Below are 55421 nucleotides of genomic sequence, written 5' to 3' on the forward strand. Positions count from 1 at the left end.
GCGCTGGTAACGCTGTGCCGGGAGATCGGCGCGCTGTACCTGGATACCTGCGTCGAGCCCTGGGTCGGCGGCTATACCGATCCCTCGCTGACGCCGTCGCAGCGGTCGAACTATGCGTTGCGCGAAAGCGCACTCGCGCTGAAGAACGGCGCCGGGCCGACGGCAGTGACGACGCATGGCGCCAATCCGGGGCTGGTCTCGCACTTCGTGAAGCAGGCGCTGCTCAACGTCGCGAGCGACACCGGCCATGCGACGGACGTGCCCGCGACGCGGCAAGGCTGGGCGCAGCTCGCCGCCGATCTCGGCGTGAAGGTGATCCACATCGCCGAGCGTGACACCCAGGTCGCCGCCGGTCGCCCCAAGGCGCGCGGGGAATTCGTCAACACCTGGTCGATCGACGGCTTCGTCGGTGAAGGCAACCAGCCGGCGGAACTCGGCTGGGGCAGCCATGAGAAGGGCCTGCCGCCCGACGGCCGGCGGCATGATTTCGGCTGCGACGCGGCGATCTATCTGATGCGCCCGGGGGCTTCCACGCGCGTGCGGTCCTGGACGCCACTGGAAGGGCCGATGCACGCCTTCCTCATCACGCACAACGAATCCATCTCGCTCGCCGACTACTACACGCTACGCGACACGTCGGGTGCGGTGCTGCATCGCCCGACGGCGCATTACGCCTATCACCCCTGCGACGATGCGGTGCTGTCGGTCCATGAGCTCGCCGGCAAGAACTGGGAGATGCAGGACAAGCAGCGCCTGATGATGGAGGAGATCACCTCCGGCGTGGACGAGCTTGGCGTGCTGCTGATGGGTCACAAGAAGGGTGCGTACTGGTACGGGTCGCGCCTGACCATCGAGGAAGCGCGCGCGTTGGCGCCGCACAACAATGCGACCTCGCTGCAAGTCTGCGTCGCTGTGCTAGCCGGCCTGGTCTTCGCCATCGAGAACCCGAATGCCGGGGTGCTCGAAGCCGATGAGCTCGACCACGCCCGTGCGCTCGAGATCTGCCTGCCCTATCTGGGCGAGATGGCCGGCGTGTATTCCGATTGGACGCCGCTGCAGGATCGCGGTGCGCTGTTCCCTGAGGATGTGGACACCGCGGACCCCTGGCAGTTCTCCAACTTCCGGGTCGTCTGACACTGCGGCATGGGCGTATCCTCCACCCGAGGAGACGCCCATGACCATCATCCGCCCGAACCGCCCCGCCCCGGTCGGTGCCGAGGCCGTGCCGGACAGCCACGGCCTCAACCTGTTCCGCGCCGATCCGACGCTCGCCGCGCTGTTGCCGCTGTACCTGCCGGACGACCTGCTTGCGCATCTACTGCCTCATCTCGACCGGCTGGGTGGACTGGCGGGCGGGGCGCTGGCGGATCTTGCCGCGACGTCGGATGTGAATCCGCCCGAATTGGTCCACCGCACGCGGCGTGGGGAGGATGCGCAATCCATCGACTACCATCCCGCCTATCGGGAAATGGAGCGTCTGGCCTTCGGGGAATACGGCCTCGCCGCACTGTCGCATCGCGGCGGCGTGCTCGACTGGCCGGCGCCGATGCCGGCTGCCGCGAAGTACGCCATCACCTATCTGTTCGTGCAGGCGGAATTCGGCCTGTGCTGCCCGGTCTCCATGACCGACAGCCTGACGCGCACGCTGCGAAAGTTCGGTGCGCCCGCACTGATCGACCGCTACCTGCCCGCGCTGACCTCACAGGACATGGACGAGCTGTTCCAGGGCGCGATGTTCATGACCGAACAGGGCGCCGGGTCAGACATCGCCAACACCGCCGTCACGGCTGCGCCGCATACGGATGGATCCTGGGCGCTGACCGGCGACAAGTGGTTCTGTTCCAACGCCGATGCGGAACTGGCGATGGTGCTGGCGCGCCCCGAAGGCGCATCGCCGGGCATCAAAGGCGTGTCGCTGTTCCTGCTGCCGCGGACCTTGCCTGATGGCGGCGCGAACCGCTACCGCATCGTGCGGCTGAAGGAGAAGCTCGGCACACGGTCGATGGCGAGCGGCGAGATCAAGCTGGAGGGCGCGACCGCCTGGATGATCGGTGAACCCGGCGCCGGCATGCGCCAAATGGCCGACATGGTGAACAATTCACGCCTGTCGAACGGCGTTCGCGCGGCGGGCATGATGCGCAAGGCGGTGACCGAGGCGCTGTTCATCGCCCATCGCCGCATCGCCTTCGGCACGCCGATCGTCGCTCTGCCGCTGATGCGCCGTCAATTGGCAAAGATGCTGGTGCGAGCGGAACAGGCGCGGACGATGGTGTTCCAGACGGCCGAGGCACTGCGCCGATCGGATTCCGGCGACGCCGCCGCCTATCCTCTGCTGCGCATCCTGACACCGCTGATCAAGTTCCGCGCCTGCCGCGATGCGCGCGTCATCACCGGCGATGCGATGGAGGTGCGCGGCGGCTGCGGCTACATCGAGGACTTCCCCGATGCGCGGTTGGTGCGCGATGCGCATCTCGGTTCGATCTGGGAAGGCACGTCGAACATCGTGGCACTCGACGTGCTGCGCGCTGCGGCGCGCGAGGGCTCGCTGGAGGCGCTGGAGGCACATCTCGCCGGCCTGCAGGGCGCCACGCCCGAACCGCTGCCCGGGCTGGCCGAGGCGACGGCGCGGGCCTTCGCCCTGGCACGCCACGCCGGCAGCGAAGGCGGTGCCGTGCTGGCACGGCAGGCGGCAACCGGGCTGTACAATGTGGCGTCCGCAACCGCGATGGCGTGGGAAGCGGCGCAGGTGGATCAGCCGGATCGGCGTACCCTGGCGGCGATGGTGCTGACGCACCGCGTGCTGCCCCGCGATCCGCTGGCCGCGGCGGCCGAGGCCATTCCGGACGCATTGCTGCGCGACCCGGGGATCGCATGACCACAACGGGATCGAGGTGACGCCGCACCTGGCCGGGCTGCCCGTCTCCGAGAGAAACTCCGGCGCGGGATCGGCCGTTAAGGCTGTGAGCAAGCCGAATTCTGGCACTCCTGGCCGCCGCCCCGTCGGCTATTTGCACGGGGCGGGCAGCGAAGCGCCCTCGCCGCTGTGTCTCCTGGTGCTGGATCACTGTCAGCGCCAGGGGCCGGCCGGCCGCCATCATCGGCGCGACCGCGAGCAGAGCAATTGATCCTGTGTTCCTCGATCCGAGGCACCCCGCCCGCCCGGTCTACGGTCTCGGGCACCGACATCCGCGCCCGTCGCGACCCGGACGTCGCAGCACGGTGTTCCAATTCCCGAACATTCACGTGGCAGCGTGTGCGGACGACGCTTTCCTGCGTCGCACCGCCCCGCCGGTTCTGCACTCGACAGTGGCCCCGGCCGCCGTGCATCGTGACACCACTTGGAAGCCATTCAGGTGAGGCCTCCGCGATGACAGCATACCCGTTCGCGCGCGCGTGGGCGTGGGCCGGCGCGTTGGTGCGAGCACCCCAGGCGCGCCGGGCGAAGGCGCATGCTGCGTGAGGCGGTTCTCCGCCGCGCGGTCACGAGCATTCCTCGCCGGCCTCGCCAGCATTCCGATCACGTTGTTCGGCCTGGTGCTGGTCACCTTCCTGATTGGACGGGTGGTGCCGATCGATCCGGTGCTGGCGATCGTCGGCGACCGTGCGCCGCAGGATGTCGTGGAGCGGACGCGGATCGAACTCGGTCTCGACCGGCCACTGCCCGAACAGTTCATCCGATACCTCGGCCAATTGCTGTCGGGCGATCTCGGCCAGTCCGTGATGACAGCGAATCCGGTCACCGAGGACATCGCGCGCTTCTTTCCCGCAACCTTTGAGCTTGCAACGGCGGCGCTGCTGCTGGCGGTCCTGGTTGGCGTGCCGCTTGGCGTCCTGGCGGCGGTGCGCCAGGGGACGGCGGCGGACCAGGCAATTCGGCTGTTCTGCCTGACCGGCCACAGCCTGCCGGTCTTCGTGCTCGGCCTGCTGTCGCTACTGGTGTTCTACGCCGGGCTCGGTTGGGCGCCGGGGCCGGGCCGGCAGGGGCTGATGTTCCAGGACATGGTGGATACGCACACCGGTCTGCTGACGGTGGATGCTGCGCTGGCCGGTGACTGGGCCGCGTTCCGCGATGCACTGGCGCATCTGGCGCAGCCCGCGGGCGTGCTTGCCTTTTTCTCCCTCGCCTACATCGCGCGCATGACGCGTGCCTTCATGCTCAACGAACTGCACTCCGAATACGTCACGACGGCCCGCGCGAAAGGGCTTTCGGAAATGCGGATCATCTGGGGCCACGCCTTCCGCAACACCGCCGTGCCACTCGTGACGGTGCTGGCGCTGACCTATGCCGGGTTGCTGGAAGGCGCTGTGCTGACGGAGACGATCTTCTCCTGGCCCGGCCTCGGACAGTATCTCACCGTATCGCTGCTGAACGCGGACATGAATGCCGTGCTGGGCGCGACGCTTGTAGTCGGGCTGATCTATGTCGGGCTGAATCTGTGCGCGGACCTGCTCTATCGCGTGCTCGACCCGCGTGTGCGCGCATGATTCGCGCCTTCTCGCGCGAATGGCTGCTGTCGGAGGCGCCGGGCTCGCGCGCCCAAGCGGCCTGGGGCCGGCGCTACCAGGCCTGGATCGCGTTCCGGCGCAACCCGCTGGCGATGGCGGGGTTGCTCGTCGTCGTAGCGATGCTGCTGCTGGTGCTGCTGGCGCCGCTGCTCGCGACGCATGATCCTGGGGCACAGATCCTAGATCAAAGGCTGCAACCGCCCTCGCGCGACCATTGGCTCGGCACGGATGAGCTGGGCCGCGACATCTGGTCACGCATCCTCTACGGCGGGCGGATCACGCTCGGCATGGTGGTCGCGGTTGTCGTGTTGGTCGCACCGATCGGCCTGCTGGTCGGCGCGACCGCGGGCTACGCGGGCGGCCTGCTCGACCGGCTGCTGATGCGCGTGACCGATGTCTTCCTCGCCTTTCCGCGGCTGATCCTCGCACTTGCCTTCGTCGCCGCGATGAAGCCCGGGATTGGCAGTGCCATCGCCGCCATCGCGCTGACCGCCTGGCCACCTTATGCGCGGCTCGCGCGGGCGGAGGCACTCGGCGTCCGCAACGCGGATTTCATCGCCGCTGCACGCATGACCGGGGCCTCGCCGTTCAGGATCGTACTGCGCCACGTGGCACCGGTCTGCGTGCCGAGCCTGATCGTGCGCGTCACCCTCGACATGTCCTCCATCATCCTCACGGCGGCGGGGCTCGGCTTCCTTGGCCTCGGCGCCCAGCCGCCGCTGCCGGAATGGGGTACGATGATCGCGACGGGGCGGCGCTTCATCCTGGAACAGTGGTGGGTGCCGGTGATCCCCGGCATCGCGATCTTCCTCGCTAGCCTCGCCTTCAACCTGCTTGGTGATGGGCTGCGCGACGTACTGGACCCGAAGCAGCGATGAGCGGCGAAACGCTGGCCGAGATCCGCAACCTGCGCATCGATTTCCCGACGCCTTCGGGCTGGCTGCATGCGGTGCGTGGCGTGTCGTTCACCATTGGGCGGGAGAAACTGGCCATTGTCGGGGAATCCGGCTCGGGCAAGTCCGTCACCGGGCGCGCGTTGATGCGCCTGCTGCCGCGCCAGGCGCGGATCGCCGCCGATACCCTGCGCTTCGGAGATACCGACGTACTGACCGCCCCGGAACGCGCCATGCGCCGCCTGCGCGGCGCGCGGATGGGATTGATCCTTCAGGACCCGAAATACTCGCTCAACCCGGTCATGCCGGCCGGCCGCCAGATCGCGGAAGCCTGGCGCGCCCACAAGCGTGGCAGCCGTGCGGAGGCGAAGGACGCAGCGCTCTCGCTGCTCGAACAGGTGCTGATCCGCGACCCGCGCCGCGTCTTCGACGCCTATCCGCACGAACTCTCCGGCGGCATGGGCCAGCGGGTGATGATCGCAATGATGCTCGCCCCGGGGCCGGACCTGCTGATCGCGGATGAGCCGACCAGCGCGCTCGATGCCACGGTGCAGACAGAGATCCTGCGGTTGATCGACCGCCTCGTCTCCGAACGCGGCATGGGGCTGCTGCTCATCAGCCACGACCTTCCGCTCGTCTCTCGCTTCTGCGACCGCGTCGCGGTGATGTATGCCGGTCAGGTGATGGAGGAACTGCCGGCGCGCGACCTCGCCGCCGCACGCCACCCCTACACAATGGGCTTGTTGCGGTGCCTGCCCCGCCTGGCGGAGAAGCGGGGGAGCCTGCCGGTTCTCCGACGCGACCCCGCCTGGCTGGAGGAGGTCCCTCGGTGATCGAGGTGCGGAGCCTCGATGTACGGTTCGGCCCGGTGCATGCCGTGCAGCAGGTCTCCCTCAGCGTGGCGACCGGGGAGAGTTTCGGCTTGGTGGGCGAGAGCGGTTCCGGCAAGTCCACCGTGCTGCGCGCACTGGCCGGGCTGGCGCAGGACTGGACCGGCCACATGGCGATGGACGGAAAGGCACTGGGTCCGCGCCGCGATCGCGCCTTCTTCCGCAACGTCCAGATGGTGTTCCAGGATCCCTACGGGTCGCTCCATCCGCGCCAGACGGTGGACCGCATCCTGAGCGAACCGCTCGCGGTGCACGGCATGACGGACGCCGATGCGCGCATCCGCCGTGCATTGGATGAAGTGGCGCTGCAGGCCGCCGTGCGCTTCCGCTTTCCGCACCAGCTCTCGGGTGGGCAGCGCCAGCGCGTCGCCATCGCCCGCGCCTTGATCGCCGACCCGCGCGTGATGCTTCTGGATGAGCCGACCTCGGCGCTCGATGTCAGCGTGCAGGCGGAGGTGCTGAACCTGCTCGCGGAACTGCAGCGCGAGCGAGGGCTTACCTACCTGCTGGTCAGCCACAACCTCGCGGTGGTGGCGCATCTCTGCGGGGCAGTCGCGGTGATGCGCCAAGGCCGCATCGTGGAAACGCTGACCGAGGCCGAACTGCGTGCCGGCCAGGTGGCGCATCCCTACACGGCGGAGTTGCTGGATCTGTCGCGCGACCTGGAAGGATGATGCGGGTCAGGTCTTCTGGATGCGCCCGTACCGCGTTCCATCGAACAGCAACCCCACCTGCAGGCCAGTGGTGCGGCTATTGGCGACCGTCGCCTCCACTTCCTGCAGCAGCCACACATAGGGCCCCTGTTCACGATCGAAGACCTGCAGGTCGCGATAGAGGCTGATGCGCTTTTCCGTATCCGGTTCGCGCAGCGCCGCCTGGATCCTGCGATTGATCTCCTCATCGTGGAAACTATTGCGCCAGGCGGCGTTACGCACGCGCCCGGCGTCGCTGTTGTCCGGATTGAACAACACGAAGTCCGAATTGTTGTGCGGGTCTAGGAAGTCCGAGCCCCAGCGCGTCAGCACGATATCGGTCTGCCGCGCGCGATAGCGGCCGAGCATCTGGCGGCCTTCGCCGGGCGTCATGCGGAGCCGGACGCCGACCTCGGCCAGATTGGCCTGGATCGCCTGTGCGATGTCGCTGAAGGGGCTTGCGGAGGTGTAGTCGAGCGATGCCTCGAAGCCACCCGCGAAGCCGGCTTCGCGCAGCAGTGCGCGGGCGCGGTCCGGATCCCGCCTGAAGGGATGGTCCTCGAGCGCGCCAGCGAAGCCTTTCGGCTGGTGCGACTGGTGGACGACGTAGGTCCGCGGGACGAGGTTGCGCTGGATGCCCTCGTAGTCGATCGCCCATTTGAGCGCCTGGCGCACCTGCGGCTTCGACAGCGCCGCATGGCGCTGCGACAGGCCCAGGTAGAGCAGGCTCGCCTTGGGGCTGAAGGTCACGCGAAGCCGCTGGTCGGCCTCGGCGCGATTGAGTTCCTCCGTGCCGAGGCGACGCGCGATGTCCACGTCACCACGCTGGAGCGTGAGGAACTGCGTCGCTGGCTCCGGGATGTGGCGCAGGATGATGCGGCGGACTCGCGGCGGGTCCGGGGCGTGGGGATTGGCATCCAGCGTGATGCTCTCGCTCGCGCGCCAGGCGCGCAGGGCGAAGGGGCCGGAACCCGCGCTGTTCTGCTTCAGCCAGCCATTGCCGAAATCATTCTCTCGTGCCCGCGCCACGGCGATCGCGCGCTCGACCACACCGCCGACGCCGGCGGAAAGGGAATAGAGGACGAAGCTCGGCGCCAGGCCCTCCGCCACTTCGATCGTGAGGGTGTGTGGGTCCGTCGCGCGCACCCGCTGCGCGACATTGTCCGGCGCCAGGCCGAGCTGGGTCAGGATGAAAGCCGGCGACTTGTTCAGCGTGACGGCGCGATGGAAGGAGAACGCCGCGTCCTCGGCCGTGACGGGGTTGCCACTGGCGAAGCGCGCGTTCCGTTTCAGCCGGAAGGCGAGGACACGCCCATTGCCTGATACCTCCCAGGATTCCGCGAGGTCGCCGACGATCCGGCTGGCGTCGTCATCGGCCGGCCGAATCAGCCGCTGGTAGCAGTTCGCCGCGATCTCACCTGAGGTGTATTCATAGGCCTCGGCCGGATCGAGGCTCACCGCGTCGTCGATGCGGCCAGCCATGACGACGAGTTCGGCCGGCGTCTGCGCCCGCGCCGCACGGGCCAGCGCGAGGCCGAGAGAACCCGCAACAGGTGCGGCGAGCACGGCGCGACGTGTAGTCATATCCCGGTTCCTCCCATTCGACATCTGCGCCGGCGAGGCCTTGCTGCAAATCGGAGGAGCTCCGGGTCCAGGATGGCGCAATGCGTCCCGATGGCTGAAGCCGAGGCTAGCGATGCGTCGCACGCAGCGTCAAGGCGCGGGGCATGTCGGATCGATCCGGTGCGCGCGGCCCGGCCACGGCTTCAATCACGTCTCGGCCGCTGCTGCTTCGACACCGGGCCGAAGCGGATGAGGTGAGCGAGCTGCACGACCTCAGCCGCGGCGAGCAGTTCGCCCCGGCGCGCATTGGCCAGCACCGCGTCCGGGCGGCGGGCAGATCGCGACGACGTCGCACACACCGTGCGCAACGACGCCATTCCGCGTCGCCGCGTCGTGGATTGCCACCGTCACAGCATCTGCCGGTGCTAACGGATCGTCTGCGAGCCGTTGCCCAGGCTACGGCAGCCTTCAGCCAAGCACGTCCCGCAACGCCTCCTGCCAGAGTTCCCTCTCGGCCGCACCCTCGATCGAGAGATGGACACCGAGCAGGCTGACACCGCGAACGCGGGCCAGGATCGGGTGATCCGGCATGCGGTCCAGGCGCAGGCGCACCAGATGGCCGGCGATGACGTTGCGGACGCCGTGCAGCATTGCCCCACTTGTCGAAACGTCGCGCACGACGGCCCGCTGAACCTGTGTCCCGGACACGACCGTACAGTCCTCCCGCAAGGGAAAGCGCGGCGCGTCGCGGCGTTCGTCGAGCCCAGCGGCGATGGTCTCGGCGAAATCCTTCGGATTGGGGGGCTCGCCGCCCAATGCCACGACCTCAGTATCTGTTGGCGTTTCCTCGGCAGCCATGCGCCCTCCGGCACCAAATGTTGCAGAAACGCTTCGCCTCCCTTGCGCAACCATAGCGAGTATTTCTATGCAGTCGAATTCAACTTAAGCGGCGGTACCGGGCCGGTGCTGGTAGCACCCAGCACCAGCCGCCTCAGCCACATGCGTGTGTGCAGAAGCGGCCGCTTGGCGCGCCAATCGGCGGGACGAAACGCCGGCGCGGCTCGGGCAACCCCTGCCACCAGGCGGTGTGTGAGCCATCAGCGAAACGTGACCCGCTACCAGCAGCGCCTCACGCAAACTTGTCTGAATTCTACCTGGAATATCGACACACCCTGGAGACACTCCCATTAGTTGTGTTTCGAGGTGATATTGCGCGCAAATGGATATGGAGCATTCCCTGGCTCCGAGCTTATCGGTGCGTTGGATCCGAACGATCTGACGCCCTCCCCCTGGCACTTTCCCATCGGCGGCACGCCGCCCGATGCGCCGCCAAAGGGCCCCTCGGAGGTCCTGGTCAGAACGCCCATCAGCGGCGACAGCCTGGACCGGGATGCCCGCGATCACGCGCCGCCCCCGGCCGCGAGCGCGCCACAGGGCGCGCGACGGGATGATAGTGCCGGGGTGCAGCAAGAGGTCGCCTACGACGCCAGCGTCGTCCTAGCCGACATACCCACCGATGGTGTCGGCGTGTCCTTCGGCGATACGTTCAGGCTGCACAGCAATCCGGCCTCAACCTACAAGGTCTACCTCGATTTCGACGGCCACACGACGAGTGGCAACTCATGGAACACCTTTCTGGGCGGGCCGAGCTTCTATTCTCCTGCCTTCTCCCTCGACGCGTCGGAGGCCTTCAATTCCGCGGAGTTGCAGCGCATCCAGCAGATCTGGCAACGCGTCGCCGAGTACTTCTCACCGTTCAACATCGACGTGACGACGGAAGACCCGGGCGTCAACGGCATCACGCGCAGCGGCAACGGCGACAAGGCATTCGGCATCCGCGTGGTCATCACCGACGAAGCCGGCAGGGCGGGTGGCGGCGTGGCATGGCTCGGCTCCTTCGACTGGAGCACGGGTGAAGCGGCCTTCGTCTATGCGAACAATCTCGGAGACAGCGTCAAGTCGATCGCGGACGCGGCGGCCCACGAAGCAGGCCACTCCCTCGGCCTGGAACATGACGGGCAGATCACCTCCGCTGGCGGCAACCCGTACTACGCCGGCCATGGCAGCGGCGTCACCGATTGGGCTCCGCTGATGGGGGTCAGCTACCAGGCCAGCATCGTCCAGTGGAGTCGCGGGGACTACTACGGCGCGAACAACGTGCAGGATGACCTCGCGATCATCACGTCGCAGAACTCCGGCGTCGCCTATGTCGCCGACGACTATGGCGACACCTTCAGGCGCGCGGCGACACTCGGCGGCACGAGTAGCGGCTTCACGACCAATGTGCAGCGTTGGGGCGTCATCTCCGGCTCCGGCACGAAGAACGATGTGGACATGTTCCGCTTCGACGTCGCCCAGGGTGGCAGCGTCGACCTGACGATATCCTCCTGGACGAGGGTGTATGTCGGTGGAAGCAGTGTTCCTGGTTATGATCAGTCACCGAACACCATGCTCGACCTCGCAGCGAGGCTGTATGACGCGGCGGGCCAGCTGATCGCGGTGTCAGACGACCCTGCGCGGGTGGATGCGGCTATCAGCGTTGCCGGCCTCAAGGGCGGCACCTACTACCTGGCACTGGATGGCGTTGGCTGGGGTGATCCGCTCGCTGCAAAACCGACGGGCTACACGGAGTACGGCTCGCTTGGGCAGTACATGATCCAGGGTACCTACACGGCGCCCGGTGCGCCGGCCACCGTGCTTCGAACGAGCACCGATGCCATCACGATCAGCGAGGACGGTACTGCACAGACCCTTCGCATCTATTTCACGGGCACCAGCGCACTGACGCCGGACAGCGTGACGGTGCGGCTGTCTGGCCTCGACGGTACCGAAGGCGCGCTGTCCGATCCGACCTTCGTGCTGACGCGCGATGGCGGCTGGTCGAAGGAGATCACAATCAGCGGCCTCGATGACCGTGACGACGATGGCGATGCGCATTTCCAACTGGGCGTGTCCGCCGAAGGCTTCGGGACGGTCAGCGTGGGCGTCACCAACGCCGACAATGACAGCGCCTCCGCATCGGTCGGCTCGCGCTTCGGCACCTATTCCAAGGCGCCAACGGCGGGCAACACGAAGCTCGCGGCGCTGGCTTCCGATGATGGCAACGCGATGACGCTCACCGAGGGCGTGTCGGCGGGCGTGGCGCGCCTTGAGTGGCGCTGGCGGTTCGACAATGCGCTGGCGGGCGAGAATGTCGTGCACCTCGATGCAAGCTCCGCCAACGAAGCGATGCGCTTCGAATATTCGAATGACGGAACTGCCTGGGCAAGCCTCAATGACGAGGCGCCGGACGCTACCGCCTGGAACGGTAGTTTTGCCGTCACTGCGACTGGCTCGACGCTCTGGGTTCGCGTCTTGGACGTGGAGACCGCGGGAGATTCGCTGCGTGACACCTTCAACATCGATCTGTTGACGATTGAGCACCAGGCGCCGGAAGCAGCACAGGCGTGGATTCTCTCCTGAGTGTCTCCGGGGTGCTCGGGTGTCGTCGTGGGGGCTGGCCGATGGCCGGACCGCGCGACGGGGCAATGGTCCGACCGCAGGAACTCGAGAAACTAGCCACTCAGCGCGGCCGCCGATGGACGGAATCTCACGACGCTCAAGGGGAACTGGCGGACAGGGAGGGATTCGAACCCTCGATACGCTTTTGACGTATACGCACTTTCCAGGCGCGCGCCTTCGACCGCTCGGCCACCTGTCCGGAGGGCGCGGAACATAGTCAGGGTACGGCCGCAGGGCAACCCACCGGCCGCACCCTTTTCACATCAATCGGCGAATTGCCCCGCCGCCTGGATCAGCGGCCGCCACTTGGCGATGTCGGCCATCCAGAAATCCCGGTGAGCCGCCGGCGTCGCCCGCGCCACAGGCACCGGCGCGGTGCCAAGATCGGCGAATCGCCGTTCGATCGTCGGGTCCCGCAGCGCCTTCAGCAGCGCCTGGTTCAGTCGTTCCACGATCGGCGCCGGCGTGCCCTTCGGCGCATACAGCCCATGCCACACGCTCACCTCGAATCCGGGCAGCCCACCCTGGGCCGAGGTCGGCAGGTCCGGCAGCGCGGACAGGCGCTCGGGTGTCGTCACGGCGAAGGCACGGATGGTGCCCGCGCGGATCTGCTCGGTGGTGTTGGTCGTCTGGTCGCACATCAGATCGACCGTGCCAGCGACCAGATCGTTCATCGCGGGGCCCGTGCCGCGATACGGCACCGTCGTCATGCGCGTGTTCACCGCCTGCATGAACAGCAGGCCGCACAGGTGGCTCGCCGCGCCGATGCCGGCATTGGCGTAGTTCAGCCCCTCGCCCTTCTGCCGCACCAGGGCGACGAGTTCGGCCAGGCTGTTCGCCTCGATGTTACGGCGTGCCACCAGCGTCATCGGCACCTCGGTCACCAGGCCGAGTGTCTCGAAGCCGTTCACCGGATCATAGGCCAGGCGCCGGTACAGCGTCGGCGTCGTCGCCATGCCGATGTGGTGCAGCAGGACCGTGTAGCCATCCGGGCGGGCATTGGCGACGCGCTGCGCGCCGAGCGTGCCGCCGGCGCCGCCGACATTCTCGACCACCACCGGCTGGCCGAGGTCGGCACTCATGGCCTGCGCGATCAGCCGGCCAACGGTGTCGGTCGGACCGCCCGCGGCGAAGGGGATCACCATGGTGACGGGGCGGTTGGGATATGCTCCCTGCCCGAAGGCCGGGGCGGCCAGGCTGGCGCCGACGGCGGCAAGCGAACCGCCCGTGAGGGCCCGGCGGGAAATCTGCGTCATGCGACGTCCTCCTGATTTGGCAGGCTGTATCGTGGACACGCCTGCGATCTCGCATTGAGCCAGATCAAGCGTGCATCAATGCAAGTCAAGAGGACGCGATCCTCCGTCCGCGGCTGGCGCCGCGACGTCCTTCCACCATGCAGGCGATCGAACCTGGCTATGAAGGCGCTTCAGGCGTCCATCTTCAGCGCCGCGATGAAGGCGCTTTGCGGGATTTCCACCTTGCCGAACTGCCGCATGCGCTTCTTGCCCTCCTTCTGCTTCTCGAGGAGCTTGCGCTTGCGGCTGATGTCGCCGCCGTAGCACTTGGCGGTCACGTCCTTGGACAGCGCACCGATCGTTTCGCGCGCGATAACACGCCCACCGATCGCCGCCTGGATGGGAATCTTGAACAGCTGGCGGGGGATCAGGTCCTTCAGCTTCTCGCAGATCTGGCGCCCGCGCCGCTCGGCCTGGCTGCGATGCGCCATGAAGGACAGCGCGTCCACCGGCTCGTTGTTCACAAGGATCGAGATCTTCACGAGATCCCCGTCGGCGTAGCCATCCATTGTGTAGTCGAAGGAGGCGTAACCGCGGCTGACCGATTTCAGCCGGTCGTAGAAGTCGAACACCACCTCGTTCAGCGGCAGGCGATAGACCAGCATGGCGCGGCTGCCGACATAGGTCAGTTCCACCTGCTGCCCGCGCCGTTCGTTGCACAGCGCCAGCACCGGGCCGAGGTAATCGTCCGGCAACATGATGGTCGCCTTGATCCACGGTTCCTCGATGTGGTCGAGCACGCTGCCATCCGGCATGTCCGCCGGGTTGTGCAGCTCGAACATCTCGCCGTTGGTCTTGTGGACCTTGTAGACGACCGAGGGTGCCGTCGCGATCAGGTCGAGGTCGAACTCGCGCGACAGCCGCTCCTGGATGATCTCCAGGTGCAGCAGGCCGAGGAAGCCGCAGCGGAAGCCAAAGCCGAGCGCGGCCGAGGTCTCCGTCTCATAGTGGAAGGACGCATCGTTCAGCCGCAGCTTGCCGAGGCTCTCGCGCAGCTTCTCGAAATCATCCGCATCGACCGGATACAGCCCGCACCACACCACGGGGATGGAAGGCTTGAAGCCCGGCAGCGCCGCCTCGGCAGGGTTGCGGTCATCGGTCAGCGTGTCGCCGACATTGGTATCGGCCACCGTCTTGATCGCCGCGGTGACGTAGCCCATCTCGCCGGGGCCGAGGCTGTCGGTCGGCGTCAGCTTCGGGGCGAAGACGCCAACCTGCTCGATGGTATGCACCGCGCCGGAAGACATCATGCGGATGCGCTGGCCCTTGCGCAGGAAGCCGTCCTTCACCCGCACCAGAATGATGACGCCGAGATAGGCGTCGTACCAGGAATCGACTAGCAGCGCCTTGGTGGTGGCGGATGGGTCGCCCCTGGGTGCCGGCAGGCGCTGCACGATCGCCTCCAGCACGCCTTCGATGTTCAGCCCGGTCTTGGCGCTGATCTCGACGGCGTCGGACGTATCCAGGCCGATCACATCCTCGATCTGCTGCTTCACGCGCGCCGGCTCGGCGGCGGGCAGATCGACCTTGTTCAGCACCGGCACGATCTCATGCCCCGCATCGATCGCCTGGTAGACATTGGCGAGCGTCTGCGCCTCGACGCCCTGGGAGGCATCGACGACCAGCAGCGAACCCTCGCAGGCGGCAAGGCTGCGCGAGACCTCATAGGCGAAGTCCACATGGCCCGGCGTGTCCATCAGGTTCAGGACGTAGGTCTTCCCGTCCTTCGCCGGATAGGTCAGGCGAACCGTCTGCGCCTTGATGGTGATGCCGCGCTCGCGCTCGATCTCCATGTTGTCGAGCACCTGTTCCTTCATCTCGCGCGCGGACAGCGCGCCGGTCTGCTGGATCAGGCGATCGGCAAGCGTGGACTTCCCATGGTCGATATGGGCGATGATGGAGAAGTTACGGATCAGGTCGAGCGGAGTGTCGGTCATGGGAATCCAGTGGCGGCGAGGCGGGGGCTCGCCTGTCGGTCTGCGAGGGGACATAGGGCAGACGGCAGCCAAGTCAAAGCGTCTTGGCGCCCTGCTGGCGCTTCTGGCCTTGTTCGGCTGCGCCGGCATGGACCGCGGGATCAATCCGCCCCTGGCCCCGGGTGCGCGGAACCTGGGCTACGGCCTGGCGGAGCTCAATGCGTCCTCGGGCCGGTCGGACATCCTGGTTCTCCTGGCCTTCTCCGGCGGCGGCAAGCGGTCGGCGGCCTTCGCCCATGGCGCGCTGCGTGGCATGCGGGACGTGCCGGTGACCCTCGGCGGCCCGCCCTCCACCCTGCTGGCGGAGGTTGACCAGATCGCCGGCGTCTCGGGCGGCAGTTTCACCGCGGCGCACTACGCCCTCCATGGCGAAGGTTCCTTCGAAACCTTCCCGGAAGCGTTCCTCTACCGCGACATCTCCGCCTATGTCTGGGGGACCTACATGCTGCCCTGGCAATGGGGCTGGCTGGTTGATCCCTATGTCGGCACCAATGACCGGATGACCGGCGTCTATGACCGGCTGATGTTTCATGGCGCGACCTTCCAGGACCTGATGACGCGCGGCCGCCCGCGCCTGTCGATCGACGCGACCGACCTCGCCAGCGGTGGGGCATTCCCCTTCCTGCCCCACGCCTTCGACGTGCTCTGTTCCGATCTCGGCCGCTTCTCCCTGGCGCGGGCGGTGGCGGCATCGAACGGCTTCCCCCTGCTGTTCACGCCGATCACCCTGACCAATCACCGGGGACCGGGCTGCGACGCGCCGCTGCCGGTGAACCTGTCGGTCATGCCGATGCTGGCGGAATTCAATCGGCGACGCTTGCTCGACATCGTCGGCCGCATGGCGGACCAGGAGCGGACGCCATGGATCCACCTTCTCGACGGCGGCATCTCCGACAACCTCGCCCTGCGCGCCACGCTGAACTTTGCCGTTCTGGGCGGCACCGAGGAGGCGAACTTCGCCGTGCTGGCCAAGCCGGTTCGGCGCATCCTGATGATCAGCATCGATGGACAGTCCGCCACCGATCCGGCGCTGTCGCGCCAGCGCATGGTCAATGGGCTGGTCCAGATCTTCGACGCCGTCTCCGGCGCGCAGATCGACAACTACAACCTGGAAACCCTCGCCGTGACCTCCGTCGAGGTGGACCGCATGGTGGCGCGCCAGCGCGAATTGCGCTGCCGGCAGGCCAGGGTGGTCGACGGGCATGCCTGCGACGACGTGCAGGGCCTGCTGGTCCATATCTCGCTGGCCGACGTGCCGGATCCGGCGGTCCGCGACCGGTTGCGGCAGATCCCGACCAGCCTCAGCCTGTCGCGGGATGAGGTGGACCTGCTCGTCTCGTCGGGCGAGACGGTGATCCGCGGCAATGGCCGGATCGCCGCCTTCCTCGCACCCGCCGCGCCGGCCGCTCCGCCTACTCGATCCGAGCGCCGCTGATCTCCACCATCTCCCGCCAGCGCGGACGTTCCGCGACGATCCGGGCGCGCACCGCGGCGGGATCGGATGGCGGCAGCAGTTGCAGGCCATGGCCGCCCAACTTGTCCTCAAGCCCCGGAAAGGTGTTGGCCTTGCGGATCATCTCCACGGTCCGCGCCGCGAGTTCCGGCGGCAGGCCGGGCGGCCCCGACAACACGTTCCAGGATTGCAGGTCGAGATCGGCGATGCCGAGGTCCGGGAAATCCCCCATCGCAGGCACCTGCGGCAGGAAGGGCACGCGCGCCTGCGAGCCCACGGCGAAGGCGCGCAGCCGGCCGGCCGCGACATGGGGCATCAGCGCCGGCATGAAGTCGAAGCACATGTCGATATTGCCGCCCAGCAGGTCGTTCAGCGCCGGCGCCCCGCCGCGATAGGGCACGACCGTGATATCCGCCCCGCTCCGTCGCGCGATGGTCGCGACCAGCAGATGGGACGCGCCGCCACTGCTCGCCGCCCCGTTGGTCAGCCCGTTCCCGGGGCGCTTCGCCCAGTCGATCATGGCCCGGAAATCGGTCCAGCCGCGCTCCCTCGCCCGCTGTTCCGTCACGGCGCAGAGCACCGTGCTCGTCACCACTGACGTGATCGGGGTGATGTCGCGATCCACGTCGAGCGGCATGCGCGGCATCATCGCCGGCACGGCTGTGAACAGTGCGATGCTGAACAGCCCCGTGGTCAGCCCGTCCGGCGGCGCCTTGGCGACCACATCCATGGCGATCAGCCCGTTCGCGCCGCTGCGATTCTCGATCACTACGGCCTGGCCCGAGGTCGCCTGGATCGCCTCCCCATACAGCCGCGCGATGGTGTCGGACTGGCCGCCCGGCGGATTGGGGACGATCAGGCGGAGCGGACGGGCCGATTGCGCGGAAACGGGGCGCGGCGCGGCCAGTATCGGCAGCGCGGCAAGGGCAAGGCGACGACGCAGCATCATGAACATGTTCCCGGTTGGCCAAGCCGGCCCCGCATCGGCGCCGGCATCGTGGCGCCGTCATGCAAGCAAGTCCCGCACCGCCCGGCCACCCCCCTCCTGACGCACGCGGCGGCGCCCCCCTAGGATGCCGGCGGCGCGGACCATGCCGGGACGCCGCCACGATTCCACAATCAAGGTCCAGCCATGCCGAAACGCGCCATCTCCTCCAGCAAGGTCTTCAAGACCACCCGCCCCTTCGCCCAGGCGACCATCGCCGGCGGCTTCATGTTCGTCTGCTTCACCGGCCGCGATCCGGAGGGGAAGTTCGCCATCGGCGATGTGCGCGCCCAGACCCAGCAGGCGATCGACAACATCCGCATGCTGATCGAGGAAGCCGGCGGCAGCCTGAAGGACGTAGTGAAGTGCACGGTCTATGTGACCGATCGCGCGAACTGGGAACCGATGAACGAGGTCTACTTCGCCAACTTCAACGACGACCCGCCGCACCGCGTCTCCTGCATCGTCTCCGGCCTCGGCTCGCCCGACTGCCTCGTGGAGATCGACGCCACCGCCTATCTGGGCGAGGCGGCCTGACCCAGCATCGGCGCCAGCCGCCACATGGCGATGGCGCCGAGCAGCGGCCCGATACCAAGCGAGGCAAAGGCCGCGCCCGTCCCCAACGCCGCCATCGCATGGGGCAGGGCGCCGATCATCACGGCCGTCAGCAGGAACCCCAGCGAGGTCTGCACCGTCAGCATCGTCCCCACATAGTCAGGTGGCGACAGGCTGACGATGCAGGCCGAGAACTGCGCCGAATCCGCGACCACGGTGAAGCCCCACAGGAAGGCCAGCCCGATCGCCAGCGCCGGCCAGGCTGAGGCCGGCCCGATCAGCAGCGCGCAGCCGCCCGAGGCCACCATGCAGAGTGCGGCGACGCGCGCCCGGTTCCATCGGTCCGCCGCCAGCCCCGCGACCACGCAGCCCACCGCGCCTGCCGCCACCACGCCGAACACCCAGGCGCCCACCTGCGCCCGGCCGAGCAGCCCGGCCAGGAAGACCCCGATCCAGGCCCACATGGCGTAGAGTTCCCACATGTGCCCGAGATAGCCGAGGTTCGCGAGCCGCAGGCCCTTGTTCCGCCAGGCCTCCAGCGCCTGGGTGGGATGGAAGGGCGGTCGCGCGCCAAGCAACGGCCCGGGCCGGAACGGCAGGATCAGCACCCCCCCGAGCACCGCCATCCCGCCTGCCCCAGCATAGGCGCTGCGCCAATCGAGCGAACCCACCAGGTCCGGCAACAGGTGCGGCAACGCAGAGCCCAGCGTCACCGCGCCGACCACAAGCCCGATCAGCAGCCCGAGATCACCCCTCGCCCAGGACGCCGCGAGCTTCATGCCGACCGGATAGACGCCGGCCATGGCCGCCCCGGCGACGACCCGCAGCAGCAGCGCCGCCGGGCCTGCCGGCGCCACCTGCGTCTGCGCCAGCGTCGCCGCCCCGGCGATCAGCGCGCAGGACAGGAACAACCGGCGCGGATCGACGCGGTCGGCCAGCGACAGCACGGCGCTGACCAGTGTTCCCGCGACGAAGCCGAGTTGCACGCAGGCGGTCAGCCAGGCCGCTCGGCCTGGCGTGATCATCCCCTGCGCGATCAGACCCGGCACGGCGACCGTGCCGGCGAACCAGACCGAAAGCACCAGCACGATCGCCGCGGCCAGCAGCGCCATGTGCAGGCGCTTGCTGTCCGCGGCTGCGGTCATGCGCGCAATACCGCCCCGGTCGCCTTGGCCACCGCGGCGACCACCCGATCCGCCACCGCCTCGATCTGCACGTCGGTCAGCGTCGCCTCGCGCGGCTGGATCGTGACCTGCACGGCGAGGCTGACCTGGCCTTCCGGCACGCCCTTGCCCTGGTATCGGTCGAACAGCGCGACATCGGTGATCATCGCCTTGTCGGCCCCGCGCGCGGCGCGCAGCACAGCCTCGGCGCTGATGGTATCGGCCACCAGGAAGGCGAAGTCGCGTCGCAGCGGCTGGAAGGCCGGCAGGTCGGGCGCGCCCTTCTTGCGGCGCTTGGGCTCCGGCACGGCGTCCAGGAACACCTCGAAGGCCACCGCCGGGCCCGACAAGTCGAGCGCCGCCAGCACCGCCGGATGCACTTCCCCGAAGGTCCCCAGCACCGTCTTCGGCCCTTGCCGCACCACGCCCGAACGGCCCGGATGGTAGAAGCCCGGCGCGTCGGCGGTCACCTGCAGTGCGGCCATCGGTACGCCGAGCGCAGCCAGCACCGCCAGCACATCGCCCTTCGCGTCCATCGCATCGACGCCACGCGCTGCCTCGGCCCAGTGGCGCGGCGTCGAGCCATGCCGCACACCGGCGGCGACTGCGGCCTGCCCTTGCGGTGTCACGTCGCGATAGGCCGCGCCCAGTTCCGCCAACGCCACATCCCCAAAGCCGCGCGCCACATTGCGCTGGGCCGCGAGCAGCAGCGAGGCGACCGGCGTCGGGCGCATCTGGTCCAGATCCGCCGCGATCGGGTTGACCAGTCGCAGCGCTTCGGGTGTCGCGCCGAACAGCGCGGCGGTCTTCGCTTCCATGAAGGCGAAGGTCACCGATTCCAGCATGCCGCGGGATGCCAGCACGCGCCGCGCCAGCGCCGCACGAGACTGCTTCGCCGTGACGGCCGGGGCCGGGATGATCGCCGCCACCGGCAGCGAAACCGCCGGCACGGCGTCGAGGCCACCGAGACGAAGCACCTCCTCGACCAGGTCGCATTCCGGTTCGATCGCCGCGCAGCCCTCGGCCGCCTTGGCGGCGCGCGCGGGGTCCAGCCCCTCGAACTGCGCCAGCGCCCCGCCGCCGGCGCGATAGGCCGAGAGATCGCCCGCCACGTCATTGCGCCAGGACGGCACGGCGACGGTGACGGCATCCGCATCGCGCGCCTGCACCGCGAAGCCGAGACGTTCCAGGCGCGCGGCGGATTCATCCGCCGGCAGGTCGAGACCGCCATAGGACGACACGCGCTCGAAGCGCAGCGTGGCGGACCGCTTCCAGGCCGGTTCCGCGCCGGCGGAGGAAATCTCGCTCGCCTCGCCGCCGCAGAGCTCGATGATCAGCCGCGTCGCCGCTTCCAGCGCATCGGGCAGGAAGGCCGGGTCGAGGCCGCGTTCGAAGCGCGCGCGGGCGTCCGTGCGCACGTCGTGGCGGCGGCCCGACAGCGCGATGCGCACCGGATCGAACAGCGCGCATTCGATGAAGCACTCGGTCGTGGATTCGTCGCAGCCGGAATGCTCGCCGCCGATCACCCCGCCCAGCGCTTCCGGCCCGGCGGCGTCGGCGATCACGCCATCCTCCGCCGTCATCGCATAGGTCTTGCCATTCAGCGCGGTGAGACTCTCGCCCTCCCGCGCCATGCGCATGACGAGGTCGGTGCCCTTCACCTTGGTCACGTCGAAGACATGCAGCGGGCGGCCGAGGTCGAAGGTGAAGAGGTTGGTGATATCGACCAGCGTGCTGATCGGACGCAGGCCGATCGCCGTCAGCCGGTCCTGCAGCCATTGCGGCGAGGGCCCGTTCTTCACGCCGCGCACCGCGCGGCCCAGCACCCACAGGCAGGCGCGCGGGTCCTCGATATTCCAGTTCAGCGGCGCCTTGTAAACCGCGGGCACGGGCGGTGCCGACCACGGCTTGAGCGTGCCGAGCCCCGCTGCCGCCAAGTCCCGCGCCACGCCACGCACCGACAGCGCATCGCCGCGGTTCGGCGTGACGCTGATCTCGATGATCGGATCGTCGAGGCCCGCCCACTTCACGTAGGACGCACCCAGCGGCGCATCCGCCGGCAGGTCGACGATGCCCGAATGATCGTCGCCGAGGCCCATCTCGCGCGCCGAGAGCATCATCGCTTCCGACTTCACGCCGCGGATCTCGCCGACCTTGAGCGTGACGCCGGTGCCAGGGACGTATTCGCCCGGAAGTGCTGCGACGCCCATCATGCCGGTGCGCGCATTCGGCGCGCCGCAGACGACGGAACGCTCGACGCCATCACCGATATCGACGCGCAGATGGCGCAGGCGGTCGGCATTGGGGTGCTGCACAGCCTCGATCACGCGGGCGATGCGGAAGGAAGCGAGTGCCGCGCCGCGATCCTCGATGCCTTCGACCTCAAGGCCGATGGCGTTCAGCGTGCGGGCGATCTCATCGACGCCGGCCTCGGTGTCGAGATGGGTGCGCAGCCAGGACAGGGTGAACTTCATGATCTCACACGCCCTCGTGCAGCGTGGCAGGGGCGAGCGGATCGGCGGCGTAATGCCGCAGCCAGCGGATGTCGGCCTCGTAGAAAGGGCGCAGGTCGGGAATACCGTGCTTCAGCATGGTGATGCGCTCGATCCCCATGCCGAAGGCGAAGCCCTGCCACTCGCGCGGGTCGATGCCGCAATTGGCGAGCACCTTCGGATGCACCATCCCGGAACCGAGGATCTCCAGCCAGTCGCCGCCCTTGCCGAGTTCGCCGGTCTTGCGCGACCAGCCGATGTCCACCTCCATCGAAGGCTCGGTGAAGGGGAAGTAGGACGACCGGAAGCGCACCGGCAGGTCGGCGATGCCGAAGAAGGCGCGCAGGAAGTCGATCAGGCAGCCCTTGAGGTGGCCGAGCGTGATGCCCCGGTCGATCACCAGCCCCTCGACCTGGTGGAACATCGGCGAATGCGTCGCGTCGTGGTCGGCGCGGTAGGTGCGGCCGGGGACGATGACGCGGATCGGCGGTTCCTGCGACAGCATGGTGCGGATCTGCACCGGGGAGGTGTGGGTGCGCAGCACGGGGCGGCGACCATTCACCTCCGGCAGGTAGAAGGTGTCGTGATCCTGCCGCGCCGGATGGTGGTCGGGGATGTTGAGCGCGCCGAAATTGAACCAATCTCCCTCGATGTCCGGGCCCTCGGCGACGGCAAAGCCCATGGCGCCGAACAGCGCCGTCAGCTCTTCCATGGTGCGCGCGATGGGGTGGATGCCGCCATCGGCCGCCGTGCCGGGCGCGAAGGGGCGCGGCGGCAGCGTGACGTCCAGGCGCTCGGCGGCCAGGCGCGCGTCGAGGGCGGCGGCGTCCAGCACGGTGCGGCGCGCTTCGATCGCGGCCTCGATGCTGCCCTTCAGGCGGTTGAGCGCGGCGCCGCGTTCCTTGCGCTGTTCGGCCGGCACGGCGCCGAGGCCCTTGAGCAACCCGGACAGGCTGCCGGCCTTGCCCATCACGCCGACGCGTACAGCGTCGAGCGCGCGCAGGTCGGTCGCGGCGGCAAGGGCGGCTTCGGTCTCGGCCTGCAGGGAAGCGAGGTCGTCAGTCATGGGCACCATGTCCGGAAAAGCACGAAGGGCCGCGCCCCGGTCACCCGGGATGCGGCCCTCTGCTAAACGCTGAAACGGCACAGGGGAACCCCCGCGCCGAAGGGTTCAGGCGAGCTTCGCCTTCGCCTGCTCGACCAGCGCCGCGAAGGCCGCCGGTTCGTCAAAGGCGAGGGCCGCCATCACCTTGCGGTCCATCTCGATCCCCGCCGCCTTGATGCCGGCGATGAAGCGGGAATAGGTCAGGCCGTGCTCACGGACGGCCGCGTTGATGCGCTGGATCCACAGGCCGCGGAACTCGCGCTTCTTGTTGCGGCGGTCGCGGTAGGCGTACTGCAGCGCCTTCTCGACCCGCTCCAGCGCGGGGCGATAGGCGGTGGAGGACCGGCCGACATAGCCCTCGGCGAGCTTGAGGACCTTCTTGTGACGGGCGTGCTTGGTAACGCCGCGCTTTACACGAGCCATTGCTGCGCCCCTTCCTTACCGGTCCAGCCCATAGGGCAGCCACTGCTTCACGGTATCGCCGTCCTGCTTATCGAGGACGTACATGCCGCGGTTCTGGCGCTTCATGGTGGTGGTCTTGGCGGTCAGCATGTGGCGCTTGTTGCCAGCGCCCGCCTTCACCTTGCCGGTGGCGGTCAGTCGGAAGCGCTTCTTCACGCTCGACTTCGTCTTCATCTTGGACATTTGGCCCTCCTATTCGGGGTCGGGGCGCCCCAGCCGCACCATGCGAAAGGGACGCGCGTTCCCGGCCGGGCATGTCCATGGGGCCACGACGCGGGAGGCGGGCGTATAGACCCTGCCTCCAGGGATGGCAACCTGACCTTCATGGTTGCGGGTGTTTCCTGTCGCATCCCGCCGATGCGACCGAAGGCCATGCCCGTGGACACTGCCACCGCCTGCCTGGACGAGGCCCTGGGGCCCCATTTCGCGGCGCTCCGCGCCTTCATGGACCGCCGCATCGCCGAGCTGAGCGCCGAGGTCTCGGCCTCCGTCCAACTCATGGGCATGACCGAGGACGCCATCACCGCCCGCATCGGAGAGGTACACGCCCAGATCGCCCGGCTGATCGCCATCCCGGCCTCCGGCGCCCGCAATTCGGGGCTGGAGTTGGAAGCCGTCGTCCATGCGACGGAATCCGCCGCCGACATCATCCTGGAAGCCGCCGAGGCGATCCAGACCTGGCTCGACGAAGGCAGCGGTGACACGGCCGCGCTGTCCGAACGGGTCAACGCCATCTTCCAGGCCTGTTCCTTTCAGGACCTGACCGGCCAGCGCATCCGCCGCGCCATCAAGCAGTTGCAACAGGTGGAAACCATGCTGGAAGGGTTGATGCCCGGCGCGGCATCCCCCGCCGCGCCGCGGCTCGAGGTAGTCGGCCACGCGCCCACCGTCCCCGATGTCGCCATCTCCGGGCCGGACCTCGCCCAGGCCGAGATCGACCGGCTGCTGAACGGTTGACCCGCCGCCCTGGCGCCTCCGGCACCGTCACGCCAGACTGCCGCGCAATACCGGATGCGCGGGGGCACAATGCAGGATTTCGAAGCCATCTTCGCCCTGGCCGGCGCCCGCAAGGGTGGTGCCGCCGCGCTCAGCGCCCTGCTGGCTGACACAGCGCCGCGCAGCCCGGCCCAGATCGCCGCCACCCCGGATGACCGCATCCTCGCCGAGATGACCCGCCGCATCTTCAATGCCGGCTTCTCCTCCAAGGTCATCGAGGACAAGTGGCCGGCCTTCGAGGCCGCCTTCGACGGCTTCGACCCGCGCCCCAACGCCTTCATGACCGAAGCGCGCTTCGATGCGTTGCTCAAGGATCGCGGCATCGTGCGTAACGCGGCCAAGATCCGGGCAGTGCAGCTGAATGCGCAGCTGCTGCTGGACCTCGCGGAGAAGCATGGCAGCGCAGCGCGCTTCTTCGCTGAATGGCCAGACAGCGACCTGGTCGGCCTGCTCGACCTGCTGCGCAAACGCGCGAGCCATCTGGGCGGGGACGCCGCTCCGCGCTTCCTGCGCGGCATCGGCAAGCCGGCCTTCATCGCAACGCCGGACATGGTCGCCGCCCTGATCCGCGAAGGCGTGATCGAGCGCCCGCCCAGCGGCAAGCGGGACTTCGCCGCCATCCAGGCCGCCTTCAACCAATGGTCCGCGGAATCCGGCCGCGACCTGACGGCGATCAGCCGCGTCCTGGCCATGAGCATCGATGGTCCCGGCTATGCCCCCTCGCCAGCGCGAAAGTCGGCGCGCCGCACCGTCAGTTGAGACGCCGTACGCCCGAGGTCCCGGCGCTGAAGTCGGTGCCGCCCCGGCTGCTCGGCGAGAACCGCATGGGGACGGACAGCAGCGTGCCGCAGGCCTCGAAAACCCAGGCCTCCGCCCAGGGCCGCGTGCGGCGCGGGGCGTTCGGCTCGCTGTCCGGCCCGTCGAAATCCGCGGATTGCGGCCTGATCTGCTGGCAATTGGGCGCCGCCGTCCGGGCAGCGGCCACCGCCACCTGCATGGCGTCCCGTTGCAGGACCGGGTCGGTGACGGTCGTGCCCGGCAGGGTCTCGACCATCCGCCCGCTGCCGTCCGGCATGACCAGCGCGAGGTAGTTCCGCTGCATCCGCCGGCCGCAGCCCTCGATCAGGATGCGGTGATAGGACGCCTCGCGCACCGTGGCATCCTGGAATTGCGCGGCCGGCGCGGCGGGCCGGGCCGTCGCGGACGGGCAATTGCCGGAGGCGATGAAGGCCTGGGCACGCTGAAGCGCCGCCGCCGCCGCTGCGTCGGTCCCCGCCGAGGATTGGGCCAATGCCGGCCCCGACGCCAATAGTAGGGCCGTCAGGCCCGAGGTGATGCGGTTCATCGCTCGATCTCCGTGGGGCGCGGCATAGCCACGCCGGCAAACCATGGCGGGAAGCGGGCGCGACGGTCGGCATGCACCTGCCGGGCAGCCCCGCGCGCGCCACGGGTTCCGGCGAAGGGCCGGCCGCTCTATATGCGCTCACGTTATGGTCCCCTTCCGCAAGATGCACGGCCTGGGCAACGACTTCGTCGTGCTGGACGGGCGCGCCGCCACGCTGCCGGTCACCCCTGCCCGCGCCGCCGCCGTCGCCGACCGTCATTTCGGCATCGGCTGCGACCAGTTCATCGTCCTGGAACCCCCGCCGGCGGGTTCGGACGTCTTCATGCGCATCCTCAACCCCGACGGGTCGGAGGCCGAGGCCTGCGGCAATGCCACGCGCTGCATCGCCTCCCTGGTCGCCGACGAACGCGGCGCCAATCGCGTCGTGGTGCGCACCGTGGCCGGGGAACTGCCCGTGGAACGCCTGCCGGGCGGTCTGTGGCGGGCGGATATGGGCCCCGCGCGGATCGGCTGGCAGGATGTGCCGCTGGCCCGCGAGATGGACACGCTGCATGTGCCGCTCGCCTTCGGGCCGGTCGCCGATCCGGCCGCCTGTTCCATGGGCAACCCGCACGCGACCTACTTCGTGGACAATCTCGACGCCATTCCGGTGACGGAGATCGGCCCGCGGCTGGAACACGATCCGATATTCCCGCATCGGGCCAATATCGGCTTCGCGCAGATCCTTTCGCCCACGCATATGCGCCTGGTGATCTGGGAACGCGGGGCCGGGATGACGCTCGCCTGCGGGTCGGGCGCCTGCGCGGGCATCGTGAATGCGGTGCGCCGCGGGCTGACCGGGCGGCGGGCAACCGTGACCATGCCGGGCGGCGACCTGGTCATGGAATGGCGGGAATCCGACGGCCATGTGTTGATGACCGGCCCGGTCGCGACCGCTTTCACAGGCACGCTCGACCTCGAAGGCCTCGCCCCGTGAGCATCGAGGTGCTGACCTTCGGGTGTCGCCTGAACACCTATGAATCCGAGGCGATGCGCGACCTCGCGACGAAGGCGGGCCACGCCGGCGCCATCGTGGTGAACACCTGCGCCGTCACGGCCGAGGCCGAACGCCAGGCGCGCCAGGCGATCCGCCGCGCGCATCGCGACAATCCCGGCGCGCGCATCATCGTCACCGGCTGCGCCGCGCAGATCGCGCCCGAGAAGTGGGCCGCCATCGCCGGCGTCGAACGTGTCATCGGCAATGCCGACAAGCTGAAGCCCGAAACCTGGGCCGCGCTGGACGCCCCCCCTGCCCCGGTCACCGACATCATGGCGGCGACCGAGACGGCCGCGCATCTCGTGACCGAATTCGCCGGCCGCGCGCGGGCCTTCGTGCAAGTCCAGCAGGGCTGCGACCACCGCTGCACCTTCTGCGTCATCCCATTTGGCCGTGGCCCGTCACGATCCGTGCCGATCGGCGCGATCGTCGAGCAGGTGCGCGCCCTTGTGCAGACCGGGTATCGAGAGGTCGTGCTGACCGGGGTGGACATCACCTCCTACGGGCCGGACCTGCCGGGACGGCCGACGCTGGGGCAGATGGTGCGACGCCTGCTCGCGCTGGTGCCAGAACTGCCGCGGTTGCGGCTGTCCTCGCTCGACCCCGTGGAAGTCGATGACGACCTGTGGCGCCTGATCGCCGAGGAGCCTCGACTGATGCCGCATCTGCACCTGTCGCTGCAGCACGGCGCGGACCTGATCCTGAAGCGCATGAAGCGGCGGCACCTGCGTGCGGACGCCATCGCGGTCGCCAACCGCGCCCGCCGTCTGCGACCCGGCATGGTGTTCGGCGCCGACCTGATCGCCGGCTTCCCGACCGAGACCGAGGCGCATTTCGGCGAGACCCTCGCCTTGGTCGAGGATTGCGGGCTGAGCTTCCTGCACGTCTTCCCCTATTCCGAGCGCCCGGACACGCCGGCCGCGCGTATGCCGCAGCTGCCCGTGCCGGTTCGCAAGGAACGCGCTGCGCGCCTGCGTGAGGCCGGGGCGCGCGCCGCATCGCGCCTGTTCGACGCCCGCATCGGGCAGGAGGAAGCGGTGCTGTTCGAACACGCCGATCGCGGCCACACCGAACACTTCGCCCCGCTGCGCCTGGCGCGCGGCGTCGCGGTGCCCGGCGAGATCCGCCGCCTGCGCGTCACGGGCGCGACGCGCGACGCCCTGCTGGCGGAGGCCGCCTGATGGCGCTGCGCGACCTGTGGACCCGGTTCCGCGGCGGCGCGGCCGAGGCTGAGCCGCAGCCGCCGGCGGAAAGCTCGCCGCCGCTCACGCCGGAAGCGCCCTCACCGCCCCCGGAAACCCCGCCCCCTGCGCCGGAGCCCGCTCCACCGCAGCCCGTGGAGGAACCGCCGCCGAGCGCTCCGCCGGAGGCACCGCCCCCGGTCGAGGAGCCGACGGAGCCCACGCCCGAGGAACTGCCCCCGCCGCAACCGCTACCCCCGGCCGAGGCGCCGCCAACGACCGCCCTGGCACCCGAGGCGCCAGCGGCCGAACCCGCCCCGCGCCAAGGCTGGTTCTCCCGCCTCAGGGCCGGGCTGGCGCGGTCCACCGCCAAGCTCACCGACAGCGTCACCACGCTCTTCACCAAGCGAAAGCTGGACGAGGAGGCGCTCGAGGAGCTGGAGGAGACGCTGATCGCCGCGGATCTCGGCGTCGCGGCGTCGCGGCGCATCGTGGAAGGCTTCCGCAAGACGCGCTTCGGCAAGGAAGTCACCGATGAGGAGGTGAAGACGACGCTGGCTGAGGAGATCGCCACGATCCTCGGCCCCGTCGCGAAGCCGCTGGTGATCGAACCCGCCCGCGCCCCGCATGTCGTACTGGTGGTCGGCGTGAACGGCACGGGCAAGACGACGACCATCGCGAAGCTCGGCAAGCAGTATCGCGACCAGGGGCTGAAGACCGGTTTCGTCGCGGGCGACACCTTCCGCGCCGCCGCGGTCGAACAGCTGCAGGTCTGGGCGGATCGCACCGGCGCGCGCTTCTTCCCACCCGCCAAGCCCGGCGCCGATGCGGCGGGCCTGGCCTTCGACGCGTTGTCCGCGGCGCGTGCCGAAGGCCTCGACGTGCTGCTGGTCGATACCGCGGGGCGCCTGCACAACAAGTCCGCGCTGATGGAGGAGTTGCGCAAGGTCATCCGCGTCATCCGTCGCGTCGATGACACCGCGCCGCATTCCGTGCTGCTGGTGCTGGATGCCACCACCGGCCAGAACGCCGTGCAGCAGGTGAAGGTGTTCAAGGAGATGGTCGATGTCTCCGGCCTCGCCGTGACGAAGCTGGACGGGTCGGCCAAGGGCGGCGTCGTCGTCGCGCTGGCGCAGGAATTCGGCCTGCCGGTCCATGTCGTGGGTGTCGGCGAAAAGGCCGAGGATCTCCGCCCCTTCGAGGCGCGCGATTTCGCGCGGGGGCTGCTGGGTCTCGACTGAGGACCGGAGGGGCAAGGCCCCTCCAATGAACCCCTTGCGAGCGGCCTCCCATGGCGCGACACCGTCCAGCAAACAACGCCAGGACGGATCCCATGACGAAGCCCATCGCCCGCACGCCAATCCCCGACATCAAGACGCTGCCCGAGGACATCCGCACGCGCATCCTGACGGTGCAGGAGAAGTCGGGCTTCATCCCCAACGTCTTCCTGATGCTCGCGCACCGGCCGGCGGAATTCCGCGCCTTCATGGCCTATCACGACACACTGATGGACAAGGCCGAGGGGCTGTCCAAGGCGGAACGGGAGATGATCGTCGTCGCCGTCTCCGCGCTGAACCAGTGCCAGTACTGCGTCGTGGCACATGGCGCGATCCTGCGCATCCGCGCGAAGAACCCGCTGATCGCCGATCAGATCGCCGCCAATTGGCGCAAGGCGGACATCACCGACAAGCAGAAGGCGATGCTGGAATTCGCCATCAAGGTGACGCTGCGCGCCAACGAGGTGAACGAGGACGACCACAAGGCGCTGCGCAAGGCCGGCTTCGATGAGGAAGCGATCTGGGACATCGCCGCCATCGCCGCCTTCTTCGGCATGTCGAACCGTCTGGCCAACGTGACCAATCTGCGCCCCAATGACGAATTCTACGCCATGGGAAGGGGCTGACATGACCGAAACCCGCTGGGAACGCCTGACCGCGCCGGAACTGCGCGCACTGGCCGAACGCAACGCCGTCGTCGTCGTTCCCGTTGCGAGCCTGGAGCAGCACGGCCCGCACCTGCCGGTCTGGACGGACAGCTTCATCGGCCATTCGGTGTCGGTCCGCGCGGCGGAACTCTGCGCCGACCTGCCGGCCGTGGTGACGCCACCGATGTGGCTCGGCCTTTCCGAGCATCACTTCCCCTTCGGCGGGACGATCAGCCTCGACTACGCGACCTTCGCCGCGGTGCTGCGCTGCATCGTGAAGTCGCTGCTCGCGGATGGCTTCTCCCGCGTCATGCTGTTCAACTCGCATGGCGGAAACATCGACCCGCTCGCCGTCTCGGCGCGGGAACTCGCGCATGAATTCGGCATCCCGGTGCTGACCACGACCATCACCAAGGTCGCACCCGCCGCGATCTCCGCGGCGCTGACGGCGCAGAAGGCCATCCACCACGCCTGCGAGGGCGAGACGAGCATCTGGATGCATCTCGACCCCGCGCAGGTGCGGATGGGCGAGATCGCGAACTCGGTCTCGCCCGGGAATTTCGACGCCGGGCAGCAGGTGTCCTCACGCTTCTGGTCCTTCTCCGAACGCGCGCCCGTGACCGGTGTGCGTGGCGATGCGCGTGCGGCCACGCCTGAGAAGGGCAAGGCGATCTTCGAGGCGATGGCCGAGGGCCTGGCGAAGGAATTGCGCGACACCGCCAACTGGTCTCCGCCCGACGATGTCTGGCGGCGCGGCCGGGCGCAGGGACCGCGGTGATCCCACCCTACTTCGGGCAGTGGGAATCCGCCGACCGCATCGCCGAGATCCTCGCCGGCACGTTGCGTGCGGCGGATGATCCGCTCTGGCCGCGTTCCGGCGCGGCGGGGGCGGCGGATTACGAGACCTGGGCGGATCATCTCTGCGGCGTCGCTTGCCTCCGCATGGCGGTCGCGGCGCGCGGGATGGAGCCGCCGCGCGCCTTCGACCTGGCGCGGGAACTGACGAGACGCGGCGGCTACGTCGTGCAGCCGGATGGCGGTATCCGCGGATTGATCTACGCGCCGGCCGCGGAATGGCTGTGCGCGGTGCCGCGCGTCTCCGCCGAGGTGCGCGTCGATGTGCCGGCCGAAGAAATCCCGGCGATGGTGCGTGATGGCGGCCTGTTCATCGCCTCGGTGCATCCCGCGATCCGCCGCGCCGATGCGGAACCGCCCGCGCGCGGCGGCCATCTGGTGCTGGTCTTCGGTGCCGAGGACGACGTGCTGCGCTTCCACAACCCATCCGGCGACACCGATGCGTCGCAGCGCGACGCGCGCCTGCCCGTCGCCGAGTTCGCCCGCTTCTACGCCGGGCGCGGCATCGCGCTGCCTGCCGCGCCCGGCGCCGGGTGACGGCTATCCAAACGGCACTGCCGTTTGGCGGGGTGGCTCGGAGGGGCGGCGCCCCTCCGAACTTGCGCCGGTCCCGTCTCCGCGCCATCTGCCTTCCATGTCCGACCTGCTCCGCGTCAAGCCCGACCCCACCGATCCGCGCCTGACGCGCCGCGTCAGCGGCGTGGACCATACCGGTGCGCCGATCGAGACCTCCGTCACCGTCGAGCGCCCGCTGACCCTGTTCCTCAACGGACAGGAGATCGTCACCATGATGACGATCGGCGACCGGCCGGAGGATCTCGCCCTGGGCTACCTGCTGAACCAGGGGATGCTGAAGCCGGATGCCGTGGTCACGGGCGTGGATTACGACGACGATCTTGGCGTGGTCATCGTGCGCACGCCGGAGCGGACGGATTTCGAGGAGAAGCTGCGGAAGAAGACACTGACGTCCGGCTGCGCGCAGGGGACCGCTTTCGGCGATTTGATGGAAGGCTTCGCGCAGGTGCGGCTGGCGAAGTCGGAACTCCGCACATCCTGGCTGTACCGCCTGCTGCACCGGATCAACACGCTGCCGACGCTGTACCTGGAAGCCGGTGCGATCCATGGCTGCGCGCTGTGCCTGCGCGACCAGCCGGTCGTCTATATGGAAGATGTCGGCCGCCACAACGCCGTGGACAAGATCGCCGGCTGGATGTTCCGCGCGCGCGAAACCCCGGATGACAAGATCTTCTACACCACCGGGCGGCTGACCTCGGAGATGGTCATCAAGACGGTGCGCATGGGCATCCCGATCCTGGTCTCGCGATCCGGCTTCACCGCCTGGGGCGTCGAACTGGCGAAGGAGGCCGGGTTGACGCTGATTGGCCGCTGCAAAGGTAAGCGCTTCGTAGCGCTGGCGGGGGAGGATCGCATCGTGTTCGACGCCGACCTCAACTACGTCGAGGAGGAGTCCGCGAAGCACTGGCGCAAGAACAGCGCCGAGGCGATGGCGGCGGGCGACGATGCGGGCTGATACGCTGGGCTGCATCCTCGCCGGCGGGCTGGCGCGACGCATGGGCGGCGGCGACAAGCCGCTGCGGCTGCTGGGCGGGCGACCGATGCTGGACCACGCGCTCGGGCGCTTGGCGCCGCAGGTGGCGGCGGTGATCCTGAACGCGAATGGCGATCCGGCGCGCTTCGCGGGTTATGGCCTGCCGGTCGTCGCCGATGGCCTGCCGGACCATCCGGGTCCGCTCGCCGGTATCCTGGCGGCGCTGGACTGGGCGGCGGAGCATCGGCCCGAGTTGCCCTGGATGGTGTCGGTGCCGGGCGATTCGCCCTTCATTCCGGAAGACCTCGTCACCACGCTGCATGCGGCGCGCGCGGCCGCCGAGACGCCCTTGGCCTGCGCGCGGTCGGACGGGCAGACGCACCCGCCCGTCGGGCTGTGGCCCGTGGCGCTGCGGGCGGATCTGCGCGCCGCCTTGCTGGCCGGCGAGCGCAAGATCGACCGCTGGACCGCACGCCACGGTTGCGCCCATGCCGATTGGCCAGCCACGCCCGTCGATCCCTTCTTCAACGCCAATGCGCCCGAGGACCTCGCTGAAGCCGAACGCCTGATGCCGCTGTTGCATTCGGCCCGGCGCGTCGCCATAGACGAATGAGTTGCGTGTGAGGGAAATGCCAGAATGAAGGCCATCCTGTCGGGCATCGTCATCGCGGTCATCGTCGCGGTCGGCGCGGCCTATGTCCTCGACACCAGGTTCCAGCAGACGGCGCAGGTCGCCTTTACGACCTCGGGCGCACGGATCTGACGCGCCGGCGTCAGCGCAGCAGCTGCGCGACGCCAAGCCCCGCCAGCGCCAGCCCCACCACCAGGCCGATCCCAGGCGGGCCCGGCAGGTCCACGCGGTCCGGCGCCACCGGGTCGTAGAGCAAGCGCACCCGCCCATTCTCCGCCCGCCGCGCCACCAGGCGCAGATCGCGGGTGAGCACGCTGACCGGCGCACCATCGGGCAGGATAAAGTCGATGCGCCAGGACGGGCCGGTCGCTTCGGGCAGGAAGGTGATCCGCGCCTCGGTGCTCCGCCAGGTCCGGCGACGGATCAGGCCGCGCAGGTCGTGCCGCATCAGCACCACGCCCAGGGCGCAGAGCAACAGCGCCGAAATGGCGGCGTCCACTACAGCATGCCGGCGAAGGGCAGCACGGTGATGGCGTCGCCCGGCGCCACGGCGGTGATTGCCTCCGGCAATTCGGCGAAGCCGTGCGATTCCGTCAGTGACGTCAGCAAGCCCGCGCCCTCGCGCGGGAATTTGCGCGCACGTGTCTGCCCGTCCGCTGTTGCCAGCGTGACGCGGACGTATTCGCGCCGCCCTGCCTTCTTGCGATAGGCGAAGTCCGCCGTCACGGCGAAGCGCGGCAGCGGCCGGTCCTCGGCCCCGGCCAGGCGCAGCAGCAGCGGCCGCGCGAGGTGCAGGAAGCACACCACCGCAGCCACCGGATTGCCCGGCAGCCCGATCACGGGCGTCCCTTCCACCACGCCCATCGCCGCCGGGCGCCCCGGCTTCACGGCGAGGCGCCAGAACACCAGCCGTCCGCCCGTCTTGATGGCGGCGCGGACATGGTCCTCCTCCCCGGTCGAGACACCGCCGCTGGTCAACAGCACGTCATGGTCGCGCGCGGCCTTGGCCAGAGCGACGGCAGTGCGGACGGGGTCGTCGGGCAGGATGCCGAGGTCGCGCGCCTCGCAGGGCAGGCCCGCGAGCAGCGCGAGCAGCGTGAAGCGGTTGCTGTCATAGGTTTGCGCCGGCCCCAACTCGCCGCCCGGTTCAGCCAGTTCATCCCCGGTCGAGAAGACACCCACGCGCGGCCGCCGCCGCACCGCCAGGACCGCCTGGCCGAGCGCCGCAGCCAGCCCCGCCTCGGCCGGGCCGATCAACCGGCCGGCGGGCAGCGCCAGCGCACCGAGCGCGACGTCCTCCCCCGCCGGGCGGGCATTCGCACCGCGCTTGAGGCCCTGCGGCACCAGTATGGCGGAACCGTCCTGCGCCACGTCCTCCTGCATCACGCAGGTGTCGGCACCGGGGGGCATCGGCGCGCCGGTGAAAACGCGCATCGCCTCCCCCGGCGCGACCGGCCGCGCGGCGGCCTGCCCAGCGGCGACGCGCCCGGCCTCGACCAGTCGCGTCGGCGCGTCGGGCAGCAGATCGGCATGACGGAAGGCCCAGCCATCCACGGCGGCATTCGCGAAGGGCGGCAGCGGCGTTCCGGCAAGAAGGTCGCGCGCCAGCACCCGGCCGCGCGCGGCAGTCAGCGGCACCTGCTCCTCGCCCTCGGCGGCGGGGATGCGGTCGATGATCAGCGCCTGCGCCTCCTCCACCGACATGAGGGTGCCGCCGAAGGCGAAGCAGTCGTCGCTGAGTTGCGCCACTCAGGCCTCCTGCCGCTGCGCCCAGGCTACGGCCTCGAGCGGCGCGGCGTGGGCCAGCACGAGCGCGGCGATCGCCTCGATGTCGTCGAGATGCGCGCGCGGCAGGTCGTAGGGCGCGGGCACGTCGGAAGCGACGGCGACGATCCCCGGCATGTCGGGACGCATCCAGGGCTTCTCGTTGGCGGCGCGATGGATCTCGATCTTCGGATGCGCGTCGCGCTTGAAGCCCTCGACAATGATCAGATCCACGGGGTCCATGCGCGCGACGAGTTCGGGCAGCGTCGGCTCCCGCGCCGTGCGCAGTTCCGTCATCAGCGCCCAGCGCGCACCGGATGCGACCATGACCTGCTGCGCCCCGGCGCGGCGATGCTCATACGAATCCTTGCCCGGCACATCGACATCGAAGCGATGATGGGCGTGCTTCAGCGTCGACACCGCAAGCCCGCGTCCGATCAGGCTGGGCAGCAGCTTGATCATCAGGGTCGTCTTGCCTGCCCCGCTCCAGCCGGCGAGGCCGATGATGCGCGTCACGTCTGTTCCCCGAAATACGACGGGCGCATGACCATCGCCATGCGCCCGCGTGATGTGCGTCCCGGAACGGGCGCCGTCAATCGGCGCCGGCAGCCTTCGCGCTGTCCGGCTGGGCGGCGCCGCGGCCCTTGGCCATCTCCTGCGCGACCCAGAGGTTGTGATGCTGCTTCGCCCAGTTCAGGTCCACCTGGCCGGTGGTCATCGCCTCGACCGCGCCGTCCATGCCGACCGTGCCGATGTAGATATGCGCCAGCATCACCGCGATCATCAGCACCGCGACGATGCTGTGGATCATGTGGCTGAGCTGCATGCCGTTCACGTCGGCGAAGACGAAGGGGAAGACCAGCATGTAGCCGGTCACCGTCACCGCCGCGCCGCCGAGCACGGTGATCCAGAAGATCCCCTTCTGCCCGGCATTGAAGCGGCCGCTGTCGGGTTCCCCATGCCCGACCAGGCCACCGCCGGCCTTCAACCAGCGGATATCAGTGCCGTTCGGAATGTTGTCCTTCGCCCAGATCAGCACCATCAGCACCAGGCCGAGGGTGAAGGGGAAGGCCAGGAAGTTGTGGGCCATCTTGCCCCAATGGCTGATCGCGGTGAACGCTTCCGGCCCCACCAGCGGCAGCAGGATGTGGCGGCCGAAGGTCAGGTTCAGCCCCGACAGCGCCAGCACGATGAAGCTGGACGCGACCATCCAATGGTTTGCGCGCTCGAAGACATTGAAGCGCAGGATGGTGCGGCCCGACCGCCCACCCTCGATCGGGATGCGTCCCTTGGCCAGGCGGAACACGGCCAGCAGGGCGAACATGCCCAGCACCGCGATGCCGCCCACCCAGGCCAGCGTCACATTGTGGAATTCACGCCATTCGCGGCCCTGCGGCTGGATGAGGTTCGCCGCGCGCTGGTCGGGAATGGTGATGCGGCCATGCACGGGTTCGCCACGCAGCAGTGCCTGGATGGCGAGTTCGTCGGCCAACGGTGGCGTGGCCGTCGTGCCCTGCGCGAAGGCAGGGCCGGCACCGGCACAGGCCAGTGCGAGAAGCAAGGCGAGGATGCGGATCTTCATCGCGGTGCCTCCCTCAGATCGCCACGGTTTCGCGATAGGCGGTACGCCAGCCCCAGGCGCCTGAGCCGTAGCCGCGCCGCTGCACGCGTTCACGGTAGATCTGGGCGATCACCTCGCCATCGCCGGCGAGCAGCGCCTTGGTCGAACACATCTCGGCGCAGAGCGGCAGCTTGCCTTGTGCCAGGCGGTTCGATCCGTACTGGATGTACTCCGCCTCGGAGTTGTCGGCCTGCGGGCCGCCGGCGCAGTAGGTGCACTTGTCCATCTTGCCACGGCTGCCGAAATTGCCGAGGCGCGGATACTGCGGCGCACCGAAGGGGCAGGCGTAGAAGCAGTAGCCGCAGCCGATGCACAGGTCCTTGTCGTGCAGCACCACCGCATCGGCCGTGGTGTAGAAGCACGACACCGGGCAGACCGCCGCGCAGGGCGCATCCGTACAGTGCATGCAGGCCATGGAGACCGACCGTTCCCCCGGCTTGCCGTCATTGATGGTGACGACGCGGCGGCGGTTGATGCCCCAGGGCACCTCGTTCTCGTTCTTGCAGGCGGTGACGCAGGCGTTGCATTCGATGCAGCGCTCGGCGTCGAGCAGGAACTTCATGCGGGCCATTGTCCGTGCCCTCCCTCAAGCCGCGCGGATCTGACAGAGAGTGACCTTGGTTTCCTGCATGAAGGTCACGGGATCGTAGCCGTAGGTTGTGACGGTGTTCACCGATTCGCCGAGCACGATGGGATCGGCGCCCTGCGGATAGCGGCTTCGCTGATCCTCCTGCATGAACCAACCGGCGAAGTGGAAGGGCATCCACGCCACGCCGGGGCCCACGCGCTCGGTCACCAGCGCCTTGACCCGCACCGCCTTGCCTTGCGGCATCTCGGGACCGTTCACGAGCACCCAGCCGCCGTCACGGATGTTCCGCGACGCCGCGTCGGCAGGGTTGATCTCGACGAACATGTCCTGCTGAAGCTCCGCGAGCCACCTGTTCGACCGCGTCTCCTCGCCGCCGCCCTCGTATTCCACCAGACGGCCGGAGGAGAGGATGATCGGGAAGTTCGGCGCGAGGTCTTTGGCCCGGTTCTGCACCGTCTGACCGATGTTCGGCAGCCGGAAGGCGCGGCGGTCCGACAGCGTCGGATACTGCGCGATCAGGTCGGTGCGCGGCGTGTAGATCGGCTCGCGGTGCACCGGCACGGGGTCCGGCAGGTTCCACGCATTGGCGCGGGCCTTGGCGTTGCCATAGGGCACGCAGCCATGCTCCATGGCGACGCGGATGATGCCGGCGGAAAGGTCGGTGGCCCAGGACGCCGTGCCGCCTTGCCGCGCGATCTGCGCCTTCTCCGCCTCCGTCAGCTGGTCGAGCCACCCAAGGCGCTGCAGCACCGCCGTGGTGAATTCGGGATAGCCATCGGTCAGTTCGGAGCCCTTGGAATAGGAGCCCTCGGCCAGCAGCGAGACGCCGTTGCGCTCCACGCCGAAGCGCGCACGGAAGGTGCCGCCGCCTTCCTTCACATGCAGGTTGGTGTTGTAGAGGATGTGCGTGCCGGGATGCTTCATCTCCGGCGTGCCCCAGCAGGGCCAGGGCAGGCCGTAGAACTCGCCGGCGACCGGCGTGCCTTCCTTGCCGCGCAGGGTCACCAGGTCGAAATGCTGCTGGTTCGCCATGTGCAGCTTCAGGCGCTCCGGCGACTGGCCGGAATAGCCGGTGCTGAGCGCGCCGCGGTTCATCTCCTTCAGGATGCTCTCCGCGGTCGGCTCCTGCCCGTTCACCTGGTAGGATTTGAACATCTCCGCCTGGAAGCGGATGGTCATGCTGCGCCGCTCCGCCGCGCGATCGAGCGCGCCGGCCAGGCGGTACATCGCCTCATAGTCGTTCTTCGATTCGAACAGCGGCTTGACGATCTGCTCGCCCCACTGGAGCGAACGGTTCGACGCCGTCCTGCTGCCCGTGCATTCGAGCTGCGTGCAGATCGGCAGCAGGTAGGTGTTGTCCTGCCGGTTCGCCAGCACAGCGAAGGTGGTCGGAACCGGATCGGCCACCACCAGCAGGTCGAGCTTCTCAAGCCCGCGGGCGGCTTCGGGCATGCGGGTGACGGTGTTGCCGCCATGGCCGAACACCACCATGCCCTTCAGGTTGTCGCGCTGCTGCACCTGGTCCTTCGGCAGCAGGATGGCATCGAAGTAGCGTGTCGTCGGAATGCCCGGCGTCTCGGCCATCTGCGGGCTGTCGAACCGCGACATCATGCTTTCGTAGCTGACATCCCAGACGCGTGACCAATGCCGCCAGGCATTGGCGTCGAGGCCGTAGTAGTGCGGCAGCGTCACGACATCGAGGCCGACATCGGTCGCGCCCTGCACGTTGCAGTGGCCACGGAAGATGTTGGCGCCGTTGCCGTTGCCGCCGACATTGCCGGTGGCCAGCGTCAATACGCAGAAGGCGCGCACATTGGCGGTGCCCACGGTGTGCTGGGTCGCGCCCATGCACCAGATGAGCGTCGCCGGCTTCTCCTTCGCGAACTTCTCCGCGACCTTGCGCAGCTGCGCCTCCGGCACGCCGGTGACCCGCTCGACCTCCTGCGGATTCCACTTCGCGACCTCGGCGCGGATGTCGTCCATGCCGTAGACGCGCTGGCGGATGAACTCCTTGTCCTCCCAGCCATTCTGGAAGATGTGCCAGAGCATACCCCAGACCACCGGGATGTCGGTGCCCGGGCGGATGCGCACATATTCGGTCGCGTGCGCCGCCGTGCGCGTGAAGCGCGGATCGATGACGATCATGTTGGCGCGGTTCATCTCCTTGCCCGACAGCAGGTGCTGGAGCGAGACCGGATGCGCCTCGGCGGGATTGCCGCCCATGATGATCATCGTCTTGGAATTGCGGATGTCGTTGTAGCTGTTCGTCATCGCGCCGTAGCCCCAGGTATTGGCCACGCCGGCAACGGTCGTCGAATGGCAGATGCGCGCCTGGTGATCGACGTTGTTCGTCCCCCAGAAGGCGGCGAACTTCCGCATCAGGTAGGAACCCTCATTGGACTGCTTGGCGCTGCCGAGCCAGAAGACCGCGTCAGGCCCGCTCGCCTGGCGGATCGCCATCAGCTTGTCGGCGATCTCGTTCAGCGCGGTGTCCCAGTCGATCCGCTGCCACTGCCCGTTGACCTTCTTCATCGGGTACTTCAGGCGCCGTTCGCCATGCACCAGCTCGCGGATCGCCGCACCCTTCGCGCAATGCGTGCCGCGGTTGATCGGGCTGTCCCAGGACGGCTCCTGGCCAACCCAGACGCCGTTCTGCACTTCGGCCGTCACGGTGCAGCCCACCGAACAATGGGTGCAGATGTTCTTCACCCGCGTGACCGGCTCGGCATGGTTCACCGGTCCGGCCGCGGCGGGGCGCACCGTGGTCAGCGGAATGGCGCCGAGTGCGGACAGGCCGACGCCGGTGACACCCGCCTGCTTCAGGAAGGCGCGGCGATCAAGCCCGCCCGGGGACAGTCCGGCATAGGCCGCGGCAAGGCGCTGCCGGCCCGCGCGCGCTTCGGAACGCTTGATCAGCATGGGGTTTGCCTCCCTCTCGTTGCGCGCTCAGCCGCCGTAGCGGTTGGTGCGATAATAGGCCTGCACGTCGGCGGCATTGGGCTGGTAGCGCGCCTTGATGCGCTCGGCCGCGTCCTCCTTGCGTGCGAGCGCCGGCGGCACGGCATCGGCGCGTTGCGGGTCATAGGTCCCGGCCGCCTCGACGGTCCCGGCGGCGGCCGCGGCGGCAACGCCGCCAAGGCCCAGCGCCCGCAGGAAGCCCCGGCGCTCGGCCACGTCACTGTCCTTCGTGCTCATCTCACCCGTCTCCCAGAACCCTCATGCCGGCAGCCCCATGGCCGCCTGCTCGATCTCGATCGCGGTGCGGCCGAGCCGCCCGACGGCGCCGTAGAAGCGCGCCGCCCCCGTTGATTCGAGATCGGTGAAAAAGCGGCCCGCCCAGGGCCGCATGTGCGTGTCGAAGAAATCCTCGGCCGCGGCGGCGCCGCCCTCGAAGCTGCCGGACAGCAGCCCGGCATAGACCTCGCAGACCGTGCCGATGTGGTCTTCCGGTTCGGCGATGCCCTCGCTGCGTTCCAGCCCGAGCCGTGCGAGCGCGCCGCGGATCTCCGCGAGCGGGCGTTCATGCAGGAAGCCGGTGATGTAGTAGGAGGCGAAGGGCAGCAACTCGCCGCGCCCGAGGCCGACGAACAGGTCGTGGAATTCGCGTTCCGCGGCGACGCTGTCGGTCGCCGCCGCCGCGCGGGCCAGGGCGCCATAGGCCTCGCCAAGTGTGGTGCGGTCGCCGCGCAGACGGGCCAGAGCATCGAGCAGCATGGCATCGGGCGCAGCCACGAGGAGACGGCCGAGAAGTGCGAACAACCTCGCGCGCTCGGTCGTGATCGACCCGCCAACCCTGTCACCGTCGCCCGTCATGGACATGCCGCGACTGCTCCCGGTCCTCCCATTTCCGACAATTTTACTCTGAGTAGGCTGCGCAAAACAACTCCATGAAATCGTTACGAGTTCTTGCGAATTCCTATCAATTCGGCAGAGCGGAACCATGGCGGCGCGGCGTGGGCGCGGGGGTGTCAGCGGCCTCGGCGGCCGGCGCCTCGGCGAGCGCGACCGGCGCTGGCGGCACGGCCTGGTCCACAGTCGGTGCGGGGGCCTCGCTGTCCGGTTCCGCGACGGGCGATGCCGTGGCCGGGGTGTCCTCCGGTACACCGAAGACGCGGGCGAGCATGTCCTTGATGTTGCCCGTCAGGTCGAACGAGGCGCCGGGCACGCCATCGGGCGCGTTGTAATCCCAGGCGTAGTCGGCGGGACCAACGAAGTCGCGGATCGCCGGATCAAGCGACCACGCCTTGCGCAGCGCCGCGCGCTTCAGCGCCTCCGGCACTTCCTTGCGCAGGAAGGCGGCGAAGTCGCTTTCGATCGACAGGCTCTCGATCGGTGGCAGGGTGGTGATGTCGAAGGGCGGTTCCTCCGGCGCCGGAGCGAGCGGCTCCGCGGGGCCCGGTTCGACCGCGACCGGTTCCTCGGCCGGCTGCCCGGCCTCCGCGGCGCGCTTGCGCCGCGACCAGCGGGAGAGGAAGCCTTCCTCGCTCATGTCTCCTCCAGCCGCGAACGGCGGCCAAGTGCTTCGGTATCCGCCCGGTCGCGCTTGCGCTTGTGGAATTCACGCGGCTTGTGGTGTTCGGCGATGAAGCCTTCGAGAACCACCCGCAGCCCGGCCGGCAACGGCAGCGCCTCCAGCAGGTCGGAGCCCGGTCCGGCGTAGAGTTCCGCTTCCCCCGCATCGACGGTGACGGCCTGCAGCCGATACCCGGGGGCCTGTTCCACCGGACGGAGCACGACCCAGATGCGCGGATTCTCCTGCTGCAGGTTGTGGATGTAGTTGTCGGTGTCGGTCGGATGCAGCGCCACCTCGGCGATGCCGGCGAAGAACAGGGTGCGGCCCGCTTCCTCCCGCAGCATGGTCCAGGGCGGCAGCGCCGGCGCGTCCTCCAGCACCTCCCGCGCCACCCAGGCATGCTCGGCCCAGGGCGTCGCGCCAGGGCGGCGTTCGGCCACCACGCCGACCGAGATGTAAATGCTGCCCGGGACGTCCAGCGTCATGCCGCATCCTCCCGCGCCGTCAGCGGCAGGCCAGTGACGAGGTTCTGCGGCTTCATGCGCAGCCGGTTCGCCGCATCCATCGCGAGTGCGAGATAGACCGGCCGGCCCGCGACGCGCGGCAGCACGCGCGACGCATCACCGAATTCCAGCACGCCGAGCCAGAGGATGCGTGCGAGCCGTTCCTGCCGCACCTTCTTGCCGTTCCACAGATCGTTGGCGATCGCGCTCGCCTCGGCATCGAGACCGACATGCCAGGTCCAGTTGGCATCCTCGATGACCGGCACGGCGCGTATCGTCACCGCTTCCCCGAACAGATGGGCGATGAAGCGTTCCAGCGCGCGGGCGATGCCCCGCTGCCCGTCGCGTCCCTCGGCGATGTCGAGCGCGAAGTCATGCGCATCCGATCGCCCGTGATAGAGATGCGCATTGGCGTCGCCCAGCACGTCGAGTTCGACCTCGCGCGGCGGTGCGCCGGCTTCGACCAGCAATTGGCCGAGTGCGCCGAAGCCGCCGTCGCGGCCGCGCATCTCGACGACCTCCTCATCCGCCAGCAGCATCGCGCCCTGGTGGATGGCGGCGCGCTGGGTGCGGAACAGCAATTCCCCCGCGCGCAGAGCGAAGGGATCGCCCTCCCCTTCAAGCGCCGCGCGGGCGACGAGATGCGTCAGCATCTGCAGCAGGATCGGCGGGATGCCGGCCACGCCGTCGCGATACAGCGCGATCCAGGCGGCCTCGAGCGAGGGCTGTGCGATCACGCGGTCGCGGAAGGCGAGGAAATGCCCGAAATTCTCCCGCGCATCCGCATCCGCCAGCGCGACGATCCGTGCAGACGACACGGCCTGCGCCGGGTCCTCCATCAGCGCGGCATGCAACGCGCGCTCGGCGTCACAGGCTTCCTCGGGCGGGATCAGTTCTGGCCGCGCGAGGAAGGCGCGCCACAGATCCGCCGTCGCGGCCAGGCGGCCATGCTCGGCCACGTCACAGAGGTGATGGCCGGAGGCGACCCAGAAGTCGCCGGGTGAAAGTGCCATGCTCATCGCGGTGTCCGTGCCATGCGCGCCAAGTCGGGCAGGATCGGTGCCTCCTCCTCGCCCTCGACCGACACGGCTGCGAAGACCGGCAGCGTCTCGAAGGCGCGATGTTCCTGCGGGCGTTCGTGCAGGGTGCGGAAGCGCTCGCGGACATCGCCGCCTTCGGCAGTGCGCGCCAGCGCGACCAGGGTGCCGGGCGGATGCTCGCACAGCGTCTCGGCGAAGGCGATCTCCTCCTCGGCGGCAGCGCGTGCCGCGGCATCGTCCGGCGCGCCATGGGCGCTGCGGATGTGGGCGGCGAGTGCGGCGACGGCCGCCTCGCGTTCCGCCGCGTTCGCCTCCGCGACCTCGACCAAGGTGGACCAGCCGAAGCTGGCAAGGCCGAGGAACCCCGCGCGGAACGCCTGGCGGCGCTTGCCTTCGAGTGCCGCCACATCGTCATCCCAGAAGCAGAAGCCGCCCGGGACCGCCCATTCGCCCGGATCGGCAGCGCGCGGGAACACCAGCGCGTCCGAAGCGTCAAGGCGGATCGTGCGCAGCAATCGCGTCATGCCGACACCGCCTCGGCCAGGGCCATCCGTTCCGGCGCGCCGTCGCGCTCGATGACGAGGTCTCCCGTCGCCGGGTCGATCCCGCGCCGTGTACCCTGCGCCAGCGCAGGATCGAGCCGCGCCAGATAGCGCTCCGCCACCACCCGGAAGCCGCCCGCCTGCCAATCCGCGAGCGTCGCCATCAGGTGCCGCGCCCAGGCCGCGGTCAGGTCGGCCGGCGTCACGTCGTCATAGCCTTCCTCGAACAGCGTCGTGCGGTCTGGCTGGCGCCCAGGCTCGGTGTCCACCGTGGCGGCGAAGGCGAGTTCGATACCGACCACGATCCAGCCCGGCACGGCCGCCTCGGCACAGCCAGGGGGTGCCGCGAATCGCGCCTGGCCGATCACGCCGCCATTCAGCCGGATCGTCGCCGGCCAGTCGAAGGTCAGCGGCAGTTCCGGCGGACCATAGGGACCGAGCGCATCCGCCGCGGCCACTAACCCGGCCAGCAGCGCCGGCCGCGCAGCGGACAACGCCTGCTCCGGCTCCAGCACCACCGCCGCTTCCACCCGCGCCCAGGACCGCACCCAGACGAGCGTGCCCGCGCCATGGTCCGGCGCCATCGCCACGGCGCGCGCCATAGCATCGCCACCCTCGCGCAGCGCGACGATGGGGGTGAAGACGCTCGGCAATTCGGGCAGGCCCTCGGACACGCGCTCCCTCGCAACACTGTTATGCTCGGCATATATGCCCGCGACCCTGCTGGTCCAGCAGGGCGCGCGCCGGAGGAAGTTTCTGTCGATGAGCGGAACGGTTGGGCGCATCGCCCTGGTGTGCAGTTGCGAAGACACCATGCGCCTCGACGCCAAGGCCATCGCGCGCGGCTGCGGGGCGGAACTGCGGGGCGCCGAGCAGCTCTGCATGGCGCAGCTCGACCGCTTCACCGCGGCGCTGGCCACCGGCCGCCCGCTGACCGTCGCCTGCACCGCCCAGGCCCCGCTGTTCACGCAGGAGGCCGAGCAGGCCGGCGCGCCCACCCCCACCTTCGTCAACATTCGCGAGCACGCCGGCTGGGCCGTCGAGGGCCGCAATGCCGGCGCCAAGATGGCCGCGCTGATCGCCGCCGCTGCCGAGCCGATGCCCGCGACGCCGCTGGTGCCACTGGAAAGCCAGGGTGTGACGCTGGTGCTTGGCCGCGATGCCGTGGCGCTGGAGGCCGCGTCCCGGCTGCAGGATCGGCTCGACCTGACCGTGCTGCTGACCGGCGCGGAGGATGTGACACCGGCCCGCGCCGCGCCCTTCCCGGTGATCAAGGGCCGTGCGCGCGCCGCGACCGGCTGGCTCGGCGCCTTCGAGGTGACGGTCGATGGCGCCGCGCTGCCGCGCCCATCCTCCCGCGCCCGCTATGAGTGGGGTCCGGGCAAGGATGGCGCGACGAGCCACGCCGATATCGTGATCGACCTGACGGGCAACCCGCCGCTGTTCCCGACGCCGGAGGTGCGCCAGGGCTATCTGCGCGCCGACCCGGCAGATGCCGCGGCGGTGGAACGTACCATCGCCGCCGCCGGTGATCTCGTCGGCACCTTCGACAAGCCGCGCTTCGTCGCCTTCGACGGCGCGCTCTGTGCCCATGCGCGCAACCGGCGCAACGGCTGCACGCGCTGCATCGATCTCTGTCCTACCGGGGCGATCACGCCGGGCACCGGGCCGCTCAAGGACCAGGTGGTGATCAGCGCGGAGATCTGCGCGGGATGCGGCGCCTGTGCCGCCGTCTGCCCGACCGGTGCGGCGACCTACACGCTGCCGCCGCCGGCTGCGCTGGCACGCCGGCTGCGCCGGTTGCTGCTGGCCTATCGCGAGGCCGGTGGCGAGGCGCCGGTGCTGCTGCTGCACGACGCCGCGCAGGGCGAACCGCTGCTCGATGCCCTGTCGCGCCACGGCGATGGATTGCCCGCCCGCGTGCTGCCGCTGCTGGTGAACGAGCCGACGGCGCTCGACCTGTCGCTGATCGCCGGCGCCTTCGCCTGGGGCGCGAGCGCCCTGCGCGTACTGCTGCCTGGCAAGCGGAAGCATGGCGCGGAAGGGCTGCTGCGCAACCTCGACTACGCCAATGCGGCACTGGCCGGGACGGGCCTTGAGCACGCAGTCCCGCGCGCGGCGGTGGTGGAGACCGACGATCCCTTCAGCCTCGGCGAGGCCCTGGCCGCCCTGCCCCGCGCGCCCTTCGCCTTCGCGCCATCCACCCACCAGGCGATCGGCACGCCGCGCGAGATGGCGCTGCAGGCCTTCCGCGCGCTGCGCAGTGCGGCAGCGGCGCATGTCGAGGCGGTGCCGATGCCGCCGTTGGCACCCTTCGGGCTCGCGCGCGTCGATGCCGCAGGCTGCACGCTCTGCCTCGCCTGCACCTCCGTCTGCCCGACCTCGGCCTTCAGCGCCAATCCCGAGACGCCGCAGTTGCGCTTCCTCGAGAATGCCTGCGTGCAATGCGGGTTGTGCGTCGCGACCTGCCCGGAGAAAGTCATCGCGCTGGAACCGCGGCTGAACTTCGCCGAGGCCGCCGCATCGCCGCAGGTGGTGAAGCAGGAAGAACCCGCCGCCTGCCCGCGCTGCGGCACACTGTTCGGCACGAAATCCTCCATCGCGCGGGTGAAGGCGAAGCTGTCGGCGCATTGGATGTTCGCCGATCCCGAGCGCGCCGCGATCCTCGACCTCTGCGAATCCTGCCGCATCACCGAGGCGACGACCGGCGGGCTCGATCCGTACGCCGGCCCGGACCGGCCGGCGGTGAAGACCACCGAGGACTATCTGCGCGAGGCGGAGCGCAAACGGCGCGGCGAAGCGTGAGGCCGACGGGCCAGTCGCGGCACAGCTCATTGGAGAGGGGCGCTGCCCCTCTCCAAACCTCACCCCGCCAGGATGCAGTGCATCCTGGACCACCGGAACCTGGTGCCGGGCGTTCCATCGACGCACCGGAGCAACGCTTCCGATCCGCAGTGGTATTTTTAGCACTTTAGGATTTTAGGATTTTAGGATTTTATTGCTTTATTCTTCCTGCGCGGCGCGCCGGCAAGCGTGACGATGCGGCAAGCGGGCCGTGGCCCGCGGGCGTGGCATGGGCGATGATGCCTGGAATATTATCCTGATTCATGCCGGGAGACCAGCGCGAATTCACGCTGGCGCGGCCCAACAGCAGCCGCGCGCCCGTCCTCAGTTCCGCGGCAGCCGCGCCACGCTCGGTGCATCCGGGTTCTGCGCCCGGTGCCGCAGCAGGTGGTCCGCCAGCACGATGGCGAGCATCGCCTCGCCCACCGGCACCGCGCGGATGCCCACGCAGGGGTCATGGCGGCCCTTGGTCTGCACCTCGACCTCCCGCCCCTGGCGGTCCACCGCGGCGCGCGGGGTCAGGATCGAGGAGGTCGGCTTCACCGCGAAGCGCGCGACGATGGGCTGGCCGGTGCTGATGCCGCCGAGGATCCCGCCCGCATGGTTGGACTGGAAGGCGACGGTGCCATCGGCATTCATCCGCATCTCGTCGGCGTTCTCGGCACCTGTCAGGGCGGCCGCGCCGAAGCCGTCGCCGATCTCGACCCCCTTCACGGCGTTGATCGACATCAGCGCCGAAGCGAGGTCGGCATCCAACTTGCCGTAGATCGGCGCGCCGAGGCCGGGGGCCACGCCCTCGGCGACCACCTCGATGACGGCACCAACGGAATTGCCGGATTTGCGCAGGTCGAGCAGCCGTTCCTCCCACCGCGCGGCCGCCGCGCGGTCAGGGCAGAAGAAGGCGTTCTCCTCCACCGCCGCCCAGTCCCAGGCCACGGGATCGACCCAGTCGCCGCCGATCGACACCAGCGCGCCACGGATGCGGACGTCGGGTCCGAGCACCTTGCGCGCCACAGCGCCGGCGGCGACGCGCATCGCCGTCTCGCGCGCCGAGGACCGGCCGCCGCCGCGATAGTCGCGGATGCCGTATTTCAGTTCATAGGTGACGTCCGCATGGCCGGGGCGGAAACGCTCGGCGATCTCGGAATAATCCTTGGAGCGCTGGTCGGTGTTCTCGATGTGCAGCGCGATGGGCGTGCCCGTCGTCAGCCCCTCGAAGACGCCGGAAAGGATGCGGACCTGGTCGGGTTCCTGGCGTTGCGTCACGAATTTCGACTGACCCGGGCGGCGCTTGTCGAGCCACGGCTGGATGTCGGCCTCGGTCAGCGCGAGGCGCGGCGGCACGCCATCCACCACGCAGCCGATGGCGGGACCGTGGGATTCGCCCCAGGTGGTGAAGCGGAACAGGTGGCCGAAGGTGTTGTGGGACATGGGATGCTCAGCGCGCGGCGAGGGTGCAAGTGACGCCGAGCACGCGGGTATCGTCCGTCGTGCGACGGCTCATGGTGCGGAAGCTGTCGGGCTCGCAGATACCGGATTGCTGCAGGACGATCGCCTGGCCAGCGATGGTCATGGCGACGCGCAGCCGGCTGCCGGCGGGGCAGCGCTGGCGGTTGACGTCGGCGATCACCTCCGCGGCGGTGCGCGGCGCGTCGGATGACGCAGCACAGGACGCAGGCTGCTGCGCCAGCGCGGGCGCGGCGAGCGTGAGGCCGATCAGGGCCGGCAGAACGGGGCGGATGGTCGGTCGGGCCATGGACTACCGGGCTTAGAGCAGATCGCGCGGTGGCGGGAGGGGGCTCGCGCGGTCAGGCGGCCGCCCCCTCGATCGCCCGGATCGCTGCCGCAACGGCCTGCTCCGGCGCAAACCCGCTGTCGCGCGCCAGGCTGCGCCAGGCGGGGAAGCCCAGCATCACGCGCAGCACCGCGCGCTGGGTGGGGTCGAGCGGCGCGCCGAGGCTCTCCTCGCAGCGCCGCATCGGCGCGCCGAGCCGCAAGTCGCTGACCTCCTGCGTCAGCGCATGGACCTCGGCATCGCGCAGCACGCAGCCGGCGAGGTTCTCGTTGCGCCTGTACCAGGCATAGACCGCATCGAGGCCGGCGCGCAGCCGGTCCGGCCCCTCGGGCCAATTGGCGGGCTCGGGCGGCGGGTCGCGTTCCACGGTCAGGCCGGAACAGGCGAGCAGCAGGCTCCGTTCGTCGGGAAAATGGGCATAGAGGGTGTGGCGCTGCACGCCCGCCGCCTCGGCGACCATGCTGTAGGTGGTGCGTGCGGGGCCGACGCTGCCGTGCAGGGCGACGGCAGCCTCGACGATGCGAAGGCGCGTCTCTGCCTGCTGTTCGGCGCGGCGCTTCAGGGCATAGGGCCGGGGCATGTGATTTTCATTGCACGCTCATGTGTATTCAATGTTGATTTCGATGTCAGTTTGATGGAACACTCGCGTGCAGTCAATATGACGGCGCCATCCGAGCGCCCCAAACGCCAGGAGAAAGACCATGGATGCGAAGATCGACGAGGTCGCGGCCAGCATCTATCGCCTGTCCGTCCATGTGCCGGACATCGCACCGCCGGCCGGCTTCACCTTCAACCACTTCCTGCTGCGCGGGGAGGAACCGCTGCTGTTCCACACCGGGCTGCGGCGGATGTTTCCCATCCTGCGCGACGCCGTCGCCCGTCTGATCCCGCCCGAGAGCCTCCGCTGGATCGCCTTCGGCCATTACGAGGCCGATGAATGCGGCGCGATGAACGAATGGATGGCCGTCGCGCCCCAGGCGCAGGTCGCGCATGGCCAGACCGGCTGCATGGTCTCGCTGAACGACATGGCGGACCGGCCACCGCGAATCCTCGAGGACGGCGCCCGGATTGAACTCGGCCGCGGGCTTTCCGTCCGCTACCTCGACACGCCGCATATCCCGCATGGCTGGGACGCCGGCGTGCTGCATGAGGAAGCGAGCGGCACTCTGCTCTGCGGCGACCTGTTCACCCAGCTCGGCAACGGCGCGGCGCTGACCGGCGGTGACATCGTCGGCCCGGCCATCGAGGCCGAGGATCTGTTCGGCTTCTCCAGCCTCAATCCCGGCATGGGTGCCACCATCCGCGGCCTGGCGCGGCTGGCGCCAAGGCGGCTCGCGCTGATGCACGGGCCGACCTTCGAAGGGGATGCGGCAGGCGCGCTCGGCGCGCTGGCCGACGATTACGACCGGCGGGTGCGCGCGAAGATGGCGGCGGTCAGCCCTTCTCCACCGTGATATCCGGCGCGTCGGGATTCTTCATGCCGACGATGTGGTAGCCGGAATCGACGTGGTGGACTTCACCGGTCACGCCCTGGGCGAGGTCGGACAGCAGGTACAGCCCCGACCCGCCCACTTCCTCGATCGTCACGTTCCGGCGCAGCGGCGAATTGTACTGGTTCCAGCGCAGGATGTAGCGGAAGTCGCCGATCCCGCTCGCCGCCAGGGTCTTGATCGGGCCGGCGGAGATCGCGTTGACGCGGATGCCGCGCTCGCCGAGGTCGGTCGCCATGTAGCGCACCGAGGCCTCCAGCGCCGCCTTGGCCACGCCCATGACGTTGTAGTGCGGCGTGACGCGCTCCGCGCCCAGGTAGGACAGCGTCAGCAGCGACCCGCCCTCGGACATCAGCGCTGCCGCCCGTTGCCCGACCGCGACGAAGGAGAAGCAGGAAATGTCCATCGCCTGCAGGAAGGCCGCGCGCGGCGTGTCGAGGTAGCGCCCCCGCAGGAACTGCTTGTCCGCGTATCCGATGGCATGGACCAGGAAGTCGATCTTGCCCCAGGCCTTCTCGATGGCCGCGAAGGCCGCGTCCATGGAGGCGTCGTCGGCGACGTCGCAGGGCAGCACCAGGGTGGATCCGATGCTGTCGGCCAGCGGACGGACGCGCTTCTCCAGCGCCTCCCCCTGGTAGGTGAAGGCGATCTGCCCGCCCTGCGCGGCCACGGCGCGGGCGATGCCCCAGGCGATGGACCGGTCATTCGCCACGCCCATGATGACGCCCCGCTTGCCCTGCATCAGGGTGCCGGTGGCGATCCGGGGCTCGGGCGCGGCGTCATTCATCACTGGGGTCTTCGTCCCGTTTGCTGGCAGGCCCCGGTGGTGCCATGGCGGTGTGGCAGGAGCAAGAGGTTCCCGCCCCTTGCGGCATCCGGTCCGACGCCGATACAGGCAGGGGACCGGCTGCGCCCGGCACCGGCCCCGCCGTCCCGGCCTGGGCGCGGCGCCCGGGCGGTGCCACTTGACCACGGTTCGCGAGGAATGCCCGCATGGATGGCCACGCCACCACCGACGACCCGATCGCCATCTTCGAGGCCTGGATGGCCGAGGCCGAGAAATCCGAGCCCAACGACGCCAATGCCGTCTGCCTGGCCACCGCGACGCCGGAGGGCGTTCCCTCCGCCCGGATGGTGCTGCTCAAGGGCGTGGATGCGCGGGGCTTCGTCTTCTACACCAACCTTGAGAGCCGCAAGGGCCGCGAGCTCGCCGCCAATCCCAATGCCGCGCTGTGCTTCCACTGGAAGACGCTGGCCCGGTCGGTGCGCGTCGAAGGCGCCGTGGAAGCGGTCACCGAGGAGGAGGCGGATGCCTATTACGCATCCCGCGCGCGGACCTCGCGGCTGGGGGCCTGGGCGTCGCGGCAGTCGCGGCCGCTCGAATCGCGCTTCGCGCTGGAACGGGCCGTCGCGGAATACGGGCTGAAATACGCGATCGGGGAGATCCCGCGCCCACCCTTCTGGTCGGGCTTCCGCGTGCTGCCGCGGCGGATCGAACTGTGGCGCGACATGCCTTTCCGCCTGCATGAACGGCGCGTCTTCCACCGCGCCGGCGACGGGTGGCGGATCGAGACGCTGTATCCGTGACCGCCGGCCGGATGCGGCGATGATCCCCGCCGCGCAGGCCGAGGCCGCCGCCCTGCTTGCCCGCCTGTCCGGCGCGCCGCCGGTCGAGACGCATGTCTCGACCGTCTATGTCGGCCGCGATACGGCGTGGAAGATGAAGAAGGCGGTTGCGCTCGGCTTCCTCGACTTCAGCCGCATCGAGGATCGCGAGCGGTTCTGCCGGCGCGAACTGGAACTGAACCACCCCCATGCGCCGGGCATCTACCGCGACGTGGTGCCGCTGACGCGCGGGCCGGACGGTGCGTTGCGCGAGGGCGGCGATGGGCCACCCGTGGAGTGGGTGCTGCGCATGGCGCCCATACCGGCGGCGGATTTCCTCGACCGGGTCGCGCCGGACGCGGTGCTGTTCGATGCGGTGGCGGATGCGGTGGCGGCGATGCACCAGGCGGCGGAACGCGCCAGCGTGGACACCCCGGCGGTGATGGCGGCGATCCTTGAGGGCAACGTGCCCTCCGCGCTGCGGGCCGGCATCCCGGCGGCGCGGGTCGAGGCATGGGCGGCTGCGGCGCGGACGGAACTCGGCCGCATTGCTCCGGCCCTTGCTGCGCGCGGCGCGCAGGGATTCGTGCGGCGCTGCCATGGCGACCTGCATCTGGGAAACCTGTGCCTGTGGGAAGGCCGGCCGACGCTGTTCGACGCGCTGGAATTCGACGAAGCGCTGGCGCGCATCGATGTCGGCTACGACCTCGCCTTCCTGCTGATGGATCTCGACCTGCGCCACGGCCGTGCTGCGGCGAACCGGGTGCTGAACCGCTATGTCGCGCGAACCGGCGATGCCGGGATCGTGGTGGGGATGCCCTTCTGGCTGTCGATGCGGGCGATGATCCGCGCCCATGTCGAAGGCGCGCGCGGGCACGGCTGGGCCGCGCTGCTGGACGCGGCCGAGATGCATCTGCATCCCGCGCCGCCGCGCCTCGTCGCGATCGGCGGCTTGCAGGGGACGGGGAAATCGACGCTGGCGCGGGCGCTGGCCCCGGGCCTCGGCCGCTGCCCCGGCGCGCTGGTGCTGCGCACGGATGAGGCCCGCAAGCGCCGCTTCGGCCTCGCGCCCGAACAGCGCCTGCCGCCCGAAGCCTATGAGGAAACGGTAAGCCGCGCCGTGCATGCGGAAGTCTTCGCCATGGCGGAAGCGGCGCTGTCCGGCGGCCAGGCGGTGGTGCTCGATGCGGTCTTCCTCGACCCCGCGCAGCGCGTCGCGGCGGAAGCGGTGGCGCGGGATGCCGGCCAGCCCTTCGACGGCCTCTGGCTGGAAGCCCCGATCGAGGCGCTGCGCGCACGCATCGCCGGGCGCAGCGGCGATGCGTCGGATGCGACCGAGGCCGTGCTGCAGCGCGCCGCTGCGACCGATCCCGGTCCCATCACCTGGCATCGCGTGGCGGCGGATGACGGCGCCGTAAGCCGCGCATGCGCAACCCTTGGCATGGACCATCGTTCCGTGTGCTAGTGTCGTATCTCGACTGGCGACGATGCAGCGAGGAAGGGGAGCTTTACACCATGGCCTATCGCCGGCTGCTGCTGCCGCTGACGGGAACCGCCGCCGGAGAAGCGGCACTCGCCACCGCGCTGATCACCGCGCGCGTCTGGGGCGCGCATGTCCATTGCCTGCATGTCCGCGTCGATGCGCGCGACGTCGCCCCCCTGGCCGGCGAAGGCCTGTCGGGCGCGATGATCGAGGAGATGATGGCCGCGACCGAACGGGAGAGCGGCGAGCGCGCCGATCGCGTGAAGTCGCTGTTCGACAAGTTCACCTCCGGCCTCGGCGGCGTCACGCTTGCCGACAATCCCGACACCGCCGCCAAGACCGGCGGGCCGACCCTGTCCTTCGAAGCGATCGCGGGGCGGGAGGAGGACATCGTCGCCCAGCAGTCGCGGTTGTACGACATGGCCGTCGTGCCGCATCCGGAAGCGGGCGAGGACGTGTCGAGCAGCGACGCGCTGCACGCCATCCTGTTCGATTCCGGCCGGCCCGTGCTGATCGCCCCGCGTGTCGCACCGCTCGACATCGGCACGCGGGTCTGCGTCGCCTGGAACGGCACGGCTGAGAGTGCGGCGGCGGTCGCGGCCGCCCTGCCCTGGCTGCACAAGGCATCGGCGGTGCAGATCCTGTGCTCGGACGAATACCAGCGGCGCGGGCCGAAGGCGGAAGGGCTGCAGGCCTATCTGCGCTGGCACTCGATCAATGCCGAGATCGTCCCCTTCAAGCCGCAGACGCGGGAGGTGGGGGCTGGGCTGCTCGGGGCCGCGCGCGACTTCGGCGCCGACCTGCTGACCATGGGTGCCTATTCGCATTCGCGGCTGCGCCAGTTGATCCTCGGCGGGGTGACGCGGCATGTGCTGGAGAATGCGGAAATACCGGTGCTGATGTGCCGGTGAGGCGCGGCGCGCCCAACTTCCAGGGGCATTGAAACAGCCGGCGGGCGCGACGCGACTTCGCGCCTGTCAGGGCTCCACCAGCGCCGGCCACGGTCCCGCTGAGGTGGCGCCCCTTCCTGTCCGTGGGCGATCCCCGCCGATCGCGGGCAGCGCGGCAGTGACCCCCGACAACACCCCGATCCAGGGCAGATCACGTCCGGGTGGAATCATCCGGGCGGGTGGCAATGCTCGCTCCAACACGGCGAGAGCGATTCCACCCTCGGGCAATCCCTTCGGCGCACCGAGGGCGATCACCGCGGCGAATGGCCGCCATCATCCACCAACCGTGGCGCGCGGCCCGGTGGAGGACCATCTTCCGTCTCGAACAGAAGCCCGCCCCGGCGGGCGCAGAGAACCGGAAGCAGACCCATGATCGACATCCGCCCCTTCTCCAGCCTCGGCAAGGCCAATTTCGGCTGGCTCAACGCCAACCACCATTTCTCCTTCGGTCACTACCGCAACCCGGATCGCGACCAGTGGGGCCGGCTGCGCGTGTGGAACGACGACGAGATCGCCCCGGGCACCGGCTTCGACCCGCATCCGCATCGCGACATGGAGATCATCACCTATGTCCGCGAGGGTGCGATCACCCACAAGGACAACCTCGGCAATGAAGGCCGCACTGAGGCTGGCGACGTGCAGATCATGTCCGCCGGCACCGGCGTGGTGCATGCCGAATACAACCTCGAGCCCGGGACGACGCGCATCTTCCAGATCTGGATCATGCCTGACCGTCGCGGCGTGAAGCCGTCCTGGGGTGCCAAGCAGTTCCCGAAGGAGAAGCGCGATGCGGGGTTCGAGGTGCTCGCATCGGGCCGGCCCGGCGATGCCGGCGACGGCGCGCTGCCGATCAATGTCGATGGCGCGGTGCTGGCGGCGACGCTGAAGAAGGGCCAGTCGCTGGTGCAGAATCTGGCGGAGGGCCGCGCCGCCTACATCGTGCCGGCCAAGGGCGCGGTGACGGTGAACGGGGCCGCCGCCAACGCCCGCGACGGCATCGCGATCCGCGACGAGGCCGCGGTGACCATCACCGCGACGGAGGATGCGGAGCTGGTGATGGTCGAGGTCGCCGCGGACTGATCACGCGGCGTCAATGCAGCCAGGGGGTCGCGCCGAAGGGCGCGGCCCCCGGTGCACGTCTGGGGCGGAAATGCCAGCCCTCGGCATCGAGCCGCCGCGCCAGGCCGATCAGCGGCGGATCGAGGAAGACCAGTGCCGCCTCGTTCACGAACTCCGCCAGGCCCTGTGCCGGATGATCCGCGCCGAGCGATGCCTCGGCCACCGCGTGCAGCAACAGCATCTCGTCGGTGGTGATGCCCGGGCAGGCCGGGCAGCCGACCTCGACGACGCGGGTGGCCTGCAGGGCGATGCCATGCATCAACGCATGGGCGGACAGCCCGGCGGCCTGGGGCGCCCAGGATTCCTCAAGTGCCGCGATCACCGGCGGCAGCGGGTCCAGCTTGCGCCGCGCCGCGGCCACCCAGGGGCGGATGCAGGCCGTCAGCACCAGGGCGGGGCCCGATTCCAGCGCCTCGACCCGGCTCGGCCAGGGGGGTGCCAGGCGGGGGAACGGCAGGACATGACCCATGGATGCGCGACCTCATCTTGCGGGCCATCTGTCTAGCCTTAATTGC

General features: G+C 69.3%; 56 protein-coding genes and 1 tRNA gene (1 of these 57 running past the window's edge). 26 read left to right on the forward strand and 31 right to left on the reverse strand.

Annotated features, from left to right (window positions below; genetic code table 11):
- From AC2YHJ_RS05515 to AC2YHJ_RS05540, 6 genes are all read left to right on the forward strand, one after another.
- Positions 1 to 1134, forward strand: the 3' portion of a protein-coding gene (locus AC2YHJ_RS05515; protein WP_487394512.1) for a homospermidine synthase. Its footprint begins 273 nt before the window's first position; the window shows 1134 of its 1407 coding nt (coding positions 274-1407); the start codon falls outside the window, past its left edge; its stop codon occupies positions 1132 to 1134.
- Positions 1135 to 1174: 40 nt separating this feature from the next.
- Positions 1175 to 2875, forward strand: coding sequence for an acyl-CoA dehydrogenase family protein (locus AC2YHJ_RS05520; protein ID WP_487394513.1), 1701 nt, complete (start codon positions 1175 to 1177; stop codon positions 2873 to 2875).
- A 581-nt stretch (positions 2876 to 3456) separates the two neighbouring features.
- Positions 3457 to 4485 (forward strand): ABC transporter permease, encoded by a 1029-nt coding sequence (locus tag AC2YHJ_RS05525; protein WP_487394514.1) that lies wholly within the window; start codon positions 3457 to 3459, stop codon positions 4483 to 4485.
- A complete protein-coding gene (locus tag AC2YHJ_RS05530) occupies positions 4482 to 5384 on the forward strand; it encodes an ABC transporter permease (protein WP_487394515.1) in 903 nt (300 codons plus the stop codon). The genes AC2YHJ_RS05525 and AC2YHJ_RS05530 overlap by 4 nt, the downstream gene beginning before the upstream one ends.
- Positions 5381 to 6232: an ABC transporter ATP-binding protein gene (locus AC2YHJ_RS05535; RefSeq protein WP_487394516.1), complete on the forward strand. Its 852-nt coding sequence runs from the start codon at positions 5381 to 5383 to the stop codon at positions 6230 to 6232. The genes AC2YHJ_RS05530 and AC2YHJ_RS05535 overlap by 4 nt, the downstream gene beginning before the upstream one ends.
- On the forward strand, positions 6229 to 6963 hold the full coding sequence (locus AC2YHJ_RS05540) for an ABC transporter ATP-binding protein (protein WP_487394518.1): 735 nt from the start codon (positions 6229 to 6231) through the stop codon (positions 6961 to 6963). Before AC2YHJ_RS05535 ends, AC2YHJ_RS05540 begins: the two co-directional genes overlap by 4 nt.
- A 6-nt stretch (positions 6964 to 6969) precedes the next feature.
- On the opposite strand, the gene AC2YHJ_RS05545 is transcribed toward AC2YHJ_RS05540, so the two are convergent.
- The 3 genes from AC2YHJ_RS05545 to AC2YHJ_RS05555 all read right to left on the reverse strand — a co-directional run bounded on the left by AC2YHJ_RS05545 (position 6970) and on the right by AC2YHJ_RS05555 (position 9402).
- Complete coding sequence (locus AC2YHJ_RS05545; protein WP_487394519.1) at positions 6970 to 8565, reverse strand: ABC transporter substrate-binding protein; 1596 nt, start codon at positions 8563 to 8565, stop codon at positions 6970 to 6972.
- A gap of 182 nt (positions 8566 to 8747) precedes the next feature.
- A complete protein-coding gene (locus AC2YHJ_RS05550; RefSeq protein WP_487394520.1) occupies positions 8748 to 8921 on the reverse strand; it encodes a hypothetical protein in 174 nt (57 codons plus the stop codon).
- A 91-nt stretch (positions 8922 to 9012) separates the two neighbouring features.
- On the reverse strand, positions 9013 to 9402 hold the full coding sequence (locus AC2YHJ_RS05555; RefSeq protein WP_487394521.1) for a PilZ domain-containing protein: 390 nt from the start codon (positions 9400 to 9402) through the stop codon (positions 9013 to 9015).
- 402 nt (positions 9403 to 9804) lie between these two features.
- On the opposite strand from AC2YHJ_RS05555, the gene AC2YHJ_RS05560 reads away from it, so the two are divergent.
- Positions 9805 to 12006 (forward strand): zinc-dependent metalloprotease family protein, encoded by a 2202-nt coding sequence (locus AC2YHJ_RS05560; protein ID WP_487394522.1) that lies wholly within the window; start codon positions 9805 to 9807, stop codon positions 12004 to 12006.
- 147 nt (positions 12007 to 12153) lie between these two features.
- On the opposite strand, the gene AC2YHJ_RS05565 is transcribed toward AC2YHJ_RS05560, so the two are convergent.
- From AC2YHJ_RS05565 to lepA, 3 genes are all read right to left on the reverse strand, one after another.
- Positions 12154 to 12244, reverse strand: a tRNA-Ser gene (locus AC2YHJ_RS05565).
- Between the two features lie 64 nt (positions 12245 to 12308).
- Complete coding sequence (locus AC2YHJ_RS05570; protein ID WP_487394524.1) at positions 12309 to 13301, reverse strand: tripartite tricarboxylate transporter substrate binding protein BugD; 993 nt, start codon at positions 13299 to 13301, stop codon at positions 12309 to 12311.
- Between the two features lie 170 nt (positions 13302 to 13471).
- The gene (gene lepA, locus AC2YHJ_RS05575) at positions 13472 to 15277 is read right to left on the reverse strand and encodes a translation elongation factor 4 (protein ID WP_487394525.1); all 1806 of its coding nucleotides are present in this window, start codon (positions 15275 to 15277) and stop codon (positions 13472 to 13474) included.
- Positions 15278 to 15404: 127 nt separating this feature from the next.
- Here lepA and AC2YHJ_RS05580 point away from each other — a divergent pair, with 127 nt between their 5' ends.
- A complete protein-coding gene (locus AC2YHJ_RS05580) occupies positions 15405 to 16751 on the forward strand; it encodes a patatin-like phospholipase family protein (protein ID WP_487394526.1) in 1347 nt (448 codons plus the stop codon).
- Here AC2YHJ_RS05580 and AC2YHJ_RS05585 read toward each other — a convergent pair.
- Complete coding sequence (locus AC2YHJ_RS05585) at positions 16729 to 17718, reverse strand: Bug family tripartite tricarboxylate transporter substrate binding protein (RefSeq protein ID WP_487394527.1); 990 nt, start codon at positions 17716 to 17718, stop codon at positions 16729 to 16731. The two genes, AC2YHJ_RS05580 and AC2YHJ_RS05585, sit on opposite strands and share 23 nt — an antisense overlap.
- Before the next feature lie 183 nt (positions 17719 to 17901).
- Between AC2YHJ_RS05585 and AC2YHJ_RS05590 the strand changes: the two genes are divergently transcribed.
- Complete coding sequence (locus AC2YHJ_RS05590; protein WP_487394528.1) at positions 17902 to 18291, forward strand: RidA family protein; 390 nt, start codon at positions 17902 to 17904, stop codon at positions 18289 to 18291.
- On the opposite strand, the gene AC2YHJ_RS05595 is transcribed toward AC2YHJ_RS05590, so the two are convergent.
- From AC2YHJ_RS05595 to rpmI, 5 genes are all read right to left on the reverse strand, one after another.
- A complete protein-coding gene (locus tag AC2YHJ_RS05595; RefSeq protein WP_487394530.1) occupies positions 18270 to 19454 on the reverse strand; it encodes an MFS transporter in 1185 nt (394 codons plus the stop codon). The genes AC2YHJ_RS05590 and AC2YHJ_RS05595 overlap by 22 nt on opposite strands.
- Positions 19451 to 21946 (reverse strand): phenylalanine--tRNA ligase subunit beta, encoded by a 2496-nt coding sequence (gene pheT / locus AC2YHJ_RS05600; protein ID WP_487394531.1) that lies wholly within the window; start codon positions 21944 to 21946, stop codon positions 19451 to 19453. Before pheT ends, AC2YHJ_RS05595 begins: the two co-directional genes overlap by 4 nt.
- 4 nt (positions 21947 to 21950) lie before the next feature.
- The gene (gene pheS / locus AC2YHJ_RS05605) at positions 21951 to 23030 is read right to left on the reverse strand and encodes a phenylalanine--tRNA ligase subunit alpha (RefSeq protein ID WP_487394533.1); all 1080 of its coding nucleotides are present in this window, start codon (positions 23028 to 23030) and stop codon (positions 21951 to 21953) included.
- 105 nt (positions 23031 to 23135) lie between these two features.
- Positions 23136 to 23492, reverse strand: a complete 357-nt coding sequence (gene rplT, locus AC2YHJ_RS05610; RefSeq protein ID WP_168040551.1) for a 50S ribosomal protein L20 — start codon at positions 23490 to 23492, stop codon at positions 23136 to 23138.
- A 15-nt stretch (positions 23493 to 23507) separates the two neighbouring features.
- A complete protein-coding gene (rpmI, locus tag AC2YHJ_RS05615; protein WP_487394534.1) occupies positions 23508 to 23714 on the reverse strand; it encodes a 50S ribosomal protein L35 in 207 nt (68 codons plus the stop codon).
- A 189-nt stretch (positions 23715 to 23903) separates the two neighbouring features.
- Between rpmI and AC2YHJ_RS05620 the strand changes: the two genes are divergently transcribed.
- Both AC2YHJ_RS05620 and AC2YHJ_RS05625 read left to right on the forward strand, forming a co-directional pair.
- Positions 23904 to 24488, forward strand: a complete 585-nt coding sequence (locus AC2YHJ_RS05620; protein ID WP_487394657.1) for a protein phosphatase CheZ — start codon at positions 23904 to 23906, stop codon at positions 24486 to 24488.
- A 54-nt stretch (positions 24489 to 24542) separates the two neighbouring features.
- Positions 24543 to 25286, forward strand: a complete 744-nt coding sequence (locus AC2YHJ_RS05625; RefSeq protein ID WP_487394535.1) for a DNA-3-methyladenine glycosylase I — start codon at positions 24543 to 24545, stop codon at positions 25284 to 25286.
- Here the strand turns inward: AC2YHJ_RS05625 and AC2YHJ_RS05630 are convergent.
- A complete protein-coding gene (locus AC2YHJ_RS05630) occupies positions 25279 to 25872 on the reverse strand; it encodes a hypothetical protein (RefSeq protein WP_487394536.1) in 594 nt (197 codons plus the stop codon). The two genes, AC2YHJ_RS05625 and AC2YHJ_RS05630, sit on opposite strands and share 8 nt — an antisense overlap.
- A 145-nt stretch (positions 25873 to 26017) precedes the next feature.
- Between AC2YHJ_RS05630 and dapF the strand changes: the two genes are divergently transcribed.
- The 9 genes from dapF to AC2YHJ_RS05675 all read left to right on the forward strand — a co-directional run bounded on the left by dapF (position 26018) and on the right by AC2YHJ_RS05675 (position 33180).
- On the forward strand, positions 26018 to 26848 hold the full coding sequence (dapF, locus tag AC2YHJ_RS05635) for a diaminopimelate epimerase (protein WP_487394537.1): 831 nt from the start codon (positions 26018 to 26020) through the stop codon (positions 26846 to 26848).
- On the forward strand, positions 26845 to 28089 hold the full coding sequence (gene mtaB, locus AC2YHJ_RS05640) for a tRNA (N(6)-L-threonylcarbamoyladenosine(37)-C(2))-methylthiotransferase MtaB (protein WP_487394538.1): 1245 nt from the start codon (positions 26845 to 26847) through the stop codon (positions 28087 to 28089). Before dapF ends, mtaB begins: the two co-directional genes overlap by 4 nt.
- Before the next feature lie 284 nt (positions 28090 to 28373).
- Positions 28374 to 29330, forward strand: a complete 957-nt coding sequence (ftsY, locus tag AC2YHJ_RS05645) for a signal recognition particle-docking protein FtsY (protein ID WP_487394658.1) — start codon at positions 28374 to 28376, stop codon at positions 29328 to 29330.
- Positions 29331 to 29422: 92 nt separating this feature from the next.
- Positions 29423 to 29992, forward strand: coding sequence for a peroxidase-related enzyme (locus tag AC2YHJ_RS05650; protein ID WP_487394539.1), 570 nt, complete (start codon positions 29423 to 29425; stop codon positions 29990 to 29992).
- A 1-nt stretch (position 29993) separates the two neighbouring features.
- Positions 29994 to 30791 (forward strand): creatininase family protein, encoded by a 798-nt coding sequence (locus tag AC2YHJ_RS05655; protein WP_487394541.1) that lies wholly within the window; start codon positions 29994 to 29996, stop codon positions 30789 to 30791.
- Complete coding sequence (locus AC2YHJ_RS05660; protein WP_487394542.1) at positions 30788 to 31405, forward strand: hypothetical protein; 618 nt, start codon at positions 30788 to 30790, stop codon at positions 31403 to 31405. The genes AC2YHJ_RS05655 and AC2YHJ_RS05660 overlap by 4 nt, the downstream gene beginning before the upstream one ends.
- 97 nt (positions 31406 to 31502) lie before the next feature.
- Positions 31503 to 32399: a formate dehydrogenase accessory sulfurtransferase FdhD gene (fdhD, locus tag AC2YHJ_RS05665; protein WP_487394544.1), complete on the forward strand. Its 897-nt coding sequence runs from the start codon at positions 31503 to 31505 to the stop codon at positions 32397 to 32399.
- Positions 32389 to 33030, forward strand: coding sequence for a molybdenum cofactor guanylyltransferase MobA (gene mobA, locus AC2YHJ_RS05670; RefSeq protein WP_487394545.1), 642 nt, complete (start codon positions 32389 to 32391; stop codon positions 33028 to 33030). The genes fdhD and mobA overlap by 11 nt, the downstream gene beginning before the upstream one ends.
- A 24-nt stretch (positions 33031 to 33054) precedes the next feature.
- Complete coding sequence (locus tag AC2YHJ_RS05675) at positions 33055 to 33180, forward strand: hypothetical protein (RefSeq protein WP_487394547.1); 126 nt, start codon at positions 33055 to 33057, stop codon at positions 33178 to 33180.
- A 10-nt stretch (positions 33181 to 33190) separates the two neighbouring features.
- Here AC2YHJ_RS05675 and AC2YHJ_RS05680 read toward each other — a convergent pair whose 3' ends face one another.
- The 13 genes from AC2YHJ_RS05680 to AC2YHJ_RS05740 form a co-directional block, all read right to left on the reverse strand.
- Entirely contained in the window at positions 33191 to 33547 is a 357-nt protein-coding gene (locus tag AC2YHJ_RS05680) for a DUF3592 domain-containing protein (RefSeq protein WP_487394548.1), read from the reverse strand.
- Positions 33547 to 34797: a molybdopterin molybdotransferase MoeA gene (locus AC2YHJ_RS05685; protein ID WP_487394550.1), complete on the reverse strand. Its 1251-nt coding sequence runs from the start codon at positions 34795 to 34797 to the stop codon at positions 33547 to 33549. Before AC2YHJ_RS05685 ends, AC2YHJ_RS05680 begins: the two co-directional genes overlap by 1 nt.
- Positions 34798 to 35328 (reverse strand): molybdopterin-guanine dinucleotide biosynthesis protein B, encoded by a 531-nt coding sequence (gene mobB, locus AC2YHJ_RS05690; RefSeq protein ID WP_487394551.1) that lies wholly within the window; start codon positions 35326 to 35328, stop codon positions 34798 to 34800. It abuts the gene before it with no gap.
- Between the two features lie 76 nt (positions 35329 to 35404).
- Positions 35405 to 36394, reverse strand: coding sequence for a formate dehydrogenase subunit gamma (locus AC2YHJ_RS05695; RefSeq protein ID WP_487394553.1), 990 nt, complete (start codon positions 36392 to 36394; stop codon positions 35405 to 35407).
- Positions 36395 to 36407: 13 nt separating this feature from the next.
- The gene (gene fdh3B / locus AC2YHJ_RS05700) at positions 36408 to 37004 is read right to left on the reverse strand and encodes a formate dehydrogenase FDH3 subunit beta (RefSeq protein ID WP_487394554.1); all 597 of its coding nucleotides are present in this window, start codon (positions 37002 to 37004) and stop codon (positions 36408 to 36410) included.
- Positions 37005 to 37019: 15 nt separating this feature from the next.
- Positions 37020 to 39941 carry a formate dehydrogenase subunit alpha gene (locus AC2YHJ_RS05705; protein WP_487394556.1) on the reverse strand — a complete coding sequence of 974 codons (2922 nt, stop codon included), beginning with the start codon at positions 39939 to 39941 and terminating at the stop codon, positions 37020 to 37022.
- 27 nt (positions 39942 to 39968) lie between these two features.
- Complete coding sequence (locus tag AC2YHJ_RS05710) at positions 39969 to 40217, reverse strand: hypothetical protein (RefSeq protein ID WP_487394557.1); 249 nt, start codon at positions 40215 to 40217, stop codon at positions 39969 to 39971.
- Positions 40218 to 40238: 21 nt separating this feature from the next.
- Positions 40239 to 40841, reverse strand: coding sequence for a TorD/DmsD family molecular chaperone (locus AC2YHJ_RS05715; protein WP_487394558.1), 603 nt, complete (start codon positions 40839 to 40841; stop codon positions 40239 to 40241).
- A gap of 100 nt (positions 40842 to 40941) precedes the next feature.
- A complete protein-coding gene (locus AC2YHJ_RS05720) occupies positions 40942 to 41511 on the reverse strand; it encodes a DUF3306 domain-containing protein (protein ID WP_487394559.1) in 570 nt (189 codons plus the stop codon).
- Entirely contained in the window at positions 41508 to 42020 is a 513-nt protein-coding gene (locus AC2YHJ_RS05725) for a DUF3305 domain-containing protein (protein ID WP_487394560.1), read from the reverse strand. Before AC2YHJ_RS05725 ends, AC2YHJ_RS05720 begins: the two co-directional genes overlap by 4 nt.
- Entirely contained in the window at positions 42017 to 43057 is a 1041-nt protein-coding gene (locus tag AC2YHJ_RS05730; protein ID WP_487394562.1) for a DUF6352 family protein, read from the reverse strand. Before AC2YHJ_RS05730 ends, AC2YHJ_RS05725 begins: the two co-directional genes overlap by 4 nt.
- The gene (locus tag AC2YHJ_RS05735) at positions 43054 to 43602 is read right to left on the reverse strand and encodes a DUF6505 family protein (RefSeq protein WP_487394563.1); all 549 of its coding nucleotides are present in this window, start codon (positions 43600 to 43602) and stop codon (positions 43054 to 43056) included. Before AC2YHJ_RS05735 ends, AC2YHJ_RS05730 begins: the two co-directional genes overlap by 4 nt.
- Positions 43599 to 44294: a biotin/lipoate--protein ligase family protein gene (locus tag AC2YHJ_RS05740; RefSeq protein ID WP_487394565.1), complete on the reverse strand. Its 696-nt coding sequence runs from the start codon at positions 44292 to 44294 to the stop codon at positions 43599 to 43601. Before AC2YHJ_RS05740 ends, AC2YHJ_RS05735 begins: the two co-directional genes overlap by 4 nt.
- Positions 44295 to 44382: 88 nt before the next feature.
- Here AC2YHJ_RS05740 and AC2YHJ_RS05745 point away from each other — a divergent pair, with 88 nt between their 5' ends.
- A complete protein-coding gene (locus AC2YHJ_RS05745) occupies positions 44383 to 46425 on the forward strand; it encodes a 4Fe-4S dicluster domain-containing protein (protein ID WP_487394566.1) in 2043 nt (680 codons plus the stop codon).
- A 363-nt stretch (positions 46426 to 46788) separates the two neighbouring features.
- On the opposite strand, the gene aroC is transcribed toward AC2YHJ_RS05745, so the two are convergent.
- Genes aroC through AC2YHJ_RS05760 form a run of 3 tightly spaced genes read right to left on the reverse strand, consistent with a single transcriptional unit; the run spans position 46789 to position 48839 of the window.
- Positions 46789 to 47895 (reverse strand): chorismate synthase, encoded by a 1107-nt coding sequence (gene aroC, locus AC2YHJ_RS05750; RefSeq protein ID WP_487394568.1) that lies wholly within the window; start codon positions 47893 to 47895, stop codon positions 46789 to 46791.
- Between the two features lie 7 nt (positions 47896 to 47902).
- Positions 47903 to 48220, reverse strand: a complete 318-nt coding sequence (locus AC2YHJ_RS05755; protein WP_487394569.1) for a hypothetical protein — start codon at positions 48218 to 48220, stop codon at positions 47903 to 47905.
- Between the two features lie 52 nt (positions 48221 to 48272).
- Entirely contained in the window at positions 48273 to 48839 is a 567-nt protein-coding gene (locus AC2YHJ_RS05760) for a TetR/AcrR family transcriptional regulator (RefSeq protein ID WP_487394570.1), read from the reverse strand.
- 121 nt (positions 48840 to 48960) lie between these two features.
- Here AC2YHJ_RS05760 and AC2YHJ_RS05765 point away from each other — a divergent pair, with 121 nt between their 5' ends.
- Positions 48961 to 49713 (forward strand): oxygen-binding di-iron domain-containing protein, encoded by a 753-nt coding sequence (locus AC2YHJ_RS05765; RefSeq protein ID WP_487394571.1) that lies wholly within the window; start codon positions 48961 to 48963, stop codon positions 49711 to 49713.
- Here AC2YHJ_RS05765 and fabI read toward each other — a convergent pair.
- Entirely contained in the window at positions 49694 to 50536 is an 843-nt protein-coding gene (gene fabI, locus AC2YHJ_RS05770) for an enoyl-ACP reductase FabI (RefSeq protein ID WP_487394572.1), read from the reverse strand. The genes AC2YHJ_RS05765 and fabI overlap by 20 nt on opposite strands.
- A 206-nt stretch (positions 50537 to 50742) precedes the next feature.
- Here fabI and pdxH point away from each other — a divergent pair, with 206 nt between their 5' ends.
- From pdxH to AC2YHJ_RS05790, 4 genes are all read left to right on the forward strand, one after another.
- Positions 50743 to 51336 carry a pyridoxamine 5'-phosphate oxidase gene (gene pdxH, locus AC2YHJ_RS05775; RefSeq protein ID WP_487394574.1) on the forward strand — a complete coding sequence of 198 codons (594 nt, stop codon included), beginning with the start codon at positions 50743 to 50745 and terminating at the stop codon, positions 51334 to 51336.
- A 19-nt stretch (positions 51337 to 51355) separates the two neighbouring features.
- Positions 51356 to 52819, forward strand: coding sequence for a bifunctional aminoglycoside phosphotransferase/ATP-binding protein (locus tag AC2YHJ_RS05780; protein WP_487394575.1), 1464 nt, complete (start codon positions 51356 to 51358; stop codon positions 52817 to 52819).
- Positions 52820 to 52869: 50 nt separating this feature from the next.
- Positions 52870 to 53748 (forward strand): universal stress protein, encoded by an 879-nt coding sequence (locus tag AC2YHJ_RS05785; RefSeq protein WP_487394576.1) that lies wholly within the window; start codon positions 52870 to 52872, stop codon positions 53746 to 53748.
- 408 nt (positions 53749 to 54156) lie between these two features.
- Positions 54157 to 54867 carry a pirin family protein gene (locus tag AC2YHJ_RS05790; protein ID WP_487394577.1) on the forward strand — a complete coding sequence of 237 codons (711 nt, stop codon included), beginning with the start codon at positions 54157 to 54159 and terminating at the stop codon, positions 54865 to 54867.
- A 10-nt stretch (positions 54868 to 54877) separates the two neighbouring features.
- On the opposite strand, the gene AC2YHJ_RS05795 is transcribed toward AC2YHJ_RS05790, so the two are convergent.
- Positions 54878 to 55375: a hypothetical protein gene (locus AC2YHJ_RS05795; RefSeq protein WP_487394579.1), complete on the reverse strand. Its 498-nt coding sequence runs from the start codon at positions 55373 to 55375 to the stop codon at positions 54878 to 54880.
- Between the last annotated feature and the right edge of the window lie 46 nt (positions 55376 to 55421).

The organism is Roseomonas sp. SRI_022, from assembly GCF_057586215.1.

Excerpts from the sequence above, each read along its gene's own strand:
- AC2YHJ_RS05520 (WP_487394513.1), top strand. The coding sequence starts at position 1,175 with ATGACCATCATCCGCCCGAACCGCCCCGCCCCGGTCGGTGCCGAGGCC.
- AC2YHJ_RS05530 (WP_487394515.1), top strand. The coding sequence starts at position 4,482 with ATGATTCGCGCCTTCTCGCGCGAATGGCTGCTGTCGGAGGCGCCGGGC.
- AC2YHJ_RS05535 (WP_487394516.1), top strand. The coding sequence starts at position 5,381 with ATGAGCGGCGAAACGCTGGCCGAGATCCGCAACCTGCGCATCGATTTC.
- AC2YHJ_RS05545 (WP_487394519.1), bottom strand. The coding sequence starts at position 8,565 with ATGACTACACGTCGCGCCGTGCTCGCCGCACCTGTTGCGGGTTCTCTC.
- AC2YHJ_RS05550 (WP_487394520.1), bottom strand. The coding sequence starts at position 8,921 with ATGGCGTCGTTGCGCACGGTGTGTGCGACGTCGTCGCGATCTGCCCGC.
- AC2YHJ_RS05555 (WP_487394521.1), bottom strand. The coding sequence starts at position 9,402 with ATGGCTGCCGAGGAAACGCCAACAGATACTGAGGTCGTGGCATTGGGC.
- AC2YHJ_RS05570 (WP_487394524.1), bottom strand. The coding sequence starts at position 13,301 with ATGACGCAGATTTCCCGCCGGGCCCTCACGGGCGGTTCGCTTGCCGCC.
- lepA (WP_487394525.1), bottom strand. The coding sequence starts at position 15,277 with ATGACCGACACTCCGCTCGACCTGATCCGTAACTTCTCCATCATCGCC.
- AC2YHJ_RS05580 (WP_487394526.1), top strand. The coding sequence starts at position 15,405 with ATGGACCGCGGGATCAATCCGCCCCTGGCCCCGGGTGCGCGGAACCTG.
- AC2YHJ_RS05585 (WP_487394527.1), bottom strand. The coding sequence starts at position 17,718 with ATGATGCTGCGTCGTCGCCTTGCCCTTGCCGCGCTGCCGATACTGGCC.
- AC2YHJ_RS05590 (WP_487394528.1), top strand. The coding sequence starts at position 17,902 with ATGCCGAAACGCGCCATCTCCTCCAGCAAGGTCTTCAAGACCACCCGC.
- AC2YHJ_RS05595 (WP_487394530.1), bottom strand. The coding sequence starts at position 19,454 with ATGACCGCAGCCGCGGACAGCAAGCGCCTGCACATGGCGCTGCTGGCC.
- pheT (WP_487394531.1), bottom strand. The coding sequence starts at position 21,946 with ATGAAGTTCACCCTGTCCTGGCTGCGCACCCATCTCGACACCGAGGCC.
- pheS (WP_487394533.1), bottom strand. The coding sequence starts at position 23,030 with ATGACTGACGACCTCGCTTCCCTGCAGGCCGAGACCGAAGCCGCCCTT.
- rplT (WP_168040551.1), bottom strand. The coding sequence starts at position 23,492 with ATGGCTCGTGTAAAGCGCGGCGTTACCAAGCACGCCCGTCACAAGAAG.
- rpmI (WP_487394534.1), bottom strand. The coding sequence starts at position 23,714 with ATGTCCAAGATGAAGACGAAGTCGAGCGTGAAGAAGCGCTTCCGACTG.
- AC2YHJ_RS05620 (WP_487394657.1), top strand. The coding sequence starts at position 23,904 with ATGCCCGTGGACACTGCCACCGCCTGCCTGGACGAGGCCCTGGGGCCC.
- AC2YHJ_RS05625 (WP_487394535.1), top strand. The coding sequence starts at position 24,543 with ATGCGCGGGGGCACAATGCAGGATTTCGAAGCCATCTTCGCCCTGGCC.
- AC2YHJ_RS05630 (WP_487394536.1), bottom strand. The coding sequence starts at position 25,872 with ATGAACCGCATCACCTCGGGCCTGACGGCCCTACTATTGGCGTCGGGG.
- dapF (WP_487394537.1), top strand. The coding sequence starts at position 26,018 with ATGGTCCCCTTCCGCAAGATGCACGGCCTGGGCAACGACTTCGTCGTG.
- AC2YHJ_RS05650 (WP_487394539.1), top strand. The coding sequence starts at position 29,423 with ATGACGAAGCCCATCGCCCGCACGCCAATCCCCGACATCAAGACGCTG.
- AC2YHJ_RS05655 (WP_487394541.1), top strand. The coding sequence starts at position 29,994 with ATGACCGAAACCCGCTGGGAACGCCTGACCGCGCCGGAACTGCGCGCA.
- fdhD (WP_487394544.1), top strand. The coding sequence starts at position 31,503 with ATGTCCGACCTGCTCCGCGTCAAGCCCGACCCCACCGATCCGCGCCTG.
- mobA (WP_487394545.1), top strand. The coding sequence starts at position 32,389 with ATGCGGGCTGATACGCTGGGCTGCATCCTCGCCGGCGGGCTGGCGCGA.
- AC2YHJ_RS05675 (WP_487394547.1), top strand. The coding sequence starts at position 33,055 with ATGAAGGCCATCCTGTCGGGCATCGTCATCGCGGTCATCGTCGCGGTC.
- AC2YHJ_RS05695 (WP_487394553.1), bottom strand. The coding sequence starts at position 36,394 with ATGAAGATCCGCATCCTCGCCTTGCTTCTCGCACTGGCCTGTGCCGGT.
- fdh3B (WP_487394554.1), bottom strand. The coding sequence starts at position 37,004 with ATGGCCCGCATGAAGTTCCTGCTCGACGCCGAGCGCTGCATCGAATGC.
- AC2YHJ_RS05705 (WP_487394556.1), bottom strand. The coding sequence starts at position 39,941 with ATGCTGATCAAGCGTTCCGAAGCGCGCGCGGGCCGGCAGCGCCTTGCC.
- AC2YHJ_RS05710 (WP_487394557.1), bottom strand. The coding sequence starts at position 40,217 with ATGAGCACGAAGGACAGTGACGTGGCCGAGCGCCGGGGCTTCCTGCGG.
- AC2YHJ_RS05715 (WP_487394558.1), bottom strand. The coding sequence starts at position 40,841 with ATGTCCATGACGGGCGACGGTGACAGGGTTGGCGGGTCGATCACGACC.
- AC2YHJ_RS05720 (WP_487394559.1), bottom strand. The coding sequence starts at position 41,511 with ATGAGCGAGGAAGGCTTCCTCTCCCGCTGGTCGCGGCGCAAGCGCGCC.
- AC2YHJ_RS05725 (WP_487394560.1), bottom strand. The coding sequence starts at position 42,020 with ATGACGCTGGACGTCCCGGGCAGCATTTACATCTCGGTCGGCGTGGTG.
- AC2YHJ_RS05730 (WP_487394562.1), bottom strand. The coding sequence starts at position 43,057 with ATGAGCATGGCACTTTCACCCGGCGACTTCTGGGTCGCCTCCGGCCAT.
- AC2YHJ_RS05735 (WP_487394563.1), bottom strand. The coding sequence starts at position 43,602 with ATGACGCGATTGCTGCGCACGATCCGCCTTGACGCTTCGGACGCGCTG.
- AC2YHJ_RS05745 (WP_487394566.1), top strand. The coding sequence starts at position 44,383 with ATGAGCGGAACGGTTGGGCGCATCGCCCTGGTGTGCAGTTGCGAAGAC.
- aroC (WP_487394568.1), bottom strand. The coding sequence starts at position 47,895 with ATGTCCCACAACACCTTCGGCCACCTGTTCCGCTTCACCACCTGGGGC.
- AC2YHJ_RS05755 (WP_487394569.1), bottom strand. The coding sequence starts at position 48,220 with ATGGCCCGACCGACCATCCGCCCCGTTCTGCCGGCCCTGATCGGCCTC.
- AC2YHJ_RS05760 (WP_487394570.1), bottom strand. The coding sequence starts at position 48,839 with ATGCCCCGGCCCTATGCCCTGAAGCGCCGCGCCGAACAGCAGGCAGAG.
- AC2YHJ_RS05765 (WP_487394571.1), top strand. The coding sequence starts at position 48,961 with ATGGATGCGAAGATCGACGAGGTCGCGGCCAGCATCTATCGCCTGTCC.
- fabI (WP_487394572.1), bottom strand. The coding sequence starts at position 50,536 with ATGAATGACGCCGCGCCCGAGCCCCGGATCGCCACCGGCACCCTGATG.
- pdxH (WP_487394574.1), top strand. The coding sequence starts at position 50,743 with ATGGATGGCCACGCCACCACCGACGACCCGATCGCCATCTTCGAGGCC.
- AC2YHJ_RS05780 (WP_487394575.1), top strand. The coding sequence starts at position 51,356 with ATGATCCCCGCCGCGCAGGCCGAGGCCGCCGCCCTGCTTGCCCGCCTG.
- AC2YHJ_RS05785 (WP_487394576.1), top strand. The coding sequence starts at position 52,870 with ATGGCCTATCGCCGGCTGCTGCTGCCGCTGACGGGAACCGCCGCCGGA.
- AC2YHJ_RS05790 (WP_487394577.1), top strand. The coding sequence starts at position 54,157 with ATGATCGACATCCGCCCCTTCTCCAGCCTCGGCAAGGCCAATTTCGGC.
- AC2YHJ_RS05795 (WP_487394579.1), bottom strand. The coding sequence starts at position 55,375 with ATGGGTCATGTCCTGCCGTTCCCCCGCCTGGCACCCCCCTGGCCGAGC.